Genomic DNA, 49,071 nt, shown 5'->3' on the forward strand with positions numbered 1-49,071 from the left:
AACGCTTCGCGCAAAAGACGGAAGCCCGCAAGCTGGCCGAAGTGATCCAGGACGCCGACGTGTTCCTGGGCCTGTCGGCGGGTGGCGTGCTCAAGCCTGAAATGGTCGCCACGATGGGCCCGCGCCCGCTGATCCTGGCGCTGGCCAACCCCACGCCCGAAATCCTGCCCGAGCTGGCGCATTCGGTGCGTGACGACGTGGTCATGGCCACGGGCCGTTCGGACTACCCGAACCAGGTCAACAACGTGCTGTGCTTCCCGTACATCTTCCGTGGCGCGCTGGACGTGGGCGCAACCACCATCACGCGCGAAATGGAAAAGGCGGCGGTGTATGCCATCGCCCAGTTGGCGCAGGAAGAGCAGAACGAAGTCGTGGCCGCGGCCTACGGCACGTTCGATATCTCGTTCGGGCCCGAATACCTGATCCCCAAGCCGTTCGATCCGCGCCTGATCGTGCGCATTGCGCCGGCCGTGGCCAAGGCGGCGATGGACGGCGGCGTGGCCACGCGTCCGCTGGCCGACCTGGAAGCCTACGAAGAGCAACTGCAGCAGTTCGTGTACCACTCGGGCGCGTTCATGAAGCCGCTGTTCTCGGCGGCCAAGCGCATCGTGCGTGAAGGCGGCCCCGCCCGCATCGTGTTCGCGGAAGGCGAAGACGAACGCGTGCTGCGCGCCGTGCAAGTGGTGGTGGACGAAGGCCTGGCCCGTCCCATCCTGGTGGGGCGTCCGTCGGTGCTGTTGACCCGCATCGAAAAGCTGGGCTTGCGTCTGCGCCTGGGCGAAGACGTCGAAGTGACCAACCCGGAATACGACGAACGCTTCCATCAGTACTGGACGACGTACTGGGAACGCATGTGCCGCCGCGGCATCACCAAGGAAATGGCGCGTGTGGAAATGCGCCGCCGCATGACCTTGATCGGCGCGATGATGGTGCACCTGGGCGACGCCGACGGCATGGTCTGCGGATCGGTGGGCGCCTATCACGACCACCTGCGTTTCGTGGACGAAGTGATCGGCCGCCGTCCGGGCCACAACGTGTACGCCGCGATGAACATCCTGCTGCTCAACGAGCGCACGGTCGTGCTGGTGGACACGCATGTGAATGACGAGCCCACGGCCGAGCAGATCGCGGAATTCACGATCGCCGCCGCCAACGAAATGCGCCGCATGTATCTGGCGCCGAAGGTGGCGCTGCTGTCGCGGTCGAACTTCGGTTCGGGCAGCTCGGCCTCGGGCGCCAAGATGCGCCGCGCCCTGGAGATCGTGCGCGACCAGGCGCCCGACCTGGAAATCGACGGCGAAATGCATGGCGACTGCGCGCTGGACGAAGCGCTGCGCATGCGCATCCTGCCGTCGTCCACGTTGAAGGGCGAAGCGAACCTGCTGGTGTGCCCGAACGTGGACTCGGGCAACATCGCCTACAACCTGCTGAAGACGGCCGCCGGCGGCAACGTGGCAGTCGGCCCGTTCCTGCTGGGCTGCAATGCGCCGGTGCACATCCTGACATCCAGCTCGACCGTGCGCCGCATCGTCAATATGACCGCGATGACTGTGGTCGATGTCAACACGCCACGTTGAAGTGAGTCCGGCCGGCCCAGCGTGCCCACGCACGCCGACCGGCCTGGTCCTGACCGGAGGCGGCGCGCGCGCCGCCTATCAGGTGGGAGTGCTCAGCGCCATCATGGAGCTGCTGGACCCCGACTGGCATTCCCGGTTCCAGAACCCCTTCGACATCATTTGCGGCACCTCCGCCGGCGCGATCAACGCGGCTGCGCTGGCCTGCCGCGCCGATCGGCCCCACCTGGGGGTACGGCGCATCAGGCGCCTGTGGTCGTCGCTGAACACCGACATGATCTACCGGGCCGACGCGCCCGGCCTGATCCGCACGGGCGTGCGCTGGCTGGGCCTGCTGGCCCTGGGCTGGATGTATTCCGGCCTGACGCGAAAACGGCCCCAGTCCCTGCTGGACAACAGCCCGATGGAGGCCTTGCTGGGCCGGGTGCTGGACTTCCGCAACCTGCACGCCAATCTTGAACGCGGCTCGTTGTCGGCGCTGGCCATCACGGCGTCGGGCTACACCAGCGGCGAGCACCTGACTTTCTACCAGGCCCACACGCCCATCGAGCCCTGGCACCGCTACCTGCGGCTGGCTATTCCCACGCCGATCGGCATCGACCACCTGATGGCCTCGTCGTCCATCCCGTTTGTCTTTCCGGCCCGCCAGGTGCAGGTGCATGGCAAGGGCGAGTGGTGCGGCGACGGTTCGATGCGCCAATTGGCCCCGATAAGCCCGGCCATCCACCTGGGCGCGCACCGCGTGCTGGTGATCGGCACGGGCTTCCGCGACGATACCCACCCCGAACACCGCGCCGACTCACCGCCCTATCCCTCGCTGGCGCAGGTGGGCGGCCATGCGCTGTCCAGTATCTTCCTGGACGGGCTGTCGGTGGACGTCGAGCGCCTGGAGCGCATCAACTACCTGATGGACCATGCGACGCCGGATGGCGCCCAGGTCAATGTCAGGCGCATCCAGGTGCTGACGATCACGCCCAGCCAGTCGCTGGACACGATGGCGTTGGAACATCTGCAGGACATGCCTGCGCAAGCTCGTGCCCTTTTTCGCGTACTCGGTGTATCGTCCGATCCACACCGTCCGGGAGGCGGGGCGCTGATGTCCTATCTTCTATTCGAATCCAGCTACACCCGACGATTGATCGAACTGGGTTATGCCGATACGATGCAGCGTAACGACGAAGTGATCGCCTTTTTCAAGGAGGCTCAGGCATGACGCGCAATGGCCAATCTACCTTGCAGAAGCAGCTGCTGCGCGGCGGGGCGCTGCCTCATGAAGGGCTGGACAAGAAGGCCGTGGTGGACGCCGCCCATGAGCTCGGCCTGGCGCTGTTCGTCGCCAACTGCGACCCGGCCCGCAGCCGTTCGGCGGTGCTGCGCGCCATCGTCAAGGCGGTGGACTTCCCCGAATACTTCGGCGGCAACCTGGATGCCCTCTACGATTGCCTGTGCGACACGGTGCTGGACCACAAGACCGGCGTGGTGCTCTGGCTTTACCGGCTGCATTCCGGCGATCCGGTGCTGGAGGAGGACGCCGCCCTGATCGAGACCGTTTGCTCTGACGCGGCGGATTTCGCCCGCGAGAATGGCCGCATTTTTGCGTTCGTCATTGAGCACGCGGGCAAGCATCCGGATCCCGAGCCTGGCGTCGCGGCGGCGCCTTACGGCGAAAACGATTAAGTTGACGGCGGGAACGGTGCTGGCTGGGACACGCCCGGCCGTGGCCTGCGCCGGGCGCCGTGCCCGGCAGGATGCCTGGTTACCAGCCCCGTAGGGCGCTGACGGCCGCCAACAGGGCCAGCCCCGCGGTTTCGGTGCGCAGCACCCGGGGGCCAAAGCGCACGGCCTGCACGCCCGCCTGGCGCGCCTGCTCCAGTTCCTTGTCCGACCATCCCCCCTCTGGGCCCACCAGCAAGCTGAGCGTCTGCACGTCGGGTTCGGCCCGAAGCTTGCCGGCCAGGTCGTCGGCCGCGTCGGGGTGGCACAACAGGCGCAGGCCGTCCACGGGCTCTGCCAGCCAGTCGGCCAGCGATTGAGGCGTATCGACAGTCATCAAGCGGTTGCGGCCGCATTGTTCAGCGGCGGATTGGGCGATGCGCTGCCAATGCGCCACGCGCTTGTCCAGCCGCGCGCCCGACAACTGCAGCACGCTGCGCTGCGCCGCGATGGGGCTGACGCGGGCGGCGCCCAGTTCCACGGCTTTTTCCACCACCCAGTCCATCTTGTCGCCGGTGGGCAGGCCTTGGACCAGCGTGATGCGGCCGGCCAACTCGGCTTCGCGGGGATTGAAATCGCCTAGTTGGGCAAAGCCGGCCTTGCCGTCGATCTCCAGCACGGCGGGATATTCGCCGCCCTGGCCGTTGAACAGGATGACGGATTCACCGGCCTTCAAGCGCAGCACACGCAAGGCGTGGTGCGCCAGGGCTTCCGGCAGGGCAATGCGGGTGCCTGCGGCAAGCGGGGCGTCGCAGAAAAAGCGGGGGGCGGACATGGGTGGCGCAAAAAGCGTTAGCGGAGCGCGTAGCCTACCACCTTGATTCCCCATTCGAAGAACGTGGGCGCGCTGGACGCCAGGTTGAGGCCCAGCAGGGTCAGGAAGCCCACCGTCATTTTCTTGTCCAGGCGCAGGACGTGGGCGCGCAGGTCGGACAGGTCTTCGTGGGTGGCGAAGCGCTTGAGCTCTTCGCGGTTGGGCAGTTGCGCAATCTGTTCCTGAAGGGCGAGTTGTGCCGCTTTCAGCGAAGCTTCGGATTTTGCGTAGATATTGGCAACCAATTCGGCTTCACCCTGGATCCGGGCATGCTCCAGCGCACGTGCCACCACGACGGCGCGCTCTTCGCCAATCGCGTTGCGCAGGGCCATGAAGCCCTCGATGGGGATGGTGACGTTCAGCATGAGGTTCATCGTAGAGGAATCCAAGTGGTGCGACAGCTTGATATCCTGAATGTCGGACCCCTTTCCCGCAATTGTGGGAGTTACGCTGATATTCGGTCCAGGGAAACGCCTGTTTACATCCAGCTTAAGGGCGATGGCGTGAGGGAAATCCCCTGATGCTAAAATCGTCTGCTTCGCAACCTACTCAACTGGCCCCTATATTCCCTGTGGGCGCGCCAGCTTCAAAGAGCCTTCCGAATGAGCAATCCGACCGCCCCTAAACTTGCCTTGGCGGATGCCATCCGCGCCCTCGCGATGGATGCCGTGCAACAAGCGAACTCCGGGCACCCGGGTGCTCCCATGGGCATGGCGGAAATCGCCCAGGCCCTGTGGACGGGCAACCTGCGCCACAACCCCAAGGATCCCGCCTGGGCCAACCGCGACCGCTTCGTGCTGTCCAACGGCCACGGTTCGATGTTGATCTACGCTTTGCTGCACCTGACGGGCTACGATCTGCCGATCGAAGAACTGAAGAATTTCCGCCAACTGCATTCCAAGACGCCGGGCCACCCCGAAGTGGGCATCACCCCGGGCGTGGAAACCACCACCGGCCCGCTGGGCCAGGGCTTGGGCAATGCCGTGGGCATGGCGCTGGCCGAAGCGCTGCTGGCCGCTGAATTCAACAAGCCCGGCCACACCATCGTCGACCACCACACCTACGCCTTCACCGGCGACGGCTGCCTGATGGAAGGCATCTCGCACGAAGTGTGCTCGCTGGCCGGCACGCTCAAGCTTTCCAAGCTGGTCGTGCTGTACGACGACAACGGCATCTCCATTGACGGCCACGTCGAACATTGGTTCGCCGACGACACCGCCAGGCGTTTCGAAGGCTACGGCTGGAACGTGATCCGTGGCGTCGACGGCCACGACGTCGCCGCCGTGGACGCCGCCATCAAGGCCGCGCGCTCGCAATCGGAAAAGCCGACGCTGGTCATCTGCCGCACCGTGATCGGCAAGGGTTCGCCCAACATGGCCGGCACGCACAACGTGCACGGCGCGCCGCTGGGCAAGGACGAGATCGCCGCCACCCGCGCCGCGCTGGGCTGGTCGGCTGAGCCGTTCCAGATCCCGCAAGCCGTCTACGACGGCTGGGACGGCCGCCAGTCGGGTGCTTCGGCCCAGGCCGAATGGCAATCCGCGTTCAACGCCTACGCCGCCGAATTCCCCGCCGAGGCGGCCGAGTTCACGCGCCGCATGAAGGGCGACATGCCCGAGGGCTATGCCGACCAGTTCAAGGCGTTCCTGGCCTCGACGCTGGAAAAGGCCGAAACCGTCGCCACCCGCAAGGCCTCGCAGTTCGCGATCGCCGCGCTGGCCCCGGTGCTGCCGGAAATGCTGGGCGGCTCGGCCGACCTGACGGGTTCGAACTTCACCGACTGGAAGGGCGTCGCCGCCGTCCGCGCCGGCGACAAGGGCATCCAGTTCGGCCGCCACATCAATTACGGCGTGCGCGAATTCGGCATGGCCGCGATCATGAACGGCGTGGCCCTGCACGGCGGCTACCTGCCGTTCGGCGGCACGTTCCTGACGTTCTCGGACTACTCGCGCAACGCCATCCGCATGGCTGCGCTGATGAAGCAGCGCGTCGTGCACGTGTTCACCCACGATTCGATCGGCCTGGGCGAAGACGGTCCGACCCACCAATCCATCGAGCACGCCGCCAGCCTGCGCCTGATCCCCAACCTGTCCTTGTGGCGTCCTTGCGATACGGCTGAAACCGCCGTGGCCTGGAACGCCGCCGTGACGCGCCCGACCAGCATCGGCATGGACGTGCATGATGGCGGCCCGACGGCCCTGTTGCTGTCGCGCCAGAACCTGCCGTTCGTGCCGCGCGACGCCGCCACCGTGGACGCCATCGCCCGCGGCGGCTATGTGCTGCGCGACGCCGAAGGTGCGCGCGCCGTCATCATCGCCACCGGCTCGGAAGTCGCCATCGCGCTGGACGCGCAGGCGCAACTGGCCAAGGAAGGCGTCGCCGTGCGCGTGGTCTCCATGCCCAGCACCGACGTGTTCGACCGCCAGGACGCCGCCTGGAAGCAATCCGTGTTGCCCAAGGGCCTGCCGCGCGTGGCGGTGGAAGCCGGCGTTACCGCCTTCTGGCACAAGTACGTGGGCCTGGAAGGCGCCGTGGTCGGCATCGACCGCTATGGCGAGTCCGCTCCGGCCGGCGCGCTGTTCAAGTTCTTCGGGCTGACCGCCGACAAGGTGGCCGAGACCGTCAAACAAGTTTTGTAAAAAAGGAGCTTAGTCATGACCATTCGCGTCGCCATCAACGGTTACGGTCGCATCGGCCGCAACATCCTGCGTGCCCACTATGAAGCTGGCAAGAAGCACGATATCGAAATCGTCGCCATCAACGACTTGGGTGATCCCAAGACGAACGCGCACCTGACGCGCTACGACACGGCCCATGGCAAGTTCCCGGGAACCGTGGAAGTCGACGGCGATTTCATGGTCGTCAACGGCGACAAGATCCGCGTGCTGGCCAACCGCAACCCGGCTGAACTGCCGTGGGGCGAACTGAAGGTCGACGTCGTGCTGGAATGCACGGGCTTCTTCACGACCAAGGAAAAGGCCGGCGCGCACATCAAGGGCGGTGCCAAGAAAGTCATCATTTCCGCCCCGGGCGGCAAGGATGTTGACGCCACCATCGTGTTCGGCGTGAACCACGGCGTGCTGAAGGCGACCGACACCGTCATCTCGAACGCTTCGTGCACGACCAACTGCCTGGCCCCGCTGGTCAAGCCGCTGAACGATAAGCTGGGCCTGGAAAACGGCCTGATGACGACCGTTCACGCCTACACCAACGACCAGGTCCTGACCGACGTCTACCACGAAGACCTGCGCCGCGCGCGTTCGGCCACGATGAGCATGATCCCCACGAAGACCGGTGCTGCCGCCGCCGTGGGCCTGGTGCTGCCGGAACTGAACGGCAAGCTGGACGGCTACGCCATCCGCGTCCCGACCATCAACGTGTCGCTGGTCGACCTGTCGTTCGTGGCCAGCCGCGACACGACCGCCGAAGAAGTGAACAACATCCTGAAGGCCGCCTCGGAAGGCGAGCTGAAGGGCATCCTGGACTACAACACCGAACCGCTCGTCTCGGTGGACTACAACCACAACCCGGCCTCCAGCACCGTTGACGCGTCGCTGACCAAGGTCTCGGGCCGTCTGGTCAAGGTCTCGTCCTGGTACGACAACGAGTGGGGCTTCTCGAACCGCATGCTCGACACCACCGTCGCGCTGATGTCGGCCAAGTAAGCAACACGGTCAGTCCACAGGGGACGGATTTGTTTTCCGCCAAGGCGGAAAATGGGTTCGTCCCCTTTGTTCGCCTATCGTAGGAATTCAAATATGTCCAAGGTCAATACCCTGTCCGCGCTGGCGAAGTCCGGCGCCCTGTCTGGCAAGCGTGTGTTCATCCGCGCCGACTTGAACGTGCCGTTCGACGACGCCGGCCGCATTTCCGAAGACACGCGCATCCGCGCCTCGGTGCCCGGCATCCGCCTGGCGCTGGACGCCGGCGCTGCCGTGATGGTCACGTCGCACCTGGGCCGCCCGAAAGAAGGCGTGCTGACCGAGGCCGACTCGCTGGCCAAGGTCGGCCAGCGCCTGTCCGAACTGCTGGGCATGCCCGTCCAGCTGGTGCGCGACTGGGTCGACGGCGTCCAGGTGGATCACGGTCAGGTCGTGCTGCTGGAAAACTGCCGCGTGAACGTCGGCGAAAAGAAAGACGATGAAACGCTGGCGAAGAAGATGGCTGCGCTGTGCGACGTCTACGTCAACGACGCGTTCGGTACCGCCCACCGCGCGGAAGCCACGACCCACGGCATCGCGCGCTTTGCGCCGATCGCCTGCGCCGGCCCGTTGCTCGAGGCCGAGCTGGACGCCCTGGGCCGTGCGCTGCACGAGCCCAAGCGGCCGTTGGTCGCCATCGTCGGCGGCTCCAAGGTGTCGACCAAGCTGTCCATCCTGCAATCGCTGGCCGACAAGGTCGACCAACTGGTCGTGGGCGGCGGCATCGCCAATACGTTCATGCTGGCCGCCGGCCTGTCCATCGGCAAGTCGCTGGCCGAGCCCGACCAGGTGGATCAGGCGCGCGCCGTGATCGACATCATGAAGCAGCGCGGCGCCGCCGTGCCGATTCCGGTCGACGTGGTGTGCGCGAAGGCGTTCGGCGCGGATGCCGAAGCCACCGTCAAGGCCGCGACCGACGTGGCCGACGACGACATGATCCTGGACATCGGCCCGCAGACCGCGGCGCAGTTGGCCGAGATCCTGAAGAAGGCGGGCACCATCGTCTGGAACGGCCCCGTGGGCGTGTTCGAGTTCGACCAGTTCGCCAACGGCACCGAAGTGGTGGCGCGCGCCATCGCGGAATCGGACGGCTTTTCGATCGCCGGCGGCGGCGACACGCTGGCCGCTATCGCCAAGTACGGCATCGGCGAACAGGTCGGCTACATCTCGACGGGCGGCGGCGCATTCCTGGAATTCCTGGAAGGCAAGACCCTGCCGGCAGTGGCCGTGCTGGAAGCTCGCGCGGGGTAGAGCGCTCCCACGCCGCGCCCGCCTTGGGACGGCAAGGAGGATGCCCCCACGCCGCGCCCGCGTTGCGGGCTAGCTGCCCCCCAAGGGGGCTGCCCCACCTTGGGACAGCCCGGCGGCGGGGCGGCGGGGCGGTTATTTTTGCGGTGGGGGTGCGCTGCGCGCCATTCGGTGTTGCTGATATCGACCCCACGGCTGCCTCTGCCAGAGCGCTATTCCATCTTGGCGCCCGAGATCTTCACGATCTCTGCATACCGCGTGATCTCCGCCTGGATGAAGGCGCCGAATTCGGCGGGTGTCTGGCCTGCCGGCACCAGCGCGCCCATGCCTTCCATCCGCTTCTTCACTTCCGGGTCGGCGACCACCGCGTTGACTTCCTGGTTCAGGCGCTGCACCACGTCCGCCGGGGTGCCGGCGGGGGCGACGATGCCGTACCAGGCCGACGCGTACATCTTGGGCACGCCGGCCTCGTCGAAGGTAGGCACGTCCGGCAGTGCCGGCAGGCGCTGGCGCGATGCCACTGCCAATGCGCGCAGGGCGCCGGCCTGAACCTGGGCCAGCGATCCCGTGTCCAGCATCATGTCCACCTGGCCCGCCAACAGATCGGACACGGCGGGGCCGCTGCCCTTGTACGGGATGTGCAGAATGTCCGCGCCCGTCAGGTACTTGAACATCGCGCCTGCCAAGTGCTGCGACGAGCCTACGCCACCCGAGCCGTAGTTCAGTTTGCCGGGCTCAGCCTTTGCGGCGGCTACCAGATCCCCCACTGACTTGAAGGGGGACTGCTTGGGCACTTCCAGGATGTTCGGAATTTCGGCGACGAAGGCGATCGGCGCGAAGTCTTTCGCCGCGTCGAAGCCCAACCGTGAATACAGGTGCGGGTTGGCGGCATTGGTGGAACTGGTGGCCATCAGCAGCGTATAGCCGTCGGCCTTTTCACGCACGAACGCGGCCGTGCCGATATTGCCGCCCGCGCCGGCCTTGTTGTCCACGATCACGGTCTGGCCCAGACGTTCGGTCAGACGCTGCGCGAGCAACCGCCCCAGCGCGTCCGTTGCGCCCCCGGGCGGCCATGGCACGACTAGCTTGATGGGGCGCTCGGGATAGGTTTGCGCGTGGACGGCGGGGGCGATGCCCGCGGCAAGCGCGGCCAGGACGAACGCGCGGCTGGCGCGCCGCAGAATGGCGAAGGACATGGAGTCTCCAGAAGTGCCGGCCCTTGTGTCCGCGTCGCTTGGGGCGCCGTGGCAGGCCGTGTCGATGTGCAGGCACGGCGCAAGGCCGCTTTTCTTATGCGGAGGACTCTACGCAATCTGGTGGCGTCACTAAAGGGATAAATAATCACCAATCTTCATTCTTAAAGGGAATGAAAAGCGGCAGGCGTTTGATCCAGGACGGTTTCAGAAGACTGGCCTTGGTGTAGGCTTGGCGAATCTTCCGCACCCGGCGGAAATCCTTTGATCAGGTCGGTTTGCAGCACCATGAATCTACGTCTTTTCCCTGGCCTGAATAATTTCCGCGGCATCACCCGGGAGTCGGCGCGGCGCGACGTCATGGCGGGCCTGAGCGTGGCGGCGGTTGCCTTGCCGGTAGGCTTGGCCTACGCGGCGATGATGGGTGTGCCGCCGGTCGCCGGCCTGTGGGCCGCCATTGCCGGCATGCTGGGCTATGCGCTGTTCGGTTCATCGCGCACGCTGATCGTGGGGCCGGACACCGCCACGTGCACGCTGATCGCCGCCACCTTGACGGGCATGGCGCTGCATTCACCCGAAGAGCGGCTGGTGGCCGCGACCGGCATCGCACTGACCGTAGGCGTGGGATGCCTGATCGCCCGCGTGCTGCGGCTGGGCGTGTTGGCCAACCTGCTGTCGCGGCCCGTGCTGATCGGCTACATGGCCGGCGTGGCCATCACGTTGGCGCTGTCGCAGCTAAGCGGGTTGACGGGCGTGGGCCTGCGCAATAGCGGCCTGATCCATCCTTTTCTGGAACTGGGGCGCCGCCTGCAAGAGATCCAGATCCCAACCCTGTGCCTGGGGCTGGCGTCTTGCCTGCTGCTGGTGGCCGTGAAGCGCTGGCGCCCCACGTGGCCAGGCCCGATCCTGCTGGTGGTTGGTGGCTGCCTGCTGTCGTGGATCTTCGATTTCCCCAGCCTGGGTATCGCGGTGGTGGGCGAGGTGCCCGCCGGTTTGCCGGGGTTGAGCCTGCCCGTGCGGCTGGAAGGCGTGGACAGCATCCTGCTGGGCGCGGCCGGCGTGCTGGTGGTCAGTTTTTCCAGCGGCATCGTCACCGCGCGCAGCTTCGCGGCGCGCACGGGCGAACACGTCGACCCCAACCGCGAACTGGTGGGATTCGGCGCGGCCAATGTGGCGGCGGGCCTGTTCCAGGGTTTTGTCGTGACGGGCGCGGACTCGCGTACCGCGGTGGGGCTGGTGGCGGGCGGTTCGTCGCCGCTGGTCAGCGTCAGCGCGGCGCTTGCGCTGGCGATCGTGGTGGGCCTGCTGAGCGCGCCGTTGTACTGGCTGCCGCAGGCCGTGCTGTCGGCCATCTTGCTGCTGGCGGCGGCCAGCCTGTTCGACGCCAAGGCCTTCATGCGCCTGGCCCGCATTTCGCGCGTCGAATTGGCGTTCGGTATCCTGGCCGCAGGCGGCGTGGTGGGTTTCGGCGTGCTGCAGGGCGTGGCCGTGTCGGTGGGCGCGACCTTGCTGTACGCGATGTACGTGTCGGGCAATCCGCGCGATGCGCTGCTGGGCCGGTTGCCGGGCGAATCGGTGCTGGGCAAGCTGCACCTGAACCCCGACGCGCAACCGGTGCCGGGCATCGTCGTCTGGCTATTCGAATCGTCGGTCTGGTTCTTCAACGCCGACGCCTTTCGCCGCCGGGCGCGCGAGGTCATGGAACAAGCGTCGGACGTGCAATGGTTCGTGCTGGACGCCGAAGCGATGACACAGGCGGACGCGGATGCCGTCGAGGCGCTGTACGAACTGAAGCGCGAACTGGACGACCGCAACATCACGCTGCTGGTCGCGGGCGGTCACGGGCAGTTCCGCATGGCGCTTGAGCGCTCGGGGCTGGTCAAGAAGATCGGCCGCGACAAGATCTTCGGCAGCCCCGAACAGGCGGTGGAAGCCGTCGAGCGCTGGCGCCAGGGGGCGCCGGCCACCCTGGCCTAGACCGCTGGCGCCGTCAGGCGCCTTGCGCACGCCCCGACCGATAAGGTCAATCGATGATGTGATAGCCGCCGTCGATATACAGCGTCTGCCCGGTCATGCGCCGCGCGGCGTCGGTGGCCAGCCAGGCGGTGGCTTCACCCACGTCGTCGATCGACACCAGGCTGCGCGCGGGCGCCTTCGATTGGGCGCGGTCCAGCAGGGCATCGAATTCGGCGATGCCGGAGGCTGCCCGCGTTTTCAAGGGGCCGGGCGATATCGCGTGCACGCGGATGCCTTGCGGGCCCAGTTCCGCAGCCAGATAGCGGGTGGCGGATTCCAGCGCGGCCTTGACCGGCCCCATCATGTTGTAGTGCTCCACGACCATCTGCGAGCCGTAATAGCTCATGCAGAAGAGGGCGCCACCATTGGCCATCAGCGGCTCGGCAAGTTTCGCCATGCGGATGAACGACCAGCAGGACACGTCCATCGCCTGCAAGAACCCCTCGCGAGAGCAGTCCGTCACGCGGCCGCGCAGATCGTCGCGCGGCGCGAAAGCGATCGAGTGCAGCACGAAGTCCAGCCCGCCCCATGCGTCCGTGATACGGCCGAACACGGCTTCGAGTTCACCGTCGTTCAGCAGGTTCAAGGGCATCAGCAGCGACGCGTCCACTTGCCGAGCCAACGGCTCCACATGCGGCAGCGCCTTGTCGTTCAGGTAGGTCACGGCCAGTTCGGCGCCCATGGCGCGGAACGCCTTGGCGCATCCCCAGGCGATGGGGTCCGCGTTGGCGATGCCCGTGACCAGGCCGCGCTTGCCGGCCAGCGGAAGGTGCGCGCTCATCGTTGCCGCACCAGGGCCAGCGTGTGCTGGGCGATGATCAGTTCTTCGTTCGTGCGGATCACATACACGCCGATGCGGCTGTCGTCGCTGGAGATGCGCGGCCCGTGGTGGGAGTTGCGTTCGGGGTCCAGCTTGATGCCCAGCCAGCCCCAATGGTCGGCCACTGCCTGGCGGATCTGGGCCGAATTTTCGCCCACGCCGGCGGTGAAGACGATGCCGTCGATGCCATTCATGGCGCAGCCCATGCCGATCATGCCTTCGGCCACGCGCCAGGCGAAATACTTCAGCGCCAGTTGGGCCGACGGCGCGTCGCTGGCCAGCAGTTCGCGCATGTCGTTGCTGACGCCCGACAGGCCTTTCATGCCGCAGTCGTGATAGAGCAGGTGTTCGATCTGGTCGTGGTCCATGCCGCGTTCCATCATCCACAGCACCACGCCCGCGTCCAGCCGGCCGGGCCGCGTACCCATGGGCAGGCCTTCCAGCGCGGTAAAGCCCATGGTGCTGTCCACGCTCTTGCCTTCGGACATGGCGCAGGCGGAAACGCCCGAGCCGAGGTGCGCGGCGATGACCTTGCCCATCGCGAGTTCCGGCAGGGCCTGGCGCAGCCGCTGCGCGATGTACTCGTAGGACAGGCCGTGGAAGCCGTAGCGGCGAACGCCTTCCTGATACAGCGATTCGGGCAGCGCGTAGCGGTCGGCCACGTCGGAATGGCTGCGGTGGAACGCGGTGTCGAAGCAGGCGACCTGCGGAATCCATGGCCGGCGTTCGCGGATGACGCGGATGGGCGCCAGGTTGTTGGGCTGGTGCAGCGGCGCCAGCGGGGTAAAGGTGTCCAGCTTGGCCAGAATGGCGTCGTCGATCAGGACGGGTTCGGACAGGTCGGGGCCGCCGTGCACGACGCGGTGCCCCACCGCCAGCGGCGCGCCGCCCAGGTGTCCGCTCAGCCAGGTGCCGACGACCTCCTGCGCGTTGCGCACGTCGGGCGCGTGGCTGGGCGCGATGTCGCGTTCCACCAGAGTCTGGCCCGCGGCGTCGCGCACGCGCAGTTTCGGATGCGACGTGCCGATGCCTTCAAGCTGGCCGCCCAGGCGCGGCGCCAGCTCCTGATTGCCGTCGATGTCGTACAGGTAGAACTTGATGCTGGAACTGCCGGCGTTGATGACGAGGATGGTGTCGCTCATGGCTCTGGGATCCGGTCGTGTCGGGACGCGCGTCACGCCAGCGGGCGGGCCGCCAGCTGGCTCAGGTGGTGGGCGTAGATGGCCGCCACCGCGCAGGACGCCAGCCGCGAACGCGGGCTGTCGGCGCGGCTGGTCAGGATGATGGGCACGCGGGCGCCCAGCACGATGCCTGCCGCCTCCGCATTGGCCAGGAAGGTGAGGTTCTTGGCTAGCATGTTGCCGGCCTCCAGGTCGGGCACGACAAGCACCTGGGCCACGCCGGCCACCGGGGACCGGATGCCCTTGATGCGGGCGGCGTCCGGGCTGATCGCGTTGTCCAGCGCCAGCGGGCCGTCCAGCAGGCCGCCGGCGATCTGGCCGCGGTCGGCCATCTTGCACAGCGCGGCGGCTTCGATGGTGCTGGGGATGTTGGGCGTGACCTGCTCGACGGCCGACAGGATCGCCACGCGCGGTTCGCCCAGGCCCAGGCCGTGATGCAGGTCGATCACGTTGCGGATGATGTCCGCCTTGGTTTCCAGGTCGGGGAAGATGTTGATGGCCGCATCGGTGATGAAAAGCGGCTCGGCGTAGGTAGGCACTTCCATGATGAACACATGGCTGATGCGTCGGCCGCTGCGCAGGCCGGTCGTGCGCGCGACCACTTCGTGCATCAATTCATCGGTGTGCAGGCTGCCCTTCATCAGCAGGGTGGCCTCGCCGTTGCGCACCATCGCCACGGCGGTTTCGGCGGCCGCATGGCTGTGCGGCACGTCCACGATGCGGGCGTCGCCCAGGTTCAGGTTGAACTGGGCGGCCGTGTCGCGGATCTTCTTTTCCGGGCCCACCAGGATGGGATGCAGCAGCCCCAGGTCGCGTGCTTCCAGCGCGGCCGACAGCGAGGGCTCGTCGCACGGATGGGCGATGGCGCAGAAGGCCGGTTCCAGCGTCTGGGCGCGGGCGATGAGCTTGTCGTAATGCGTGGAAGTGGGCAGGGTCATGCGGTCTTGGCCTTGGCGGATTGACGGGCTGCGGTCTTGGTGGCACGTTTCGCAGGGGATGCCGTGGCGGTCTTGGCCGCGGCCTTGGTGGCAGTCTTTGTGGCAGACCCCGTGGCAGACCCCGCGGCGGCTTTAGCAGCGGTCTTAGTGGCGCTCTTGGTGGCGGTTTTAGCCACGGTCGTCGTCGCCGGCTTGCTTGCCGATTTGGCCGTCCGCTTTGGCGGGGCCTTGGCGGCAGCCTTCGGCGCAGCGTCTTCGGCCACCTCCGCTGCCGCCGATTGGGCTGCGGCAGGGTGTGGCTGGGCCTTCTTGGCGGGGACGTCAGCGGCGGCCTTGACCAGTTTCAAGGCCGGCACGGAAGGCGCGGGGACGACGGACGGCGCTGGCAGTTTGGCCGGTGCCGACGCTGGATTGCGCTTCTGCGCGCGGCGCTCTGCCGCCACGAAGATGCGTTCCATCTCGTCCAGGCTTTGGCGGGCGGCCGGGCTGAGCGGTTCGGCCGCTTCCAGCACGCGCTTCATCGTTTCCAGCGCGTCGCGGATCGCCGGGGCCGGCGAGTCTTCCAGCAGGTGCGGCATGGCCAGCAGGGCGGCGTCCGAATCCAGCGTCAGGATCAGGGCCTGATCGCGGGTCAGGTCCTTGAACTCCTGCAAGGTCAACGCGTTGTCGGATTCGGCGCGCATCTTGCGGATCAGCGCAAAGCTACGCTCGTCCAGGCCGCCTTCAGCGCCGGACACATACAGCAGCATGCGGATGGCGGCCACGCGCAAACCGCCTTCCTGCACCATCGAACGCAGTTCGGCGGCGCGGTCTTCCATGAAGCGGCGGTGTTCGGGCGAAACGCCCGGATGCTTGCGCGGCGGGCCGGATTTGGCGCCCAGGCCGGCCAGGTCCTGCACCAGCGGCGAACCGTAGACGCCCATGAACGTGCGTTCGTCGGCCGAGTCGCGCAGTTCCTGCCAGATGTTCAGGCTGGTCTCGACCCAGTTCGAGAACATCTCCTGCGCCATCAGGAAAGGATTGGAAGGCGAGATCGGCTGGCGCTGTTCGCGCACCTGCTCGGCGATCTTGGCGATGGGCGCGATGACCGGGTTGCGGTCCGAAATCAGTTCATAGGGCAGGCGCAGCGGATGCAGGCGCTGGCTCCATTCCGCGAACTGCGGAGTCACCATCGCGCGCAGCCACGGCTGCATGAAGCTGCGGTACATGCCCAGGTTGATGTCCGAGATGCGGGCCACGGCGGCGAAGCGGCGGTCGTCCTCTTCCTTGCGGTCGACGATGGCGCGCACGTCGTCCAGCTTGCGCTGTTCGAACGACAGCACGTAGTTGCCGAAAGCCAGATCCGCGTTGGGGGTGTCGGGCGTCTTGTCGACGATCTCGGCCTCGTAGATGCCCGGGGGCAGCACGTCGATCATGTCGATGTTCGACGTGAACTCCTGGTGTTCTTTGCGGGCCACGCTGCCGGACACGAAAATGCCCAGGTGGCCGATGCTTTCGTGCACGGCGTAGACGATCGTCTGGCCGTGCGCCAGCACTTCGGCTTCGTTCTGGTACAGGTCGGGGATCCAGCCCAGCGCCTGCGGCGGCGGCGTGATGTTGTCGCCCTTCGAGCAGAACACCACGATCGGCGACCGGATGTTGCGCAGGTCGATGCGGATGCCGTCGGAGGTCACGAGCCCCGCCGTGGCCAGCCGGTTCCCCACGAACAGGTTGTCCACGATGTACTGGATTTCGGGGCCGTTCAGGAACACATGGCCGCCCCACCATTTCTCGAAGCTCAGGTAGCGGTCGGCTTCGGTGTCCACCTTGGAGTACAGGTTGTACTGCTTGGACCACAAGGTGTTGGCGGGATTCAGGTTTTCGAAGTTCTGCACCAGCCAGGCGCCGTCGAATTTGCCGTTGCCCAGGTCGCTGGTCATCGCCGTGAGCCAGCTGCCGCCCAGCAGGCCACCGGCATAGCGCATCGGATTCATGCCGCGCCAGCCTGCCCAATAGGACAGCGGGGCGCCTGCCACGATGATGGGACCGAACAATTCAGGGCGGATGGCGGCGGTCATCATGATCTGCCAGCCTGCCTGGCAGTTGGCCACCACGACCGGCTTGCCCTCCGCGTCGGGGTGCCGCGCGATGATCTCTTCCAGGAAGCGCGCTTCGGCCATCATCACGTCTTCGACGGTCTGCTCGGGCACGGGCTGGGGCAGGAAGGTCGCGAAGTAGCAGGGATGGCCGGCGCGCACCGCTACGCCGATTTCGCTTTCGGGCTTGAAGCCGCCGATGCCCGGGCCATGGCCCGCGCGCGGGTCGACCACCAGGAAGGGGCGCTTGATCGGATCGGTTTCCACGTCTGCCGGCGGCTTGATGCGCAACAGCCCGTAGTTCACGGGGCGCGGCAATTCGCGGCCATCCAGGACCAGCTCGAATTCCATGCTGAGCACGTTGGGCGCGCGCTTGGCCATGTGTTCGTGGTACTGGTTGCCGCGCTGGCGCAGCACGTCTGCGTAGAGCACGCCTCGCTGCCAGGCATCCACGGCATATTCGTAGGCGGCCGTCCAGGGGTTGAAGAAGGACGGGGTGGGGACGCGATCGTTGCCGGATCCGGCCATGGCGATCTCCTGTAAGTTGCTCCCGACGGCGGAAGGCCGCCGGGCCGATCCCGAGTGGAACCGGCCGAGTTGACCTCCCCATTACACCGCATCGAATGCTGCATCGCAACATGAAAGGGGTTGATGCCGGTCAAATTAGGGGCTAACTGTCCCTTCTTTCAGCTTTGTTGCCAATCTTGCAAGAACGTTGCGTGGCGGCAGGCGTCAATTCGCGCGGTGGCAGACGGCTTCCACGCGGCTCCGGACGAGTCAGGCGCGCGCCGCGGCGTTGTGCTCCAGCCATTTCTGGACAGAGGGCCGTTGCCATTGGACGTCGGCGTAGGCGCGCAGCGGGTCGGGCAGGTCGTCCAGGGCCAGGCGTTTGAGCATGACCGCCAGGTCCAGGTCGGCGATGCACCATTCGTCGAACAAGGACGTCTGGTCTACCCCGATCAGGTAGCTGGCCACCTGGATCAGCTTGGCCGAGGCGGCGTGCGCGGCGTCGGACAGCGGCTGGCCAGCGGCGCCGTAGAACACCGTTTCGGTGGGGCGTTCCTGGCGCAGCGCAGCCAGGTCGCTGCGCAGCCAGGCCTGCAACTGGCGGGCGCGGGCGCGTTCGCGCGGGCCCTGGGGATACAGCGCGGCATGCCCGGGCGCGGGAAACACGTCCTCCAGGTATTCGGCAATGACGCTGGATTCGGTCAGGTTGAAGCCGTCGTGCGTCAGCGCCGGCACGCGCGCCGTCAGCGCACGGCACAGGTACGGCTGCATCCGCTGCTCGCCCGCTTCCAGATCGATCGGGCGCACCTCGAAGGGCAATTTCTTCTCAGTCAGCGCCACATAGGCCGACATGGCGTAAGGGCTGAGAAACAGGGAATCGACGTAAAGCGTAATCGGGGCGCCCAAATCTTGTCTCCGGTCAGGCGGGGTCGCGGTTGTCGGTGCGGAACCGGCGGGTGGCGCGGCGTCGCATGGATCGCAAAGCGTAACGCAATTGCAATTTTGCGTGTCGCGCCGGCGCGTCAGTCGACGATGAAGAGCTTGGCGCCCGTGGTCGTGGACGAGCGGTGCGGCTCGGCCTGGTCGGCCACCTGATAGCTCATGCCCGGGGTCAGGACGAACTGCCGGCCGTCTTCCAGCTCGGTGTGCAGTTCGCCCTCCAGGCAGAACAGGATGTGACCCTTGCTGCACCAGTGGTCGGCCAGGTAGCCGGCGGTGTATTCCACCATGCGGACCCGCAGATCGCCGAATTGGCGGGTGCGCCAGTAGGCCATGCCGGTGTCGCCAGCGTGTTCGGTACGTTCCACCTCGGACCAGTCCGTGGTGCCGAAGGGGATGTTGCTCATCTTCATCGTGAATCCTGCGGTGGAGGCCGGGCGGCGGTTTCAGGGAGGACCGTCCGGAAAAAATCAGATACTACGCCAATCAGGCTACCAGTTTCTTTTGCCAGAACATCGCGCGGCCGGTGGTGTCGTCCAGCGCATAGCCCTCGAAGCCCAGTTTGCGGTACAGCCCCTGGGCCACGTCGTTGCCTTCCAGCACCTCCAGCGTGATCTTGCAGCAGCCCATCTGGCGGGCTCGCTCTTCCAGCGCGTTCAGCAGCTGTTTGCCGACCCCCTGGCCCTGGAATCGGGGCGACACGCCCAGGTCATGCAGGTTGATCAGCGGCCGGCAGGCAAAGGTGGAGAAGCCTTCCAGGTAGATCGCCACGCCGGCGGGCTGCCCATCGACGCGGGCCAACAGGGCATGGGCGGTCGGACGGCGGGCCAGTTCGGCGATCAGGTTTTGCTGCGCGAAGGCGGGCAGGGGCGAATTGCCGCCCATGGGGCCGCTGGCGTATTCGTTCAGCATGGCCAACACCTGGCGGCCGTGTTCCGGGTGGGAGAAGTCGACGTCAATGATTTCCAGCACGATCGGTTTCCTGTGGATGGATCCGGGCCGGCGCAGCTGCCGACCACGCCCCGGAAAGGGGCAGCCGATCATTATGCACGCTTGCCGCCGCCTGATATTGCGCATTGAAAAATCGGTCCGTAACCCCTATCTTCTTGATATTCAAGGCCGGATGCGGCTCCGCCCGACGCGGCCGAAACCTTTAAGGTGAGCTGGAACATGGAGTTCAAGGACTACTACAGCACGCTTGGCGTGGAGCACGGCGCCACCGAAGACGAGATCCGGCGCGCGTACCGGAAACTTGCCCGCAAATACCATCCCGACGTCAGCAAGGAAAGCGACGCCGAGGCCCGCATGCGCGACGTCAACGAAGCCTATGACGTCTTGCGAGACAAGGAAAAGCGCCAGGCCTATGACAATCTTGCGGCCGGCGTGTCGTCGGACGGCGGGTTCCAGCCGCCGCCCGGGTGGGACGAAGGCTTTGAATTTCACCGCGGCGCGGCGCCCGGCGACGAGGCGCAGTTCAGCGAATTCTTTTCATCGCTGTTCGGCGGCCGGGGCCAGCGGGGCGGCGCGCGCCAGCAGGAATTCCGCGCGCGCGGCGACGACCACCACGCCGCCATCGAGGTGGACCTGGAAGACGCGCTCAAGGGCGCGACGCGCGACATCAGCCTGAGGTCCATGGAAATGGACGGCCAGGGCCATCCCCAGATGAAGACCCGCACGCTCAGCGTGCGTATTCCTCCAGGCGTGCGCGAAGGCCAGTTCATCCGTCTGGCGGGGCAGGGCATGCCCGGCTACGGCGGCGGCGAAAATGGCGACCTGTACCTGGAAGTGCGCTTCAAGCCGCACCCGCGCTACCGGGCGGAAGGGCGTGATCTTTACATGACGCTGCCCGTCGCCCCATGGGAGGCCGCGCTGGGTGCGCAGGTGGATACGCCCACGCCCGGTGGCACGGTTGAAGTGTCGATCCCGGCGGGTTCCGGCAATGGGCGCAAGCTGCGGCTGCGCGGCCGCGGCATACCCGGCGATCCGCCGGGGGACCTGTACCTGGTGCTGGACCTGGTGCTGCCGCCGGCCGACAGCGAGGCTGCGCGCGCGGCCTACCGCAAGCTGCAGCAAGACGTGCCTTTCAACCCGCGGCGCCACTTGGGGGTCTGACCATGAAGAAGCTTGTCATCACCAGCGCCACCGTCGTGGGAAAATCGCAGCCGCTCAGCGCGGACGACCTGGCCCGTGCTTGCGGCGCGGAAGTGGAATGGGTCGCCCAACTGGTCGAAGTCGGCATCGTCAACGCCAGCGGTGGACAGCCCGCGGACTGGTGCTTCTACAGCGTCGACCTGCAGCGCGCGTTGCACGCGCGCCGGCTGGAGCACGATTTCGGCGCCAGCCTGGACGCCGTGGCGCTGATCCTGGACCTGAGCCAGGAGGTGCGGCGCCTGAAAGCGCATCTGCGGGCGCTGGGCGTGCCGGAACAATGACAAGACGCCCCTGGCCGGCCTTGCGGGATGGGTAAACTACGCGCTTGCCTTGCCACAACAAACAAGCGAAAAGCACCGTGGAGACGTCTCCCAGCCCCGTGCACGCCCTGGCGGGCAGCGCGCGCATCGACGGCCTGAAATCCTGCCTGCCGGTCATGATCGGCTACTTCCCCGTGGCGGTGACGTTCGGGATCGCTGGCGTCGCGGCCGGTTTGACCCCGCTGCAGGTGATCCTGATTTCCGTGTTCGTCTACGCCGGCGCCAGCCAGTTCCTGCTGCTGGCGTCGATCAAGGCCGGCACGCCTTGGCTATGGGTGGTGGCGCTGTGCTCGCTGTTGAACGCCCGCCATCTGCTGTACGGGCCCTTGCTGTCCCGTTTCCTGCCGACGGCCCTGCGCGACCGCCTGAAGGTCGCCTTCCTGCTGACCGATGAAGTCTTTGCCACCGCCTTCAGCCGCCTGCAAGGCGTGCCGCCCCCGCGTCGCCAAGGCTGGATGATCGCGCTGGGGCTGGGCGCGTGGCTGACCTGGATCGCCGGGACCGCCGTGGGCGTCTATGCCGGCGACGGGCTGGAGCGCCATTACCCCATGCTGTCCCAGGTGATGCGGTTCGCGTTGCCGGCGTTGTTCATGGCGCTGGTGTGCCAGAGCGCCAAGCGCGGCATGGGCCTGCCGGTCATCGCCGCGGTGGCGGGGGCAGGTGCGGTGGCGGCGATGGGCCACACCAGTCTGGCCATCCTGATCGGCGCCGTCATCGGCTGCGCCGCCTATCGCCTGAAGAGGTCCGCATGAACGCCGAAGGGCTGGGATTTTGGGGCGCGGTGATCGCGATGGCCGTGATTACCTACCTGACGCGCGCGCTGCCCTTCATGCTGTCCGAACGCAGCCGGCTGCTGCGGCACCTGTCGCGCGAAGGCTCGGCGCTGGCCGCGTTGGGCCCCAGCCTGCTGGCGGGCATCGCGGCGGCCGTCATCGTGCCGGACCTGTTGGACGCGGGAGCGCAGGCTGCCCGCATCGCCCCTTACGTGGGCGGGCTGGTCGTCACGGGCGTGGCCGCCCGGATGGTTCGCAATACCGGCGTGGCCGTGCTGCTGGGCATGGCGGGATACGGGGTGTTGCTGGCCTTGGCGGGCTGAGTCCGCGCAGGCAAAATGATCGGACTCCCAAGGAGGCCGATCATGCTTACGCTCTACCATGCGCCGCGCTCGCGGTCGTTCAGGGTCCTGTGGTTGCTTGAGGAACTGGGCGTGCCGTACGACACCGAAATGGTGTCCATCCGCGGCACCGACAGCGCGGGCCACATGCCTGCGGACTACATCGACATCCACCCGCACCGCAAGGTGCCGGCGCTGGTGCACGACGGGGTGCCGGTGTTTGAAACCCCCGCCATCGCGCTGTATCTCACGGACCTGTTCCCGGAAAAAGGGCTCGGTCCGTTGGTGGGCGACGCCGACCGCGGCCCTTATCTGACCTGGCTTGCCTACTCCACGGGCGTGTTCGAACCCGCCATGGTCGAACGCGCGTTCAAGCGGCCCCACGAAGGGGGCGCCCCAGGCTGGGGGTCGGCCGACGAGGTCGAACAGGTGTTGAGCCGCGTGCTGCAGGCGCGGCCCTATTTTCTGGGCAGCCGCTTTTCGGCGGTGGATATCGTGCTGGGCGGAACCCTGCAGTACATGATGCAGGTGAAGGTGGTTCCGGAGTCGCCGGTGTTCAGTGCCTATGTCGAGCGGCTGGGCGATCGGCCGGCGATGCACCGCGCGCTGCAGCGGGACGGGGACATCGAAGCGGACTGATGCGCCTGCGCGGCGCCGGGCGCGGGCCTAGCCCTGGATGCGTTCGCGCAGGTCCGCCTGCCATTGGGCCGGTCGGCCCAGGTAGCGGCTGGGCTCCAGCAGCGTATAGGTGCCCTTGAATTCCAGCGCCAGCGTTGGAAAGCCCGTGCCCCCGACCCGGGCCAGCAGCTTGCGGCTCTCGGCGATGTAGGCGGCGGTCGGCGCGCCTTGCGCGGCCGCGTAGGCGGCGTCGAAGGCGTCCCCGTCCAGCCCGATCTCGCGGGCCAGCGTCTTGATCACGTCAGGGTCGGCAATGCGCAGGCCCTGCACATAGTGCGCGCGCTGCAGGCGCTTGAGCAGGTCCAGCCCCCGGCCGGCCAAGGCGTCGGCCGCCAGGATGGCGGTGGTTGGCGGTTCGGAATCGAACACCGCACCCGTGTCGCGCAGCAGGCCGTCAAAGTAGTCCTTGCCGAAGATCTGGCCGGTCATGCCGGCGATGCGTTCGTCGTGCGGCATGACGTAACGGCGCAGCGCGTCGGTGACGGGCTGGCGGTTGCTGCCCGTCATCATGCCGCCGCCATGGGCGGCCACGGTCAGGCCCGCGATGCCGCGGGCGGCGTCCACCAGTGGCGCGGCGCCATAGCACCAGCCGCAAAGCGGATCGAAAATGTAATGCAGGGTGGGGGTCTGAGTCGCCATGGCGTCATGGTAGACGCGGGCCGGGGCGGAAAACAGCCTGGCGCGGTAGCCAGAGTGTTGCGCGGGCCGTGCAGATCGCCTGCACGGCCCGCAAGGCGGATCCGGATCAGCCGGTGATCTGCACGCCGATCCAGAACAGGCCGGCCGCCAGCGCCATCGAGGCCGGCAGGGTCAGCACCCAGGCCAGCAGGATGTTGCGCACCGTGTTGCCTTGCAAGCCGGTTTTGTTGGCAATCATCGTGCCGGCCACGCCGGACGACAGCACGTGGGTGGTGGACACCGGCAGGCTGAATACGTTGGCCAGGCCGATCGCGGCCACTGCGGTCACCTGCGCCGACATGCCCTGGGCGTACGTCATGCCCTGCTTGCCGATCTTTTCGCCCACCGTCAGCACCACGCGGCGCCACCCGACCATGGTGCCCGCGCCCAGCGCCAGCGCGACGGCCACGATCACCCAGAAGGGCGCGTATTCGGTCGTGGCGGTCAAGTCGGCGCGCAGGCGTTGCAGGTCGGCGCGTTCGCGGGCAGGCAGCCCTTCGATACGGGAGACCTTCTTGGCCGTATCGTCCAGGCACAACAGGTAGCGGCGCACGTCGATGCGCTTCTCGGCGGACAGGTCGGCGTAGTTGCTGACGCCGGCCAGGTCGGCCTGCAGCGCCGCGATGGTCGGCATGGTCAGTTCCGGATCGCAGCGGAAATTGCGCGGCAGTTCGGTGGTCGCGTCCGAGCGCTTGAGCGCCAGGAAGTCGCCCAGCATGGCTTCGTTGCGCTGGTAGAACACGCTCAGGTGGTTCGCCGCGTCGCGGGTGCGTTCGATCTGATAGGTGGTGCTGGTTGTGTCCAGCACGAAATTGGCCGGCACGATGCCGATCAGCACCAGCATGATCAGGCCGATGCCCTTCTGGCCGTCATTGGACCCGTGCACGAAGCTCACGCCCATGGCCGACAGCACCAGCACCAGGCGGTTCCAGAACGGCGGGTGCTTCTTGTTGTCGATGGCGCGGCGCTGATCGGGCGTCTTGTGCATCTTCGACAGCGGCAGCCAGCGCTTGAGCAGCAGCAGCAAGCCGCCCGCCACCAGGAATCCCGCGACCGGCGAGGCCACGAGCGACAGGCCGATATCGATGGCCTTGCCCCAGTTGACGCCATCGGCCAGCGGCAGGTCGGTGATCAGCGCATTGGCCAGGCCCACGCCCAGGATCGAGCCGATCAGGGTGTGCGAGCTGGACGCGGGGATGCCGAAGTACCAAGTGCCCAGGTTCCAGGCGATGGCGGCCGCCAGCATGGCGAACACCATGGCCAGCCCGCGGCCGGTGTCCACGTTGATCAGCAGTTCCACGGGCAGCAGGTGGACGATCGCGTAGGCCACGCCCACGCCGCCCAGCAGCACGCCAAGGAAGTTGAATATGCCCGACAGCACCACCGCCAGATGGGGCGGCATGGCTTTGGTGTAGATGACCGTCGCCACGGCGTTTGCCGTGTCGTGGAAGCCGTTGATGAATTCGAAGGCCAGGACGAATGTCAGGGCCAGCACAAGACTGAGGCCAACCCAGAGATCTAGGCCGTGGAATAGGTCGAACATGGAGGCGGGGGGCGAGGTTCCGGCGAGAGGAGCCGATTATTGCAGATTTGTGACCTGACCCTGGTTGCGTCGAAAAACCACTGCCGCCTTCCCCGTCACGCCGGGGGCCTCAGAATTTCGAGTACTGGAACTCGATTTCCATCGGTTTGCCCAGATTGGCCGCGGTATCGGCCTGGATCAGCATCACGGCCACGATGCCCAGGTACAGCAGGCAGAGCCAAAGGGTTCTTTTCATTTCCGGCCGCCGCTCAGGGTCTGAAGACTTCGGCGATTTTCTGGTTGACGCGCAGCCACCCCAGTTCGCCCAGGTGCTGCACGTCGCGCAGCATGCCGATTTCGAAGGGCGCGCCGTACATGTCCATGCAGGTCATGGCGTAGCGCTGGCACAGCGCCGCGACGTCGCGCTGGATGGGTTCGAAGCGGGCCAGATCCTTGAACACCATCGGATGCAGGGGCTGCATCACGAACAGGGCGCGCGTCCCATGCTGATGCAGCAGCGCCATCAGGGCGGTCAGCTCCCGCAGTTCGTCGCGGCCGGTCAAGGGCTGCGGCTGATAGGCGGTCTTGCCGCCTTCGGGGATGGTGCGCAGGTATTTGTTGAAGAATTCGTCCCGCACCGCGTAGCGGTTGCCGCTCATCTGGCTCTGCTCGGCGTCCTGGGCCTGGCTGGCCAGCGCATCCCAGTCCACCACCCGGGCGGCGGCGGCCGGACCTTCGCGTTCCGGCTCAGGCGCCGGCGCGGCATAGGCGGGGGCCCAAAGGTCGACCAGACGCTGGCGGAACACGTAGGCCTGTTCCTCCAGCATGGACCACGCCACCGCGGCGTCGCCCTTGTCGCGCAGCCAGCGCGCCAGTTCCGCCCGGCCTTCGGGTTGCGTCACCAGGCGGGGCAGCAGCGGGTTGGCGTGCTCCTTGAATTCGTCCGCGCCCAGCCCGCCATCGCCGTCGAACCACCCGGGCGACAGCATCACGACCACCCGCGAGGCCGGCGACAGGTCGTCGGCCAGCGCGGCCAGCACCAATTGCATGCCCAGCGACTGGAAGCCTGAATGGCCATAGGCCAGCACGGGCATTTGCAGCTCATCGGCCAGATAGCGGTAGGGCACGAAGCGCAGGTCGTTGCTGGTGAGCTCGGAAGACCCCAGGATCACCAGGCGGTCCCCCGTGCGCAGCGCCTGGCTCATCCTGGACAGATTGCGCGTCTGTTCCTGTAGCGTATTGCCCAGGTTCGGGATGTAGATGCCCGGGGCCGCCGTGGGCACGGGCCCGGTTTTCAGCGCCAGCGAGTGCCAGGCCCATCCGCCGCAAGCGGCGGCGGCGGACAGGGCCAGCGCCGCGGCCAGCGCGTGCTGCCGTAAAGTGCGTTTGAACATGGATGGGGGCTGACGGCGTGGCGGCGGAAAATTGGAATCGATTTTGTTAGCGGATGTTATCCAGCGCGGATGACGGGAACAAGCGCGGGAAACGGGGGCCAGGGCCGATTCGCTTTTTTGCCACAGCGTGTGGCGTCCCGTCGCGGCGCCCGGCGTGCTTGTCCCAGGGAAAGAATGCGATAGCATCGACATCGCGCGGTTCTTCTGGATTTCCAGGATTGACCGCGCCGTGCGCCACTCGCCGTGCGCCGCCTTGCGGCGCCGATCCCGCTTTTTTCCCACTTATACGACGCTGCCGCCCATGACCGCCACGACCCGAATCACCCGCCGCCACCCCGACGACCTGATCATCGGCCTGGTGTCCGTTTCCGACCGCGCCTCTTCGGGCACCTACCAGGACCAGGGCCTGCCCGCGCTGCGCGAATGGCTGGGGTCCGCGCTGGCATCCCCCTGGCAGGCGGTGGACCGCCTGATTCCGGACGAACCTGCCCGAATTTCCGAAACGCTGATCGAACTGGTGGATATCTGCGGGTGCGACCTGGTGCTGACCACCGGCGGCACCGGCCCGGCCCGGCGCGACGTCACTCCCGAGGCCACGCTGGCCGTCGCCACCAAGGAAATGCCCGGCTTCGGCGAGCAGATGCGCCAGATCAGCCTGCGCTTCGTGCCCACCGCGATCCTGTCGCGACAGGTCGCCGTCATCCGCGAAACCCCGTCCCACGCCGCCTTGATCGTGAACCTTCCCGGCCAGCCGAAGTCCATACGCGAGACGCTGGAAGGTTTGAGGGGCGAAGACGGCGCGGTGCAGGTGCCGGGCATCTTCGCCGCCATTCCTTATTGCATCGACCTGATCGGCGGCCCGTACGCGCAAACGCGGGTAGACGTCATCGACGCGTTCCGCCCCAAGTCGGCGCGCCGCGCGGTGCCGTCCTGAGCCGCAGCCGCGCAATAGCGCGGCTGATCGCTGCGTTATAGTTTCTGCCGCCCCCTTTTCACCCCTCCTGCTTGAGAGTCTTACCGTCATGAAGGTTCGTTTTGCCCTGTCCCTTACCGTCCTGGCCGCGTTGACGGCCTGCGCCAATGTCAAAGACGTGCGCCAGCGCGATCCGGTCTTCTATGGCGCGACCCAGCGCACGGCAGAGGACTACACCCGGTGCGTGGCCGATGCCTGGAAGAATCAGGGCGTCAATTTCAAGCAGAACACCGTGCGCAACGGCTTTGAGCTGGTGCAGGAAGACAGCCTGGGCGTTGAAGCCGTGCTGACGACCACGACCTGGAAGGGCAAGACCGAAACCCGCCTGTCCACGCGCATCGCCCGCCGCGACCAAAGCATTATCGAGCCCGCGAACTTGTGCCTGTAAGCTCCATGTTCAATCGCCGCGAGGTACTGCGTGCGGGGTTGGCCGCCGCCGCCATCGGTGTCGGGCTGCCCGTGCGAGCGCAAGCGCAGCAAGGCTTTATTTCGCGCAAACTCAACGCGCCGGTGCCCGGCGGCGTGGCCGTCCTGGCGCTGGGCGACGCCGACCGCGCACCCGAGGTGAGCTTCCTGGACCGGCGCGTGCTGGTCGTGCGCGAAGAGGGCAAGCAGTGGATCGCCGTGGTCGGCATTCCGCTCAGCGTGAAGCCCGGCGAGCAGCAGGTGGTGGTCAGCGATGCCCGCGGCCAGCGCAAGCTGCCATTCAAAGTGGGCGCCAAGGAATACGTGGCGCAGCACATCACGCTGAAGAACCCGCGGCAGGTCGATCCCAATCCGGACGATATGAAACGCATCGAGCGTGAGATGGCCGAGCAAAGCGCGGCCAACCGGACGTATCGCGCTGGGGTCACGCCCAGCAACCTGCTGCTCGACCGTCCGGTCAACGGTGGCCGCCTGTCCAGCCCGTTTGGCCTGCGGCGCTTTTTCAACGGACAGGAACGCAACCCGCACTCGGGGCTGGACTTCGCCGTGCCCGCCGGGACGCCGATCAAGTCGCCCGCAGCGGGCGTGGTCGTGCTGGTGGGGGATTATTTCTTCAACGGCAAGACAGTCTTTGTCGACCACGGGCAGGGCTTTGTGAGCATGTTCTGCCACATGTCGGCCATTGACGTGAAGGTCGGCGACGACGTGCCGCGCGGCGCTGTGGTGGGGAAGGTGGGGGCGACGGGCCGGGCGACCGGTCCGCATCTGCACTGGAACGTCAGCCTGAACGATGCGCGGGTCGATCCCGCAATCTTCATCGGGGCGTTCAAGCCCTGACGTTTCAGGCCGTGGCGGTCTGCTGCGCGATCTTGTTCAAGACGAACTGGTGCATGCGCTCGGCATATTCCATCTGCTGGCGCACATGGTGTTGCTGGGCTTCCTGCTCATCCAGGCAGTTGTCGTATTTGATCTTGGCTTCGGCGTAGGTCAGGCCGGTGTTGCGCAGGCTGTTGATGAAGGCCTCGCGCGACTGGTTGAGCAGGCGCAGGCCTTCCTCCCCTTTCACGAATTTTCTTCGCGCCAGGGAAAGCTGGTCGGCGGCGGCTTGCAACTCTTCTTTAAGTTCCATCTTGCTTCATGCGTATCCCGCCAGACATTGCGCCTGGCAAGCGCGCCATTCTTTCACGAATGGACGTCCCACGCATTACGGCATGTCGCGGTTCGGGCTTAAGCCCGCGCGAACAAGGGGCAGCAGGGAGCCGGCCTGGGGCCGGCCCTGGAGCCCTGGCTTAACGGCGGTACTGCTGGGGACGATGCGGAGCGGGAGCGCGCTCGTCCTTGTGGCGGAAGTTGATGCGGCCCTTGGTCAGGTCGTAGGGCGACATTTCCAGGGTGACGCGATCGCCCGCCAGGATGCGGATACGGTGCTTGCGAATGCGGCCGGAGGCGTAGGCGCCGACTTCGATGCCGTTGTCCAGTTTGACGCGGTAGCGGCTATCGGGCAGCACTTCGTCAACGATGCCATCCAATTCGATGAGTTCTTCTTTAGCCATTCTCTACTCCTTGATCAATACGCGCAGCCAGGCCGGCGGCATGACGCGCCGCGCGAGGCGGCAAGCGCGTTGGACTCAAATAACCAGGTCCAGCGGTTTGAACGTGAAACGTTCGGGCAAGCGCGGGTAATGGCCACGGCATCCCTAGCGGATGTCTGAAATGACGGATACTCGCGCAGCGTGGGCAATATGCGCGCAATGCGCGGCTTGGTCGCGGCACCGTGCAAGTGCACAGCGCCGGAAGAAGCGGGTTGGGGCGGTTGTTGCAACGCCGGTCGGCAAAACAATGTTGCGGCGTCGTTCGTAATAATCTCAACCAAACCGGGGGCAGCCTGGGTATCTTGGGGGTGACCCGAAGGGATACAGGTTGGCACGCAGAGTGACCGAAGCCCGGTTTTTTGCGGAAAAATCACGGACTGATGTTACTGCAAAGCGCAGCGATTAGCCAGTATTTATCTGTCGCTGCGCCGTGATAGTTGCTACTGAACGACTCTAGGCGCCCGGGATGCGCGCCTTGTAGTCGGCCTCCCAGCGGTGGTGAGCGGACCAGAACGGGCCGGGCTCCCGCCCTTGCAACCTGGCCGACAGCACGCCCAGGTGGGTGTGCCAGCCGCCCGCCACGTCGATCATGTCGTCGCGGGAGTTCAGCTTGCGGTGCGTCAGTACCAGCAACGTGCCTTCGCCGTCGGGCGACAGTTCAAACACGACTTCGGAAGGTTCTCCCTGGGATCCGCCCCAGGTGAAAGCCAACAGCCGGGGGGGCTCGCAGCGGGTGATGATGCCGTGGGTGGTGACGCCGTTCTCGTAGGCCTGATAGGGGGCCGGCGTGGGTTCGGCGACGGACGACAGGTCGGCATGGACGAAACGCAGGGTCACGCCGCCGCCTTCGCGCAGTTCCATGTCGCCGGTGGCCAGCCACTGGCCCCGTTTTTCGGATTCGGTCAGGAACGCCCATACCGTTTCCACGCTGGCGGGAAGCTGGCGGGTAAACCGCAGGGTCGTGGGATCGACGACGACGCCGTGATCACTCATGTTGCTCTCCTAGGGACGGGGGGCGGGGGCAATGGGAGGTCAGCGCCGAAGTCAGCGCATCCAGCCTGCCCGCCCAGAACTGTTCATAGAAACGCAGCCAGTCCATGGCTTCGGCCATGGGTTCCGGATTCAGGCTGCACACATGGGTGCGGCCGTGGATGGTGCGCCGGATCAGGCCGGCGCGTTCCAGGGCCTGCACATGTTTGGAGGCACCAGCGAAGCTCATGCGCAGGGGCGCAGCCAGCTCTCCGATGGTTTGATCCCCTTGCGTCAGGCTGCGCAGCATGTCGCGGCGCGTGGGATCGGCCAGCGCGCGAAAGACGGCATCCAGTGTGGGGGCGGGGATAAGTTCAACCATAGGGTTGAATATAGATCGGCGCAGGCCAATATTCAACCGCTTGGTTGAATTTTTATGTAACGGCCTCGTTGCGGGTCTCGCCCACGCCCTGGAATTCATGCGGGTACTGCGGCAAGCCGTCCGTGATCTCGAACCAGGGCGCCTTGTCGGCCACGTGGCAGTGCGCGGTGGGCTTGATGCCTGGATCGTCGTCCAGCGCGCCCAGGGGCAGGCCATACGTATCTGGCGTTTGATCGAAGCGGCTGAGCAGCGGCGTGCCGCAGGCTTCGCAGAAGCCGCGGTAGTTGCCCGGCGACGACGCATACCAGGTGACGTGGTTTTCGCCCTTCGTCCACTGGAAATCGGAGGCTTGAACCGACGCTCGGCTGCGGAAGGCCGCGCCGTGGGACTTGCGGCACATGACGCAGTGGCAATTCAGGGCGTCGGTGAGAGGGCCGTTGATCTCGTAAGCAACGCGGCCGCACAGGCAGGAACCTTTGATCATGATGAGCGCCAGGCAAGTGGGGAGAACAATTCGAATATACCCGCGCCGCAAGGCGGCGCCCTACGCGCGCCAGGCCATTTATGACCGAGGTCTTTCAGTCGGTTGCTGACCCCTTATTTTGCGCCAAATGATTCGATCTCCGGGTCATCGCGTTGTCATGCGGCGAAAACAGAATGCCGCCATGACCACACAACAGGGGATCAGGCGATGACGTACGCCATCGAAGTGCAGAATTTGAGCAAGACGTTCCACGCCGGCGCCAAGGCGCTGGACAACGTCAGCCTTCAAGTGGCCGACGGCGAAATGGTGGCGTTGCTGGGCGCGTCGGGGTCGGGCAAGTCCACGCTGCTGCGCCATCTGGCGGGTTTTGTTGCCGGCGATGCGGGGCAAGGCAGCGTCAAGGTCAATGGCCAGCAGATCCAGCAGAACGGTCGCCTGAGCCGCAATGTGCGCGCCGCGCGCGCCGGCATCGGTTTCGTGTTCCAGCAATTCAACCTGGTCGGCCGCCTGCCGGTCATCACTAACGTCTTGACCGGCATGCTGCCGCGCGTGCCGCTGTGGCGCAGCCTGACCCGCTGGTTCTTGCGTGGCGAAGTGCGCCAGGGGCTGGAAGCGCTTGCCCAGGTTGGTATAGACGACTATGCATTTCAGCGCGCCTCGACGCTGTCCGGCGGCCAGCAGCAACGCGCCGCGATCGCGCGCACGCTGGTGCAGAACGCCCGCGTGATCCTGGCCGACGAACCCATCGCGTCGCTGGATCCCGAATCGTCGCGCCGCGTGATGGACACGTTGGCCCAGATCAACCGCAGCCGCAAAGCGGCCGTGGTGGTGTCGCTGCACCAGGTCGATGTGGCACTGCGTTATTGCCCCCGCGTGGTTGCGCTGCGCCATGGCAAGGTGGTCTACGACGGCCGCGCTGCCGACCTGACCCCGGAAATGCTGCGCGACCTGTACGGCTCCGAGCTGAGCGAGCTGCTTCCCGAATATTCCTCCCGCGCGCCGGCCATGCCGGGTCTGGCGCCGTTGTCCCACTTGGCGCAAGCGGCCTGAAAACCAATTCGCCTGCGCTGTTTTGCCCTCTCTGCCCCTACATACCCCGGAGTCACCCATGCTACGCAGAACCTTCGTCACCCTGATCGCCGCCGCCGCGCTGTCCACGCAGGCCTACGCGCAAGACGCCAAGACGTTGAACTTCGGCATCATCTCGACCGAGTCGTCGACCAACCTGAAGTCTGTCTGGCAACCCGTTATCGACGACTTGAGCCGCGCCATCGGCGTGCCGGTCAAGCCCTTCTTCGCGTCGGACTATGCAGGCATCATCGAAGGCATGCGCTTCAACAAGGTGCAGTTGGGCTGGTTCGGCAACAAGTCGGCCATCGAAGCCGTGGACCGCGCCAAGGGCGAAGTGTTCGCCTCGGTCATCGACAAGGACGGCAATCCCGGCTATTGGTCGCTCCTGATCGTCAACAAGGACAGCAACCTGAAGACGCTGGACGACGTGCTGAAGAACGGCGCCAAGCTGAGCTACGGCGCGGGCGACCCCAACTCCACCTCCGGCACCGCCGTGCCCGGCTACTACCTGTGGGCCGCCAACAAGATCGAACCCAAGACCTTCTTCAAGACGGTGCGCGCCAGCAATCATGAAGCCAATCTGCTGTCGGTCATCAACAAGCAGGTGGACGTGGCGGTCAACAACACCGAAGCGCTGGAGCGCTATCGCCTGAACACCGGCAAGGACGCCAACGACAGCGTGCGCGTGCTGTGGAAGTCGCCGCTGATCCCGGCGGACCCGCTCGTCATGCGCACGGACCTGCCGGCTGACCTGAAGGCCCGCGTCCGCGACTTCTTCGTCAACTACGGCAAGGGCAAGGACGCCGAGCGTGAATTGGCGAACCTGAAGGCGCTGACCTACCAGGGCTTTCGCGCGTCCGACAACCAGCAACTGGTGCCGATCCGCCAGATCGAACTGGCCCGCGAGAAGGCCAAGATCGAAGCCGACACGACGCTGGGCCAAGCCGAAAAGCAGAAGCAGCTGACCGAGCTGGACGGCAAGTTGGCCAGCCTGGGCCAGCCCGCTTCCGCCAAGCAATAAGCCTTGCCGCAACGCGCCGGCGCGCAGCCAAGCGCCGGCGCCTCCTCCCCGAATGCTCCCAAGCGGACCGCCTTTCTCCATGAACCTAGCCACCCACCCCTCCCGCCTGTCTGCCGCGCCGCGCTCGTCGCTGCCAGTCCTTCTTGTCTGGGCCGTCGTGCTTGCGCTGCTTGTCATGTCGTGGCGCGGCGCGGACATGCGGCCCCTGGACCTGTTGCGCGACTCGGGCAACATGGCCCAGTTCGCGGCCGACTTCTTCCCGCCGAACTTCCGCGATTGGCGCATGTACCTGGACGAGATGATCGTGACGGTGCAGATCGCCGTGTGGGGCACGTTCCTGGCCATCGTGGTGGCGGTGCCGCTGGGACTGCTGTGCTCGTCGAACATGGTGCCGGCGTGGGTCTACCAGCCGATGCGCCGCTTGATGGACGCCTGCCGCGCCATCAACGAGATGGTGTTCGCGATGCTGTTCATCGTGGCCGTGGGCCTGGGGCCGTTCGCGGGCGTGCTGGCCCTGTGGGTGCACACGACCGGCGTGCTGGCCAAGCTGTTCTCGGAGGCGGTCGAAGCGATCGACCCCCGCCCCGTCGAGGGCGTGCGGGCCACCGGGGCAAACGCGCTGGAAGAAATCGTCTACGGGGTGATTCCGCAGGTGCTGCCGCTGTGGATCTCGTATTCGCTGTACCGCTTCGAATCGAACGTGCGTTCGGCGTCGGTGGTCGGCATCGTGGGCGCGGGCGGCATCGGCACGGTGCTGTGGGAGATCATCCGCAGCTTCCGCTACGCCGAAACCTGCGCGGTGATGATCATCATCGTGGCGTTCGTGATCGTGATCGACATGCTGTCGTCGAGGATCCGGCGGGCGTTGATTTAAAGGCCTTTCCGCAGATTGTTCAACACGTCGGCGGGTACCCACTCAGGGATCTTCGCGGATAGAAGCCTGGGTTGGTGCTGAACACTGGACAGCACCAGGCGCCGACGCAAACCTGAGTTGTCCAGTACCCAGAGGCGGTCTACCAATTTCGACGCGTGCGTCAGGTTTTCAATGCTGCGTGAAAACCTGCGCAGCAAGTCTCTGGCCGGGACGCGGTGGCCGCCAGCACGAACGCGCAACGCGACGCGAGCCATCGACAATGCGACGTCATCCAGCCCGACAAAAATCAGGTTGATCTTATAGCCCAGTGTTTTGGCGGTACTGATCAGGTCCAACGCGCTGTTGCCGGTAAGCGTGGTTTCGATGGCAAACGAATCAAGGGCCGCTAGGTGGGCACGCCTTTCCTTTAAGGCTTGCCTGCCCGCCAAGATGATGTTTCGGGGATTATCGAAATCGGTTGGGGATATGCGGCGTGCGATGTCGTCGGGATTCACGAAGGGCAACCGGCCATGCAGGCGGTCGCTGATGAGGGTCGATTTTCCCGCGCCATTGGGCCCAGCAACGACCCAGAGTTGAGGAATCGTCACGCTGCTGCGGGTTCAGATACCGGCAGCTCGGAGCCATCGGCCGTGAATCTAACGAGTTGGCACGAGCCATCTGGGTGCTTTCGGATCACATGGCCGGGCGGTGTCAGCGCATCGCGGAAATAGACGGGGCGTCCCTCGGCCAGATGCCGATGCGCGGCTGTGCCCGCATCGCTGGACAATGCGGCATCCAGGTTGTCCAGCAACGCCGTTTCTTGCGCTGCCGAAATTTGGCCCAATGTTTCGATAGGGACAGTCTTCATGGTCTGGCGAATCCAGTGGTGGAAACGACTCCATTCTAACTCCGGCTACACCTGGCCCCGTACCAATGCAGGACGTTTTCAGCCCGCTTGCCGCAGCGCCAGGAACGCCGGCAGCGCCAGCAAGCCCGCCAGCCGGGCGTGGTCGATGTCCGCTTCCGAGACCTTGGCGCGCGGCATCAGGAAGTTCACGGTGCCCAGGCATTGGCCGCCGTAGACGACCGGGATGTTGATCACCGATTGCAGCCCCAGTTCCCGGATCGCGTTGTGGTCGTTGAAGAATTCGCGTATGGCCGCTTCGCCTTCGCCCACGAACACGCGGTGTTCAAGCAGGACGTGGCGGCCCCAGGGCGTGCCGCGCTTGTCCTTGCTGCCGCCCGGGGGGTAGGCCTGCGGGTTTGAACTGTACAGGCGTACGACGCGCATGGCGTCCGCGTCGTAGCGGTTGACGGTGCACAAGGCGTGTCCCAGCGCGGCGTGGGCGTAGGCGTCGATGGCTTGCAGCGCGGCCACCGCGTCGGCGGTGGCGTAAGCCCGCGCGACCGCCTGCACGCCTGCCGACGCGGGTCGCTGCAAAGTCGCGTTATCCATCATTCCGCGGTGATCCCCAATTCCTTGATCAACTTGCCGTACTTGTCGGCGTCGCGCACGAGGATCTGGCCGAATTGCTCCGGCGTGGTCTCGGTCAGCAGCACGCCCATGTCGCCCATCTTCTTGATGACGTCGGGGCGCTTGAGGATCAGGTTGATCTCGCGGTTCAGGCGCGCGGTCAGTTCGGGTGGCATGCCCGCGGGGCCGAACGCGCCGTACCAGACCGACAGTTCATAACCCGGCAGTGTTTCGGCCACCGTGGGCACGTCGGGCAAGAGCGGCGAGCGCTTTTCCTCGGTGACGGCCAACAGTTTCAGCTTGCCCGTCTGCACGTGCGGCAGCGTCTGCGTGCCGGCGCTGAACAACACCTGCGTGCGGCCGGCCACCGTGTCCAGCACGGCAGGCGCGCCGCCGCGATAGGGGATGTGCATCATCTTCACGCCAGCGGCTTTTTCGAACAGCGCGGCGCTCAGGTGGTTGGTCGAGCCTTGGCCCGCCGACGCGTAGGCGACCGTGTCCGGGCGTTCTTTCACGTAGGCGATGAATTCCTTCAGGTTGGTCGCGGGCACCGACGGATGGACCACCATCGTGTTGGTCACCAGCGCCAGTTCGGCGATGGGCGTGAAGTCCTTCACGCCGTCGAACGGCATGTTGGTGTACAGCGCCTGATTCATGGTGTGCGTGCTCATCGAACCGACCAGCAGCGTGTAGCCATCGGGCTTGGCGCGGGCCACGAAGGTGGTGCCGATATTGCCGGACGCGCCCGAGCGGTTCTCGACGATGACGGACTGGCCCAGCGACTGGGTCAGCCCTTCCGAGAGCACGCGCGCCAGGATATCGGTGGAGCCGCCCGCGGCCCACGGCACGATCAGGGTGATGGGTTTTTCCGGCCAGGCGGCCTGGGACAGCGCGGGCGCGGCTACGGCAAGGCCGAACGCGCAGGCGCGCAACAGTCGTTTGAATCGCAACGTCATGGTGATTACCCCTTGTGCAAGTGCCGGTCTGGACGCCGGCTGGAATGGAACTGGTTGATCAGGATCATCGGCCGACCGCATAGCCCTGCATGCCGCGCGGATTGGCGCCGGCGCGCAGCAGCAAGCCGCCGCCCGCCGCCGGTTCGCGCGTGCAGGCGCTGATGCGGCCTTCGGACCAGGCGGGCCCCACCTTGACCTGGTGGCCGGCATCGCGCAGCGCCTGGATGGTGGCTTCGGGCAGGCGGGACTCCACCGTCAGGCGGTTCAGCGTCTGCGTGCGCGGCCAGAACGAGCCCGGGAAATGGTCGATGTGCCAGGAAGGCGCGTCGATGGCCTCCTGTAAATTCAGGCCCATCGCGTGGCGCAGAAAGAACGCCACCGTCCATTGGTCCTGCTGGTCGCCGCCCGGCGTGCCGAACGCCATATAGGGTTGCCCGTCGCGCAGCACCAGGCCGGGCGACAAGGTGGTGCAAGGGCGCTTGCCCGGCTGCAACTGGCCTGCGACGCCTTCGTCCAGCCACGTCATCTGCAGCCGGGTCGTCAACGGGAAACCCAGGCCTGGCACGACCGGGCTGGACGACAGCCAGCCGCCGGAAGGTGTGGCGGCCACCATGTTGCCGTGGCGGTCGATCACGTCGATCTGGCAGGTGTCGCCGACGAAGATTTCGCGCGCGGCCCATTCCGCCACCGGCGGCAGGGCGGCGAAGGTGGGCTCGCCGACGCCAAACCGGATGTCCGAGGCGGCCAGCGTGCGGTCGGCGGCCGTCAGGTCGGGCAGGCGCGGCGCGATGCCGGCGGGGCTGCCCGGTTGCAGTGTCGTGGACGCCTGGTCGCCGATGCCGGCGGCGCGTTGCCGCGCATACGCGTCGCTGAGCAGCGCGGCAAGCGGCACCTGCACGAAATCAGGGTCGCCATACCAGGCGGCGCGGTCGGCGAAGGCGAGTTTGGCGGCTTCGGCGATGCGGTGCACGAATTGCGGCGAGGTCGGATCCAGCCCGTCCAGCCCCAAGTGCCGCAGCATCGCCAACTGCTGCAGGTGCACAGGGCCTTGCGACCAGACCCCGCATTTGGCGACGGTGTAGCGGCCGTACTGCGTGGTGGCAGGTTCGTCGTAGGTGGCGCGCCAGTCGGCCATGTCCGCCTTGCGCAGCAGCCCACGGTTGCGTTGGCCTGTCGTGTCGCGCACCGCTTCATGGGTGTAGAAGGCGTCGATCGCATCGGCGACGAAACCGCGGTACCAACCCTCCAGCGCGGCGTCGATGCGGCCGCGCCGGTCGCTGCTGGCAGCATGCGCGTCTTCCACGATGCGGGTGTAGGTCGCGGCGATGGCGGGCGTGCGGAACAGGGCGTCGGGCGCGGGCACGCGGCCGTCGGGCATCCAGACATCGCGGGAACTTGCCCATTCATCACGGAACAGCGCCTGTACGGCCAGGATCGCCTGCGACACGCGCGGCACCAGCGGAAAGCCGTTGCGCGCGTAGTCGATGGCCGGTTGCAGCACGTCGGCCAGTTCCCAGGTGCCGTAGTCGCGCAACAGGGTGAGCCAGGCGCCGAACGCGCCGGGCACCGTGGCGGGCAGCAAGCCGATGCCGGGCACCAGTTCCACGCCCAGGTCCCGGAAATAAGCGGGCGTGGCCAGGGCGGGCGCGGGGCCTTGGCCACACAGCGCGCGCATGCGCTGTTCGCGCTCGCTCCAGAGCAGGATAGGCACTTCGCCGCCCGGCCCGTTCAGGTGCGGTTCGACGATCTGCAACGTGAAGCCGCCGGCTACGGCGGCGTCATAGGCGTTGCCGCCGCGCTCCAGCACGCCCATCGCCACCTGCGAGGCCAGCCAGTGCGTGGACGACACGACGCCGAAGGTGCCGCGTATTTCGGGACGGGTGGTGAAGGAATCGCTCATGGTGACGGGACGGGCTGCGAGGAATGTGAATGGAAGTATAGGATCGTGAAATAACTTAATTCAGCTTTATAGGCATAATTGAATAACCATATGGTTATAGAGAAGATCCATGAGCTGGGATGCTGCCCGTCTGGCCAATCGCTTGAAGCACCGCCACCTGGCGCTGCTGACCAATATTGCCAAGCATGGCTCCCTGACCCGGGTGGCCGCGGCCACCGGCATCAGCCAGCCCGCCGTCACCAAGGCGTTGGCCGAACTGGAAGATATCTTCGGTGCACCGCTGTTCGTGCGCAGCGGACGCGGCCTGCAAGCCACGCCGCTCGGTGAGCTGGCGCTGCTGCGCGCCCGCCACATGCAAAGCGATCTGGACCTGTGGGCGCGCGAAGTCGAGGCCCTGCATGCCGGCCGCTCGGCACATTTGAACGTGGGCGTGGTGCCGTACGTGTCCAGCGCCTTGCTGACGGCTGCCATCAGCCGGCTGCACCGGGGCCATGGGGTGACGCTGACCCTGCATCGCGCCACCACGGATCACCTGGTGCCGATGCTGCGCCGGCACGAGTTGGACTGCATCATCAGCCGCGCGACGTCGACCGTCGCGCTGGACGACCTGATGCACCGGGTGCTGTATCACCAGCGCCCGCGCCTGATCGCGCACAGCCGGCTGGCGCAGCGCCTGGCTCGGCGCGCGCCGGACTGGCCGGCGGTGGCGGCCATGGACTGGGTATTGCCGGCGGCCAACACGCCGACGCGGCAACTGATCATGGAGCACTTCATCCGCGCCGGGCTGCGCCCGCCGTCGCCGGTGCTGGAAGCCTATTCCACCGACGTGATCGAAGGCATGCTGACGATGAACGAGGCGCTGATCTCGGTGGTGCCCGAGGACATCGCGCGGGAACTCTGCCAGCGGGGCAAGCTGGGCATGGTGCCCTGGGATTTCGGCTGGGAGCTGCCGCCCATCAACCTGATCCGCCGCCGGCGCGAACAGGCGCTGGCGGCGGAAGAGCGCTTTTCGGACATCTTGCTGGACCTGTGCGCCGACCCGCCCGCGGCGTGACGCCGGTTACCGGGCCAGTTGGTCCCGCGCGATCGTCAGCAGGGCGGCGGCGGCCGATTCGGGTGCGCCGTTATTGCTGACCTGAGCCAGGCGGCACGCTTGCGGCACGGCGAAGGCCTGTGTGGCGCGCGATAGCCGTTGCGCAATCTGTTCGGCGCTTTCGCGCCCGCGGCCCGCCAGGCGGTGCGCGAGCAGGGCCGGATCGACGGTGACTTCCACTGCCGTCAACGCGGGATAGCGGGCGTGCGCGGCCTGAAGATGCGCGCGCGACCCGTTGACGATAACCGCCGCGCCACAGGCCAGCCAAGTGTCGATTTCGATGCCAATGCCGTAGTGCAGCCCGTGGCTGGACCAACGCAGCGCGAAACAACCCAGCGCTGCGCGGCGCACGAATTCTTCCGTCGACAGGCGTAGCGCGTCTTCGGTATCGCCGCTGTCGCGGGTGATGTAGCGGTGCGCGACCAGGACGGGTTCATCGGCTTGCAGGTGGGCCCGCAGCAGCCGCAGCAACGTGTCCTTGCCGCTGCCCGATGCGCCCATCAGGTAGATCAGCCGCGTGCCGTCGGCGGGCGGCGAGGCCGTGGCCGGGCGGATCATGGCGCTGGCGGGCCTTGCAGATACCCGGCGCCGACCGCGTCGGTATGCGTGCCGTCGAAGCCATAGTGGCGCGCGGCGATGAAATCGGCGCCCGGCTCGGGCTGCACGAAGACGCTGATGGCTGGCACCGCCATGGTCTGCCCGCGTAACGGGTCGGCGAACGCGGCGATGCCGCGTTGCGCCTGTTCCAGCGTGTCGCCCGCCAGTTTTCCCGTCAGCGTGATGTGGAACGTATAGGTGTCGAACACGTAGGGGTAGCCCCAGTGCGCCAGCATGGCTTGCTGTTCAGGCGGCAGCGATTGCGGCTGGCGCCGCGCGGTCTCCTCGGGAGTGAGCGGGGCACGCAAGTCGTCCAGCCTGCGCACGGCGGCATTGGCCAGGGCCTGGATGCGGGCATGGCCTTGCGTATCCGATCCGGCGATGCGCCATGCCAGAAAGCCGCGCAGCGCTTCGCATTCCAGCTCCACCTCGAAGGGGAGGAAGCCGCGGGCGAGTTCCCGGGCGGCCGCGTCCACGGCCTGCGGCGTGGCGCCGGCGCGCAGCCGGAAAGGAGGCTTCAAGGTGGCGTGCAGCCCGTAGTGGCGCGGCGCCTCCGTCCAGGCGCGGGAGGGTTCGGGCATGCCGGGCAGTGGCGGCAGCGCCTCGCCGGTGTCGGCGCACCTGCCCAGCCAGCGGCTGCCATATTCCAGCCACGGGCCGGTGGGCGTCAGGTACAGCGCGTAGCGATGGGCAAGCGGCATGGTCAGGCCGCCATGCGCAGGCTGTTGTCGTGGCCGAACACGCGCGTGGCGTAGCGCAGTTCGCCGCCGACGATCGCGGCGACCACGCGCGGCAGTCCGGCCATGTGGTCGTCCACCACGATGGCGTCGGCGATCAGGCCCGGCGCCAATGCGCCGCGGTCTTTCAGGCCGGCGGCGCGCGCCGGATTCAGCGACACCAGGTCCCAAGCCTGCGCAAGGGACAGCACGCCGTCGTGCGTCAGCCGCATGACGGCGGCCAGCGGGGCGGGGTAGTAGTAATCGGACGTCAGGATGTCGCACAGGCCGTCGCGCACCATCTCGGTGGCGCTGGGCGCGCCGGTGTGGCTGCCGCCGCGCACGACGTTGGGCGCGCCGAAGACGACCGAGTTGCCGAGGTCGCGCGCGACGCCGGCGGCTTCACGGGTCAGCGGAAATTCCGCCACGCTGCAACCCAGCTGGTGGTAGTAGCGGCGCGTGGCGGCGTCGGGATCATCGTGCGAGGCGACTTTCAAGCCGGCCGCCTGCGCGCACGCGGTGAGCTCGCGCGTGGCGTCGGCCACGGAATCGGCGGCCGACATCGCGGCGCGGATGCGCTCCTGAAAGGTGTCCAGGTCGCATTCGGCGCGGCTGGCGTATTGCATCAACTTGCGGTCATCGCCCAAACGGCGCGCCATGCTGGGCAAGTGGTCGTTCAGGGCCAGAAAGCGCACGCGGCCGTCGCGGATCCATTGCTGGGCCAGGTCCACGCCGCCCACATGGTGGGTTTCGAAGCGCAGGTGCACGTAGTGCCGCGCGCCCATCATGTGCCGCATGCGTTCCAGCGCGTCGAACATGCGTTCGGCATAGGCCTCGCCGCGCAACCCGCCTTCCCAGGACAAGGTCACGCCGTGGAATTCGGTGGTGATGCCGTTGGCCAGCAGCTGGCGGTCTACGTCGAACAGCGCGCTGTCATACGGGAAGGTGACATTGGGCCGGGGCATGATGGCGCGTTCGAAGGCATCGCCGTGCAGGTCGACGATGCCGGGCAGCACCAACAGGTTGCCGGCGTCGAACCAGGGGGCGCCGCGGGCGGGCGTGGCGCCGCTGTCGTCGATCAGCCCGCCCTGAAAGCGCAGGCTGGCTGGTTCGACGCCGCGCGGCGTCAGGATGCGTTGGCCTGTGACACCGGCCAGGGGCGAGGGGGCGTGTGAGTTCATGGTGTGACGTTATCGATATTGCATGACAACCAGATGTCTAGATGTGTGTTGTTGCTTTCCAGCGCTTTCCTGCCCATCGCCGCCGGCATCCCCGGCGGCGATGGGCTTGCGTGCTAGCTTTCGTCGGCGACCATCAACTGCACCAGGTCGCCCACGAAGCGGGTGATGCTGTATTGCAGCGGCGCGCCTTCCTGGTCCACGTTCAGCGCTTCCACCTGGAGTATCGGCCGCGTCTTGGGCTGGCCCAGCAGGCGGGCGACTTCGGGCGTGGGGAGCGCAGCGGTGATGCGCGACCATTTGCGGGTGTAGTCGCCGATGCCGTAATGCGCATAGACCTTGGACACCGACCGCAGCGCAGTCAGGCGGTCGGCGAAGTCTGGAAAACGCTTTTCGTCGAAGAAGTGCTCGGACGCGCTGATGGGCCGGTTTTCGGCCTTGCCGACCATCTGCACACGCAACAACGGCGCCGTGCGCGCCAGCCCCAGGTGCTTGGCGATATCGGCCGCGCGCAAGGTCTGGCTGCCCAGGGCTTCCAGGTGGCCCAGCACGCCCTGGCTGCGCAGGTTTTCGGAAAAGCGCGTGCGTTTGCCGATGGCGTAATCGATGGCGTGTTCCTGCACGAAGGTGCCGCGCCCTTGCTCGATCCGGACCAGGCCGCTTTGCTCCAGCTCGCCCATGGCGCGCCGGATGGTGTGGCGGTTGACCGAGAACTTGGCGGCCAGCTCCGGCTCGGACGGCAGTTGTTCGCCCGCCATATAGAGCTTGTTGCGGATGTCGTCCGCCAGGGACTCGCCGATTTGCCGCCAGACGGCGATGCCGGAACCTCTTTCGACCATAGGGTGCGCTCGTGCTGTCACATCAGCTTCATGAAGAATGGCTGTGATTGTGCCTGATGCGGCCGTCGCCGGATAGGCGGTGCACAGACGCCGCGGCTGTCATCAAAAATTCACGCCAGACTGTTGAACTTGGAATTCGGAGCGATCATACTTCATCCAGTCGTCTAGACGTATAGAGGAAATAATGGATCACTCACAAGCAGGACAGGGCGCGGTCAACGCCCAGCGGGCCGCCTGGATGCGCGTGCTGTCGCTGGCCAGTCCGGCCGCGCTGGAAGGGGCGTTCAGCGCCTTGGGCGGCGTGCCCGCGCATCAGATGCTGCGGCCTGCCCAGACGGGCATGACCATGGTGCGGGCGCGCAGCGGCGGTACCGGGGCGCGCTTCAACCTGGGGGAAATGACCGTGACGCGTTGCGCCGTCACGCTGGGCGACGGCGTGGTCGGCGTGGCCTACGTGCAGGGCCGCTCGTTGCGCCACGCCGAGCAGGCCGCCGTGGCCGATGCGCTGCTGCAATTGCCGGACTGGCACGACACCGTGCAGGCGCACCTGATCCAGCCGCTGGCGCGCCAGCATGCCGATCGGGTCGAGCGCCAGGCGCAGGTGGCGGCAGAGACCAAGGTGGAGTTCTTCACGATGGTGCGAGGCGAGGACTGACATGCAACAACAGACACTACATGCGCCGGCCGCCAGCCGAGGCCTGCTGCCCGGCTTCGCGGATCCGGTCAACGACGCGCAAACCACCTTCCGCACGGCCTTGCAGGCCCTGGCGCATCCCGGGCGTGTCCTCCCGGTCGTCGCGGAAAGCGGCGTGCCGGCAGGGCTGTCGCCCGCGATGACGGCGATGCTGCTGACGCTGGTGGACGTGGATACCCCGCTGTGGCTGCCGCGCACCGTGGGCGCCGACGTGCTGGCGTTCCTGCGCTTTCATTGCGCCTGCCCCATCGTGCCTTCGCCCGCGCTGGCGCGTTTTGCGGCAGTGCCGGCCGGCTGCGATGCCCCGGCCTTGTCCGCTTGCCACCAGGGCGACCCCGCCTATCCCGATTTGTCCACCACGCTGCTGTTGGACGTCGCGTCCCTGTCCGAAGGCGAGGCCGTCACCCTGTCTGGTCCGGGCATCCAGACGCGGCAGGCCCTGTCCGTCGACGGCCTTCCCGACGGCTTCTGGCGCGAATGGCGCCTGAATCATCAACGGTTTCCGCTGGGCGTCGATGTGTTCCTGACGCAGGGACGGCGGATGTGTGGATTGCCGCGCACGACGCGCGTGGAGAACTGACATGTATGTCGCCGTGAAAGGGGGCGAACGCGCCATCCTGAATTCCTACCGCATGCTGGACGACTACCGGCGGGGCGATCGCGAGATCCCCGAGCTGAGCCTGGACCAGATCCGCGAACAGATGCCGCTGGCGGTGTCGCGCGTCATGGCCGAAGGGTCGCTCTACGATCCGCAACTGGCCTCGCTGGCGCTCAAACAGGCCGCGGGCGATGTGATCGAGGCGGTGTTCCTGCTGCGGGCCTACCGCACCACGCTGTCGCGCTACGGCTACACGCAGCCGATCGACACGGGCGCGATGCGCCTGCAGCGCCGGATCTCGTCCACGTTCAAGGACGTGCCGGGCGGGCAGATCCTGGGCCCGACCTATGACTACACGCAGCGCCTCTTGGACTTCTCGCTGGAGGCGCAGCGCGAAGCCGATGCGCTGCCGCCGGGAGACGAGGCGCTGGACAGCGACATGCCCCGCGTGACCGACCTGCTGGCGCATGACGACCTGATCGATGCCGAGGCCGTGCCGGAAGGTGATCCCGAACCCTTCGACCTGACGCGCCAACCGCTGGATTTCCCAGCGTCGCGCGCCGCGCGCCTGCAGAACCTGGCGCGCGCCGATGAAGGTTTCCTGCTGTCCATGGGCTATTCCACGCAGCGCGGCTACGGCAACACCCATCCGTTCGCGGCCGAGATCCGCTATGGCACGCTGGAAGTCGAGATGCACATCGAAGAGCTGGGCTTTGCCGTGACCGTCGGCGAAATCGAGATCACCGAATGCCAGATGGTCAGCCAGTTCGCGGGCAACGCGGAAGAGGGGCCGAAGTTCACGCGGGGCTACGGGCTGACGTTCGGCTATGGCGAACGCAAGGCCATGTCGATGGCGCTGGTGGACCGCGCGCTGAAGGCGAAGGACCTGGGCGAACGCGCCGACTCCCCGGCCAACGACCACGAATTCGTGCTCTACCACAGCGACAACGTCGAGGCCTCGGGGTTCGTGCAGCACTTGAAGCTGCCGCACTACGTCGATTTCCAGGCCAACCTGGAACTGTTGCGGCGCATGCGCGCCGACCGTGCCGCGCCCCAGCCGGCCACCAATGACCTGATGGACGAGGCGGTTTCCTCATGAGCGCACCACACGCAACGGTCGAACGCGACGACCACTACAACTTCGCGTACCTGGACGAATCCACCAAGCGCATGCTGCGTCGCGCGCTGCTCAAGGCGGTGGCGATCCCCGGCTACCAGGTGCCGTTCGGCAGCCGCGAAATGCCGTTGCCCTACGGCTGGGGCACGGGCGGCATCCAGGTCACCGCGTCCATCATCGGTAAAGACGATGTGCTGAAGGTCATCGACCAGGGGTCGGACGACACGACCAACGCCATCAATATCCGCCGCTTCTTCGGCCGGGTTACGGGCGTGGCGACGACGGAATCCACACCGGCCGCCACCATTGTGCAGACGCGCCACCGGATCCCCGAAACGCCGCTGGCAGAAGGGCAGGTGATGGTGTTCCAGGTACCGATTCCCGAGCCGCTGCGCTGGTTGGAGCCCAGCGAAACCGAGACGCGCACGATGCACGCGCTGGCCGAGTACGGCGGCATGCACGTCAAGCTGTACGAAGACATCGCGCAGCACGGGCATATCGCCACCACCTACGACTACCCGGTCATCGTGAACGACCGCTACATGATGCGGCCGTCCCCGATTCCGAAGTTCGACAACCCCAAGCTGGACGGCAGCCCGGCGCTGATGCTGTTCGGCGCGGGCCGGGAAAAGCGGGTGTACGCGGTGCCGCCCTACACCCGGGTCAAGAGCCTGGACTTCGAAGATCACCCGTTCACGGTGGAGAAGTGGAGCGAGTGCTGCGACCTGTGCGGGTCGCGCGACAGCTTCCTGGACGAGATCATCCTGGACGACGCCGGCACGCGCCGCTTCGTCTGCTCGGATACCGAATACTGCAACCACCGCCAGACGCAGCAACGCGACAACGAGGCCGCCGCATGACGCCCCAACCATTGCTTTCCGTGCGCAACATGACGCGCACGTGGGACGGCCTGCATGGCTGCCGCGACGTCAGCTTCGACCTGTATCCCGGCGAAGTGCTGTGCGTGGTCGGCGAGTCCGGCTCGGGAAAAAGCACCTTGTTGTCGGCCGTGTCGTACCAGACCCAGCCCGATGCCGGCAGCGTCTGGTACGACACGCGCGACCAGGGCTTTATCGATCTGGCCGCGCTGCCCGGCGCGCGGCTGCGGCTGTTGTCGCGCACCGATTGGGGCTTCGTGAGGCAGAACGCGCGTGACGGCCTGCGCATGCAGGTCAGCGCGGGCGCGAACATCGCCGAACGGCTGATGGCGGTGGGCGACCGCCACTATGGCGACCTGCGCGACGTGGCGGGCAACTGGCTGCAGAAGATGGAGATCGACGCGGGCCGGCTGGACGACACGCCGCTGTCATTTTCCGGTGGCATGCAGCAGCGCCTGCAGATCGCGCGCAACCTGGTGACGCATCCGCGACTGGTGTTCATGGACGAGCCCACCGCGTCGCTGGACGTGTCGGTGCAGGCGCGCCTGTTGGACCTGTTGCGCCAGTTGGTGGCGGATCTGGGGCTGGCGGCGATCGTTGTCACGCACGACCTGGCGGTGGCACGCCTGCTGGCGCACCGCACGCTCGTGATGCGCGGCGGCGTCGTGGTGGAAAGCGGGCTGACCGACCAGATCCTTGACGATCCCCAACACCCCTACACCCAGTTGCTGGTGTCTTCCATTCTGCAGAGCTGAACATGCACGTAACCACTCCCATGATCGAGGTGCGGGGCCTCGGAAAGAGGTTCACCCTGCACAACCAGGGCGGCATCCGCCTGCCCGTGCTGGACGCCGTGGATTTCGACGCGGCCGCCGGCGATTGCCTGGTGCTGGCCGGACCCTCGGGCACTGGCAAGAGCACCCTGCTGCGGTGCCTGTACGGCAACTATCTGGCCACCGAGGGCAGCATCCGCGTGCGGGCCCACGGCGAATGGGTGGAACTGGCGGGTGCGCCCGAACAGCGCATTCTGGCGCTGCGCCGCGACGTGATCGGCTACGTCAGCCAGTTCCTGCGGGTCATCCCGCGCGTGTCGGCGCTGGATGTCGTGGCCGAGCCGCTGCGCATGGCGGGCGTGGATACGGAAGACGCCCGCAGCCAGGCTGGCGCATTGCTGCAGCGCCTGAACGTGCCGCCGCGTCTGTGGGGCTTGGCGCCAGCCACGTTTTCAGGCGGCGAACAGCAGCGGGTGAACATCGCCCGCGGCTTCATCGCCCGCCATCCCATCCTGTTGCTGGACGAACCCACCGCGTCACTGGACGCCGATAATCGCCGCGTCGTGATTGAGCTGATCCATGAAGCGCTGGCCGCGGGCCGTTGCCTGCTGGGCATTTTCCACGACGCCGAAGTGCGCGACGCTGTCGCCACGAAAACCCTGGCCTTGCGGCCCGCTCAGCCCGCGATGGCGGACCTGGAGTAATCATGCAGAGCCTCTATCTGACCCATGCCCGCATCGTGATGCCCGACCGCGTGCTGGAGAACAGCGCCGTGCTGATCGACGACGGCCGCATCGTGGCCATCGAGCCCGTCGGCGCGCGAGCTGACTGCGAGGTCGACCTGCAAGGCCAGACCCTGATGCCCGGCCTGATCGACCTGCATTGCGACGCCATCGAAAAAGAAGCCGAGCCGCGATCCCGGGTGTTGTTCCCGCTGGATTTCGCGGTGGCGCAGGTGGACCGCCGCAACGCCGCGGCGGGCATCACGACGCCCTTTCACGCGCTGTCGTTCGCCAACAAGGAATGGGGCGTGCGCAACAACAAGACGGCGGCGGAAGTGGTGCGCACGGTGCGCGCCTTCCGTCAGCACAGCCTCGTCGACAACCGCGTGCACTGCCGTTACGAAGTCACCGATGAGACCTCGGTGGACGTGCTGCGCGCCTTGATGGACGAGGGGGCGGTGGATCTGCTGTCGGTGATGGACCATTCGCCCGGCCAAGGGCAGTTCAAGACGCTGGAATCCTATCTGCAGTACATGATGGGCAACCACGCGATGAGCCGTGAGCAGGCGGAAGCCGCCGCCAGCGCCAAGTCGCGGGCGAAGGACGGCGCGGCGGGCCGGGTGGAGACGCTGTTGTCGCATGCGCAGTCGCTGGGCATCCCCACGGCCAGCCACGACGACGACTCCATCCATCGCATCGCGACCATGCGCAACCTGGGCGTGGCGATGAGCGAATTCCCGATCACGCTGGACACGGCGCGCGCCGCGGTGTCTTGCGGCCTGCCGACCATCCTGGGCGCGCCCAACGTGCTGCGGGGCCAGAGCCAGAGCGGATCGATGCGCGCCATCGACGCCATCCGGGCGGGCGTGGCCAGTTGCCTGTGTTCCGACTACCAGCCCTCCACGCTGATCGCCGCGGCATTCGCGGTGGCGGCGCAGACCGACCTGACCTGGCCGCAAGCCATCGCGTTGGTCACCGCCAACCCCGCCGACGCCTGCGGGCTGTCCGACCGGGGTCGCATCGCGGTGGGCCAGCGCGCCGACCTGGTGGCGGTGGCACAGGTGGGCGGCATGCCCTTGATCAGCCATACCTGGTCGGCCGGCCGGCTGGTGTTCTCGACGCACTACTTGCCGGCGCGGGCGCCGACGGCGGCGGTGCATGACGCACAGCGCGTGGCGGCCTGACGGCT

General features: G+C 66.6%; 54 protein-coding genes. 26 read left to right on the forward strand and 28 right to left on the reverse strand.

Annotation, left to right across the window (positions count from 1 at the left end; translation table 11 throughout):
• From HG262_RS22805 to HG262_RS22815, 3 genes are all read left to right on the forward strand, one after another.
• Positions 1-1,577: phosphate acyltransferase (locus HG262_RS22805; protein WP_169273190.1), on the forward strand; the 1,577-nt coding region annotated here is incomplete at its 5' end.
• A 49-nt stretch (positions 1,578-1,626) separates the two neighbouring features.
• Positions 1,627-2,787 carry a patatin-like phospholipase family protein gene (locus HG262_RS22810; protein WP_169273233.1) on the forward strand — a complete coding sequence of 387 codons (1,161 nt, stop codon included), beginning with the start codon at positions 1,627-1,629 and terminating at the stop codon, positions 2,785-2,787.
• The gene (locus tag HG262_RS22815) at positions 2,784-3,251 is read left to right on the forward strand and encodes a barstar family protein (RefSeq protein WP_169273191.1); all 468 of its coding nucleotides are present in this window, start codon (positions 2,784-2,786) and stop codon (positions 3,249-3,251) included. The genes HG262_RS22810 and HG262_RS22815 overlap by 4 nt, the downstream gene beginning before the upstream one ends.
• Before the next feature lie 79 nt (positions 3,252-3,330).
• Here the strand turns inward: HG262_RS22815 and HG262_RS22820 are convergent, their stop codons facing one another.
• Together HG262_RS22820 and HG262_RS22825 are read right to left on the reverse strand one after the other, a co-directional pair.
• Positions 3,331-4,062: a 16S rRNA (uracil(1498)-N(3))-methyltransferase gene (locus HG262_RS22820; protein ID WP_169273192.1), complete on the reverse strand. Its 732-nt coding sequence runs from the start codon at positions 4,060-4,062 to the stop codon at positions 3,331-3,333.
• Positions 4,063-4,079: 17 nt separating this feature from the next.
• Positions 4,080-4,475 carry a hypothetical protein gene (locus HG262_RS22825; protein WP_169273193.1) on the reverse strand — a complete coding sequence of 132 codons (396 nt, stop codon included), beginning with the start codon at positions 4,473-4,475 and terminating at the stop codon, positions 4,080-4,082.
• Between the two features lie 228 nt (positions 4,476-4,703).
• On the opposite strand from HG262_RS22825, the gene tkt reads away from it, so the two are divergent.
• The 3 genes from tkt (at position 4,704) to HG262_RS22840 (ending at position 9,053) form a co-directional block, all read left to right on the forward strand.
• Positions 4,704-6,740 carry a transketolase gene (tkt, locus tag HG262_RS22830; RefSeq protein ID WP_169273194.1) on the forward strand — a complete coding sequence of 679 codons (2,037 nt, stop codon included), beginning with the start codon at positions 4,704-4,706 and terminating at the stop codon, positions 6,738-6,740.
• 15 nt (positions 6,741-6,755) lie between these two features.
• Complete coding sequence (gene gap, locus HG262_RS22835) at positions 6,756-7,766, forward strand: type I glyceraldehyde-3-phosphate dehydrogenase (protein ID WP_169273195.1); 1,011 nt, start codon at positions 6,756-6,758, stop codon at positions 7,764-7,766.
• Between the two features lie 93 nt (positions 7,767-7,859).
• Positions 7,860-9,053 carry a phosphoglycerate kinase gene (locus HG262_RS22840; protein ID WP_169273196.1) on the forward strand — a complete coding sequence of 398 codons (1,194 nt, stop codon included), beginning with the start codon at positions 7,860-7,862 and terminating at the stop codon, positions 9,051-9,053.
• Positions 9,054-9,262: 209 nt separating this feature from the next.
• Here the strand turns inward: HG262_RS22840 and HG262_RS22845 are convergent, their stop codons facing one another.
• Entirely contained in the window at positions 9,263-10,246 is a 984-nt protein-coding gene (locus HG262_RS22845; RefSeq protein WP_169273197.1) for a tripartite tricarboxylate transporter substrate binding protein, read from the reverse strand.
• A 285-nt stretch (positions 10,247-10,531) separates the two neighbouring features.
• Between HG262_RS22845 and HG262_RS22850 the strand changes: the two genes are divergently transcribed.
• Positions 10,532-12,220, forward strand: a complete 1,689-nt coding sequence (locus tag HG262_RS22850; RefSeq protein ID WP_211187701.1) for a SulP family inorganic anion transporter — start codon at positions 10,532-10,534, stop codon at positions 12,218-12,220.
• Positions 12,221-12,266: 46 nt separating this feature from the next.
• Here the strand turns inward: HG262_RS22850 and fabI are convergent, their stop codons facing one another.
• The 7 genes from fabI to HG262_RS22885 all read right to left on the reverse strand — a co-directional run bounded on the left by fabI (position 12,267) and on the right by HG262_RS22885 (position 19,691).
• Positions 12,267-13,040, reverse strand: a complete 774-nt coding sequence (gene fabI, locus HG262_RS22855; protein ID WP_169273198.1) for an enoyl-ACP reductase FabI — start codon at positions 13,038-13,040, stop codon at positions 12,267-12,269.
• On the reverse strand, positions 13,037-14,221 hold the full coding sequence (locus HG262_RS22860) for an acetate kinase (RefSeq protein WP_169273199.1): 1,185 nt from the start codon (positions 14,219-14,221) through the stop codon (positions 13,037-13,039). Before HG262_RS22860 ends, fabI begins: the two co-directional genes overlap by 4 nt.
• A 32-nt stretch (positions 14,222-14,253) precedes the next feature.
• Positions 14,254-15,198 carry a phosphate acetyltransferase gene (locus HG262_RS22865; protein WP_169273200.1) on the reverse strand — a complete coding sequence of 315 codons (945 nt, stop codon included), beginning with the start codon at positions 15,196-15,198 and terminating at the stop codon, positions 14,254-14,256.
• Positions 15,195-17,801 (reverse strand): DUF3141 domain-containing protein, encoded by a 2,607-nt coding sequence (locus tag HG262_RS22870; protein ID WP_169273201.1) that lies wholly within the window; start codon positions 17,799-17,801, stop codon positions 15,195-15,197. The genes HG262_RS22865 and HG262_RS22870 overlap by 4 nt, the downstream gene beginning before the upstream one ends.
• A 249-nt stretch (positions 17,802-18,050) precedes the next feature.
• Positions 18,051-18,686, reverse strand: coding sequence for a glutathione transferase (gene yfcF, locus HG262_RS22875; RefSeq protein WP_169273202.1), 636 nt, complete (start codon positions 18,684-18,686; stop codon positions 18,051-18,053).
• Positions 18,687-18,802: 116 nt separating this feature from the next.
• The gene (locus HG262_RS22880; protein WP_105559136.1) at positions 18,803-19,132 is read right to left on the reverse strand and encodes a DHCW motif cupin fold protein; all 330 of its coding nucleotides are present in this window, start codon (positions 19,130-19,132) and stop codon (positions 18,803-18,805) included.
• 73 nt (positions 19,133-19,205) lie between these two features.
• Complete coding sequence (locus HG262_RS22885) at positions 19,206-19,691, reverse strand: GNAT family N-acetyltransferase (protein ID WP_169273203.1); 486 nt, start codon at positions 19,689-19,691, stop codon at positions 19,206-19,208.
• 198 nt (positions 19,692-19,889) lie between these two features.
• Between HG262_RS22885 and HG262_RS22890 the strand changes: the two genes are divergently transcribed.
• The 5 genes from HG262_RS22890 (at position 19,890) to HG262_RS22910 (ending at position 22,943) form a co-directional block, all read left to right on the forward strand.
• A complete protein-coding gene (locus tag HG262_RS22890; RefSeq protein WP_169273235.1) occupies positions 19,890-20,831 on the forward strand; it encodes a DnaJ C-terminal domain-containing protein in 942 nt (313 codons plus the stop codon).
• A gap of 2 nt (positions 20,832-20,833) precedes the next feature.
• Positions 20,834-21,151, forward strand: coding sequence for a chaperone modulator CbpM (locus HG262_RS22895; protein ID WP_169273204.1), 318 nt, complete (start codon positions 20,834-20,836; stop codon positions 21,149-21,151).
• A 77-nt stretch (positions 21,152-21,228) separates the two neighbouring features.
• Positions 21,229-21,942 carry an AzlC family ABC transporter permease gene (locus HG262_RS22900; RefSeq protein ID WP_348984418.1) on the forward strand — a complete coding sequence of 238 codons (714 nt, stop codon included), beginning with the start codon at positions 21,229-21,231 and terminating at the stop codon, positions 21,940-21,942.
• Positions 21,939-22,286: an AzlD domain-containing protein gene (locus tag HG262_RS22905; RefSeq protein WP_169273205.1), complete on the forward strand. Its 348-nt coding sequence runs from the start codon at positions 21,939-21,941 to the stop codon at positions 22,284-22,286. The genes HG262_RS22900 and HG262_RS22905 overlap by 4 nt, the downstream gene beginning before the upstream one ends.
• A gap of 42 nt (positions 22,287-22,328) precedes the next feature.
• Positions 22,329-22,943 (forward strand): glutathione S-transferase family protein, encoded by a 615-nt coding sequence (locus tag HG262_RS22910; RefSeq protein WP_169273206.1) that lies wholly within the window; start codon positions 22,329-22,331, stop codon positions 22,941-22,943.
• A gap of 27 nt (positions 22,944-22,970) precedes the next feature.
• On the opposite strand, the gene HG262_RS22915 is transcribed toward HG262_RS22910, so the two are convergent.
• The 4 genes from HG262_RS22915 to HG262_RS22925 form a co-directional block, all read right to left on the reverse strand.
• Positions 22,971-23,621, reverse strand: a complete 651-nt coding sequence (locus tag HG262_RS22915) for a DsbA family protein (RefSeq protein ID WP_169273207.1) — start codon at positions 23,619-23,621, stop codon at positions 22,971-22,973.
• Between the two features lie 106 nt (positions 23,622-23,727).
• Positions 23,728-25,203: an inorganic phosphate transporter gene (locus HG262_RS22920; protein WP_169273208.1), complete on the reverse strand. Its 1,476-nt coding sequence runs from the start codon at positions 25,201-25,203 to the stop codon at positions 23,728-23,730.
• 109 nt (positions 25,204-25,312) lie between these two features.
• Positions 25,313-25,438 (reverse strand): hypothetical protein, encoded by a 126-nt coding sequence (locus HG262_RS31140; RefSeq protein WP_282437044.1) that lies wholly within the window; start codon positions 25,436-25,438, stop codon positions 25,313-25,315.
• Positions 25,439-25,451: 13 nt separating this feature from the next.
• A complete protein-coding gene (locus HG262_RS22925) occupies positions 25,452-26,576 on the reverse strand; it encodes a D-alanyl-lipoteichoic acid biosynthesis protein DltD (protein ID WP_169273209.1) in 1,125 nt (374 codons plus the stop codon).
• 301 nt (positions 26,577-26,877) lie between these two features.
• Between HG262_RS22925 and mog the strand changes: the two genes are divergently transcribed.
• From mog to HG262_RS22940, 3 genes are all read left to right on the forward strand, one after another.
• Entirely contained in the window at positions 26,878-27,510 is a 633-nt protein-coding gene (gene mog, locus HG262_RS22930; protein WP_169273210.1) for a molybdopterin adenylyltransferase, read from the forward strand.
• An 88-nt stretch (positions 27,511-27,598) separates the two neighbouring features.
• Positions 27,599-27,937: a hypothetical protein gene (locus HG262_RS22935; protein ID WP_105559127.1), complete on the forward strand. Its 339-nt coding sequence runs from the start codon at positions 27,599-27,601 to the stop codon at positions 27,935-27,937.
• 5 nt (positions 27,938-27,942) lie between these two features.
• Positions 27,943-28,812 carry a peptidoglycan DD-metalloendopeptidase family protein gene (locus HG262_RS22940; protein WP_211187703.1) on the forward strand — a complete coding sequence of 290 codons (870 nt, stop codon included), beginning with the start codon at positions 27,943-27,945 and terminating at the stop codon, positions 28,810-28,812.
• 4 nt (positions 28,813-28,816) lie between these two features.
• Here the strand turns inward: HG262_RS22940 and HG262_RS22945 are convergent, their stop codons facing one another.
• The 5 genes from HG262_RS22945 to HG262_RS22965 form a co-directional block, all read right to left on the reverse strand.
• A complete protein-coding gene (locus HG262_RS22945; RefSeq protein WP_169273211.1) occupies positions 28,817-29,104 on the reverse strand; it encodes a hypothetical protein in 288 nt (95 codons plus the stop codon).
• A 160-nt stretch (positions 29,105-29,264) separates the two neighbouring features.
• The gene (gene infA / locus HG262_RS22950; protein ID WP_006221179.1) at positions 29,265-29,528 is read right to left on the reverse strand and encodes a translation initiation factor IF-1; all 264 of its coding nucleotides are present in this window, start codon (positions 29,526-29,528) and stop codon (positions 29,265-29,267) included.
• Positions 29,529-30,020: 492 nt separating this feature from the next.
• A complete protein-coding gene (locus HG262_RS22955) occupies positions 30,021-30,560 on the reverse strand; it encodes an SRPBCC family protein (protein WP_169273212.1) in 540 nt (179 codons plus the stop codon).
• Positions 30,553-30,918, reverse strand: coding sequence for a metalloregulator ArsR/SmtB family transcription factor (locus HG262_RS22960; RefSeq protein WP_169273213.1), 366 nt, complete (start codon positions 30,916-30,918; stop codon positions 30,553-30,555). The genes HG262_RS22955 and HG262_RS22960 overlap by 8 nt, the downstream gene beginning before the upstream one ends.
• Before the next feature lie 52 nt (positions 30,919-30,970).
• Positions 30,971-31,402, reverse strand: coding sequence for a GFA family protein (locus tag HG262_RS22965; protein WP_169273214.1), 432 nt, complete (start codon positions 31,400-31,402; stop codon positions 30,971-30,973).
• 207 nt (positions 31,403-31,609) lie between these two features.
• On the opposite strand from HG262_RS22965, the gene phnC reads away from it, so the two are divergent.
• The 3 genes from phnC to phnE all read left to right on the forward strand — a co-directional run bounded on the left by phnC (position 31,610) and on the right by phnE (position 34,368).
• Positions 31,610-32,452: a phosphonate ABC transporter ATP-binding protein gene (gene phnC, locus HG262_RS22970; RefSeq protein ID WP_169273215.1), complete on the forward strand. Its 843-nt coding sequence runs from the start codon at positions 31,610-31,612 to the stop codon at positions 32,450-32,452.
• Between the two features lie 58 nt (positions 32,453-32,510).
• A complete protein-coding gene (gene phnD, locus HG262_RS22975) occupies positions 32,511-33,494 on the forward strand; it encodes a phosphonate ABC transporter substrate-binding protein (protein ID WP_169273216.1) in 984 nt (327 codons plus the stop codon).
• Between the two features lie 79 nt (positions 33,495-33,573).
• Positions 33,574-34,368 carry a phosphonate ABC transporter, permease protein PhnE gene (phnE, locus tag HG262_RS22980; protein ID WP_169273217.1) on the forward strand — a complete coding sequence of 265 codons (795 nt, stop codon included), beginning with the start codon at positions 33,574-33,576 and terminating at the stop codon, positions 34,366-34,368.
• Here phnE and HG262_RS22985 read toward each other — a convergent pair.
• The 5 genes from HG262_RS22985 to HG262_RS23005 all read right to left on the reverse strand — a co-directional run bounded on the left by HG262_RS22985 (position 34,365) and on the right by HG262_RS23005 (position 38,677).
• Positions 34,365-34,955 carry an AAA family ATPase gene (locus HG262_RS22985; RefSeq protein WP_211187705.1) on the reverse strand — a complete coding sequence of 197 codons (591 nt, stop codon included), beginning with the start codon at positions 34,953-34,955 and terminating at the stop codon, positions 34,365-34,367. The two genes, phnE and HG262_RS22985, sit on opposite strands and share 4 nt — an antisense overlap.
• Positions 34,952-35,215, reverse strand: a complete 264-nt coding sequence (locus tag HG262_RS22990) for a hypothetical protein (protein ID WP_169273218.1) — start codon at positions 35,213-35,215, stop codon at positions 34,952-34,954. Before HG262_RS22990 ends, HG262_RS22985 begins: the two co-directional genes overlap by 4 nt.
• Before the next feature lie 78 nt (positions 35,216-35,293).
• The gene (locus tag HG262_RS22995; protein WP_169273239.1) at positions 35,294-35,803 is read right to left on the reverse strand and encodes a GAF domain-containing protein; all 510 of its coding nucleotides are present in this window, start codon (positions 35,801-35,803) and stop codon (positions 35,294-35,296) included.
• Positions 35,803-36,777 (reverse strand): tripartite tricarboxylate transporter substrate binding protein, encoded by a 975-nt coding sequence (locus HG262_RS23000; protein WP_169273219.1) that lies wholly within the window; start codon positions 36,775-36,777, stop codon positions 35,803-35,805. Before HG262_RS23000 ends, HG262_RS22995 begins: the two co-directional genes overlap by 1 nt.
• Positions 36,778-36,841: 64 nt before the next feature.
• Positions 36,842-38,677, reverse strand: coding sequence for a gamma-glutamyltransferase family protein (locus HG262_RS23005; protein WP_169273220.1), 1,836 nt, complete (start codon positions 38,675-38,677; stop codon positions 36,842-36,844).
• Positions 38,678-38,786: 109 nt separating this feature from the next.
• On the opposite strand from HG262_RS23005, the gene HG262_RS23010 reads away from it, so the two are divergent.
• The gene (locus HG262_RS23010) at positions 38,787-39,731 is read left to right on the forward strand and encodes a LysR substrate-binding domain-containing protein (protein ID WP_169273221.1); all 945 of its coding nucleotides are present in this window, start codon (positions 38,787-38,789) and stop codon (positions 39,729-39,731) included.
• 6 nt (positions 39,732-39,737) lie between these two features.
• Here HG262_RS23010 and phnN read toward each other — a convergent pair whose 3' ends face one another.
• From phnN to phnF, 4 genes are all read right to left on the reverse strand, one after another.
• Positions 39,738-40,328, reverse strand: coding sequence for a phosphonate metabolism protein/1,5-bisphosphokinase (PRPP-forming) PhnN (gene phnN, locus HG262_RS23015; RefSeq protein ID WP_169273222.1), 591 nt, complete (start codon positions 40,326-40,328; stop codon positions 39,738-39,740).
• Positions 40,325-41,068 carry a DUF1045 domain-containing protein gene (locus HG262_RS23020; protein WP_169273223.1) on the reverse strand — a complete coding sequence of 248 codons (744 nt, stop codon included), beginning with the start codon at positions 41,066-41,068 and terminating at the stop codon, positions 40,325-40,327. The genes phnN and HG262_RS23020 overlap by 4 nt, the downstream gene beginning before the upstream one ends.
• A 2-nt stretch (positions 41,069-41,070) precedes the next feature.
• Positions 41,071-42,264, reverse strand: a complete 1,194-nt coding sequence (locus tag HG262_RS23025; RefSeq protein ID WP_169273224.1) for an alpha-D-ribose 1-methylphosphonate 5-triphosphate diphosphatase — start codon at positions 42,262-42,264, stop codon at positions 41,071-41,073.
• A gap of 113 nt (positions 42,265-42,377) precedes the next feature.
• Positions 42,378-43,100 carry a phosphonate metabolism transcriptional regulator PhnF gene (gene phnF / locus HG262_RS23030; protein WP_169273225.1) on the reverse strand — a complete coding sequence of 241 codons (723 nt, stop codon included), beginning with the start codon at positions 43,098-43,100 and terminating at the stop codon, positions 42,378-42,380.
• Between the two features lie 184 nt (positions 43,101-43,284).
• Here phnF and phnG point away from each other — a divergent pair, with 184 nt between their 5' ends.
• From phnG to HG262_RS23065, 7 genes are read left to right on the forward strand one after another with little or no spacing between them, the layout of a single operon-like run.
• The gene (gene phnG / locus HG262_RS23035) at positions 43,285-43,755 is read left to right on the forward strand and encodes a phosphonate C-P lyase system protein PhnG (RefSeq protein WP_169273226.1); all 471 of its coding nucleotides are present in this window, start codon (positions 43,285-43,287) and stop codon (positions 43,753-43,755) included.
• 1 nt (position 43,756) lies between these two features.
• Complete coding sequence (gene phnH, locus HG262_RS23040; protein ID WP_169273227.1) at positions 43,757-44,374, forward strand: phosphonate C-P lyase system protein PhnH; 618 nt, start codon at positions 43,757-43,759, stop codon at positions 44,372-44,374.
• Between the two features lies 1 nt (position 44,375).
• The gene (locus HG262_RS23045) at positions 44,376-45,491 is read left to right on the forward strand and encodes a carbon-phosphorus lyase complex subunit PhnI (protein WP_169273228.1); all 1,116 of its coding nucleotides are present in this window, start codon (positions 44,376-44,378) and stop codon (positions 45,489-45,491) included.
• Complete coding sequence (locus HG262_RS23050; RefSeq protein ID WP_169273229.1) at positions 45,488-46,369, forward strand: alpha-D-ribose 1-methylphosphonate 5-phosphate C-P-lyase PhnJ; 882 nt, start codon at positions 45,488-45,490, stop codon at positions 46,367-46,369. Before HG262_RS23045 ends, HG262_RS23050 begins: the two co-directional genes overlap by 4 nt.
• Positions 46,366-47,142 carry a phosphonate C-P lyase system protein PhnK gene (gene phnK, locus HG262_RS23055; RefSeq protein WP_169273230.1) on the forward strand — a complete coding sequence of 259 codons (777 nt, stop codon included), beginning with the start codon at positions 46,366-46,368 and terminating at the stop codon, positions 47,140-47,142. Before HG262_RS23050 ends, phnK begins: the two co-directional genes overlap by 4 nt.
• A 2-nt stretch (positions 47,143-47,144) precedes the next feature.
• Positions 47,145-47,864 (forward strand): phosphonate C-P lyase system protein PhnL, encoded by a 720-nt coding sequence (gene phnL, locus HG262_RS23060; protein WP_169273231.1) that lies wholly within the window; start codon positions 47,145-47,147, stop codon positions 47,862-47,864.
• Between the two features lie 2 nt (positions 47,865-47,866).
• Complete coding sequence (locus HG262_RS23065) at positions 47,867-49,066, forward strand: alpha-D-ribose 1-methylphosphonate 5-triphosphate diphosphatase (RefSeq protein WP_169273232.1); 1,200 nt, start codon at positions 47,867-47,869, stop codon at positions 49,064-49,066.
• Positions 49,067-49,071: the final 5 nt, after the last annotated feature.

This window comes from Achromobacter sp. Bel (assembly GCF_012928505.1).
Classification (GTDB): Bacteria; Pseudomonadota; Gammaproteobacteria; order Burkholderiales; family Burkholderiaceae_B; genus Achromobacter.

Coding starts and splice junctions, on each gene's coding strand:
- HG262_RS22815 (WP_169273191.1), top strand. CDS start 2,784: ATGACGCGCAATGGCCAATCTACCTTGCAGAAGCAGCTGCTGCGCGGC.
- HG262_RS22820 (WP_169273192.1), bottom strand. CDS start 4,062: ATGTCCGCCCCCCGCTTTTTCTGCGACGCCCCGCTTGCCGCAGGCACC.
- HG262_RS22825 (WP_169273193.1), bottom strand. CDS start 4,475: ATGAACCTCATGCTGAACGTCACCATCCCCATCGAGGGCTTCATGGCC.
- tkt (WP_169273194.1), top strand. CDS start 4,704: ATGAGCAATCCGACCGCCCCTAAACTTGCCTTGGCGGATGCCATCCGC.
- gap (WP_169273195.1), top strand. CDS start 6,756: ATGACCATTCGCGTCGCCATCAACGGTTACGGTCGCATCGGCCGCAAC.
- HG262_RS22840 (WP_169273196.1), top strand. CDS start 7,860: ATGTCCAAGGTCAATACCCTGTCCGCGCTGGCGAAGTCCGGCGCCCTG.
- HG262_RS22845 (WP_169273197.1), bottom strand. CDS start 10,246: ATGTCCTTCGCCATTCTGCGGCGCGCCAGCCGCGCGTTCGTCCTGGCC.
- HG262_RS22850 (WP_211187701.1), top strand. CDS start 10,532: ATGAATCTACGTCTTTTCCCTGGCCTGAATAATTTCCGCGGCATCACC.
- fabI (WP_169273198.1), bottom strand. CDS start 13,040: ATGAGCGCGCACCTTCCGCTGGCCGGCAAGCGCGGCCTGGTCACGGGC.
- HG262_RS22860 (WP_169273199.1), bottom strand. CDS start 14,221: ATGAGCGACACCATCCTCGTCATCAACGCCGGCAGTTCCAGCATCAAG.
- HG262_RS22865 (WP_169273200.1), bottom strand. CDS start 15,198: ATGACCCTGCCCACTTCCACGCATTACGACAAGCTCATCGCCCGCGCC.
- HG262_RS22870 (WP_169273201.1), bottom strand. CDS start 17,801: ATGGCCGGATCCGGCAACGATCGCGTCCCCACCCCGTCCTTCTTCAAC.
- HG262_RS22880 (WP_105559136.1), bottom strand. CDS start 19,132: ATGAAGATGAGCAACATCCCCTTCGGCACCACGGACTGGTCCGAGGTG.
- HG262_RS22890 (WP_169273235.1), top strand. CDS start 19,890: ATGGAGTTCAAGGACTACTACAGCACGCTTGGCGTGGAGCACGGCGCC.
- HG262_RS22895 (WP_169273204.1), top strand. CDS start 20,834: ATGAAGAAGCTTGTCATCACCAGCGCCACCGTCGTGGGAAAATCGCAG.
- HG262_RS22905 (WP_169273205.1), top strand. CDS start 21,939: ATGAACGCCGAAGGGCTGGGATTTTGGGGCGCGGTGATCGCGATGGCC.
- HG262_RS22910 (WP_169273206.1), top strand. CDS start 22,329: ATGCTTACGCTCTACCATGCGCCGCGCTCGCGGTCGTTCAGGGTCCTG.
- HG262_RS22915 (WP_169273207.1), bottom strand. CDS start 23,621: ATGGCGACTCAGACCCCCACCCTGCATTACATTTTCGATCCGCTTTGC.
- HG262_RS22920 (WP_169273208.1), bottom strand. CDS start 25,203: ATGTTCGACCTATTCCACGGCCTAGATCTCTGGGTTGGCCTCAGTCTT.
- HG262_RS31140 (WP_282437044.1), bottom strand. CDS start 25,438: ATGAAAAGAACCCTTTGGCTCTGCCTGCTGTACCTGGGCATCGTGGCC.
- HG262_RS22925 (WP_169273209.1), bottom strand. CDS start 26,576: ATGTTCAAACGCACTTTACGGCAGCACGCGCTGGCCGCGGCGCTGGCC.
- mog (WP_169273210.1), top strand. CDS start 26,878: ATGACCGCCACGACCCGAATCACCCGCCGCCACCCCGACGACCTGATC.
- HG262_RS22935 (WP_105559127.1), top strand. CDS start 27,599: ATGAAGGTTCGTTTTGCCCTGTCCCTTACCGTCCTGGCCGCGTTGACG.
- HG262_RS22940 (WP_211187703.1), top strand. CDS start 27,943: ATGTTCAATCGCCGCGAGGTACTGCGTGCGGGGTTGGCCGCCGCCGCC.
- HG262_RS22945 (WP_169273211.1), bottom strand. CDS start 29,104: ATGGAACTTAAAGAAGAGTTGCAAGCCGCCGCCGACCAGCTTTCCCTG.
- infA (WP_006221179.1), bottom strand. CDS start 29,528: ATGGCTAAAGAAGAACTCATCGAATTGGATGGCATCGTTGACGAAGTG.
- HG262_RS22955 (WP_169273212.1), bottom strand. CDS start 30,560: ATGAGTGATCACGGCGTCGTCGTCGATCCCACGACCCTGCGGTTTACC.
- HG262_RS22960 (WP_169273213.1), bottom strand. CDS start 30,918: ATGGTTGAACTTATCCCCGCCCCCACACTGGATGCCGTCTTTCGCGCG.
- HG262_RS22965 (WP_169273214.1), bottom strand. CDS start 31,402: ATGATCAAAGGTTCCTGCCTGTGCGGCCGCGTTGCTTACGAGATCAAC.
- phnC (WP_169273215.1), top strand. CDS start 31,610: ATGACGTACGCCATCGAAGTGCAGAATTTGAGCAAGACGTTCCACGCC.
- phnD (WP_169273216.1), top strand. CDS start 32,511: ATGCTACGCAGAACCTTCGTCACCCTGATCGCCGCCGCCGCGCTGTCC.
- phnE (WP_169273217.1), top strand. CDS start 33,574: ATGAACCTAGCCACCCACCCCTCCCGCCTGTCTGCCGCGCCGCGCTCG.
- HG262_RS22990 (WP_169273218.1), bottom strand. CDS start 35,215: ATGAAGACTGTCCCTATCGAAACATTGGGCCAAATTTCGGCAGCGCAA.
- HG262_RS22995 (WP_169273239.1), bottom strand. CDS start 35,803: ATGGATAACGCGACTTTGCAGCGACCCGCGTCGGCAGGCGTGCAGGCG.
- HG262_RS23000 (WP_169273219.1), bottom strand. CDS start 36,777: ATGACGTTGCGATTCAAACGACTGTTGCGCGCCTGCGCGTTCGGCCTT.
- HG262_RS23005 (WP_169273220.1), bottom strand. CDS start 38,677: ATGAGCGATTCCTTCACCACCCGTCCCGAAATACGCGGCACCTTCGGC.
- HG262_RS23010 (WP_169273221.1), top strand. CDS start 38,787: ATGAGCTGGGATGCTGCCCGTCTGGCCAATCGCTTGAAGCACCGCCAC.
- phnN (WP_169273222.1), bottom strand. CDS start 40,328: ATGATCCGCCCGGCCACGGCCTCGCCGCCCGCCGACGGCACGCGGCTG.
- HG262_RS23020 (WP_169273223.1), bottom strand. CDS start 41,068: ATGCCGCTTGCCCATCGCTACGCGCTGTACCTGACGCCCACCGGCCCG.
- HG262_RS23025 (WP_169273224.1), bottom strand. CDS start 42,264: ATGAACTCACACGCCCCCTCGCCCCTGGCCGGTGTCACAGGCCAACGC.
- phnF (WP_169273225.1), bottom strand. CDS start 43,100: ATGGTCGAAAGAGGTTCCGGCATCGCCGTCTGGCGGCAAATCGGCGAG.
- phnG (WP_169273226.1), top strand. CDS start 43,285: ATGGATCACTCACAAGCAGGACAGGGCGCGGTCAACGCCCAGCGGGCC.
- phnH (WP_169273227.1), top strand. CDS start 43,757: ATGCAACAACAGACACTACATGCGCCGGCCGCCAGCCGAGGCCTGCTG.
- HG262_RS23045 (WP_169273228.1), top strand. CDS start 44,376: ATGTATGTCGCCGTGAAAGGGGGCGAACGCGCCATCCTGAATTCCTAC.
- HG262_RS23050 (WP_169273229.1), top strand. CDS start 45,488: ATGAGCGCACCACACGCAACGGTCGAACGCGACGACCACTACAACTTC.
- phnK (WP_169273230.1), top strand. CDS start 46,366: ATGACGCCCCAACCATTGCTTTCCGTGCGCAACATGACGCGCACGTGG.
- phnL (WP_169273231.1), top strand. CDS start 47,145: ATGCACGTAACCACTCCCATGATCGAGGTGCGGGGCCTCGGAAAGAGG.
- HG262_RS23065 (WP_169273232.1), top strand. CDS start 47,867: ATGCAGAGCCTCTATCTGACCCATGCCCGCATCGTGATGCCCGACCGC.